The sequence below is a fragment of the Streptomyces sioyaensis genome (assembly GCF_004122735.1).
Taxonomy (GTDB): domain Bacteria; phylum Actinomycetota; class Actinomycetes; order Streptomycetales; family Streptomycetaceae; genus Streptomyces; species Streptomyces sioyaensis.
Map to the genome: position 1 here is coordinate 1 of NZ_SDIF01000032.1, position 57671 is coordinate 57671.

At 70.8% G+C, this 57671-nt stretch carries 37 protein-coding genes (1 of these 37 running past the window's edge); 26 read left to right on the forward strand and 11 right to left on the reverse strand.

What is annotated here, in order from left to right:
* From EST54_RS14035 to EST54_RS14050, 4 genes are all read left to right on the forward strand, one after another.
* Nucleotides 1–7179 (forward strand): beta strand repeat-containing protein (locus EST54_RS14035; RefSeq protein ID WP_129247942.1); only part of this gene is annotated, 7179 nt, incomplete at its 5' end.
* Nucleotides 7180–7465: 286 nt separating this feature from the next.
* A complete protein-coding gene (locus EST54_RS14040; protein WP_161989283.1) occupies nucleotides 7466–10501 on the forward strand; it encodes a non-ribosomal peptide synthetase in 3036 nt (1011 codons plus the stop codon).
* Nucleotides 10502–11005: 504 nt separating this feature from the next.
* Nucleotides 11006–12013 (forward strand): hypothetical protein, encoded by a 1008-nt coding sequence (locus tag EST54_RS35390; protein ID WP_239012511.1) that lies wholly within the window; start codon nucleotides 11006–11008, stop codon nucleotides 12011–12013.
* Nucleotides 12014–12133: 120 nt separating this feature from the next.
* Nucleotides 12134–12835 (forward strand): Clp protease N-terminal domain-containing protein, encoded by a 702-nt coding sequence (locus EST54_RS14050; protein ID WP_129247945.1) that lies wholly within the window; start codon nucleotides 12134–12136, stop codon nucleotides 12833–12835.
* Between the two features lie 34 nt (nucleotides 12836–12869).
* Here the strand turns inward: EST54_RS14050 and EST54_RS14055 are convergent, their stop codons facing one another.
* The 3 genes from EST54_RS14055 to EST54_RS14065 all read right to left on the reverse strand — a co-directional run bounded on the left by EST54_RS14055 (nucleotide 12870) and on the right by EST54_RS14065 (nucleotide 15782).
* Nucleotides 12870–13493: an adenylyl-sulfate kinase gene (locus tag EST54_RS14055; protein ID WP_129247946.1), complete on the reverse strand. Its 624-nt coding sequence runs from the start codon at nucleotides 13491–13493 to the stop codon at nucleotides 12870–12872.
* Nucleotide 13494: 1 nt separating this feature from the next.
* Nucleotides 13495–14733: a sulfotransferase family protein gene (locus EST54_RS14060; RefSeq protein ID WP_161989284.1), complete on the reverse strand. Its 1239-nt coding sequence runs from the start codon at nucleotides 14731–14733 to the stop codon at nucleotides 13495–13497.
* Nucleotides 14734–15050: 317 nt separating this feature from the next.
* Nucleotides 15051–15782 carry a VC0807 family protein gene (locus EST54_RS14065; RefSeq protein WP_129247948.1) on the reverse strand — a complete coding sequence of 244 codons (732 nt, stop codon included), beginning with the start codon at nucleotides 15780–15782 and terminating at the stop codon, nucleotides 15051–15053.
* A gap of 414 nt (nucleotides 15783–16196) precedes the next feature.
* On the opposite strand from EST54_RS14065, the gene EST54_RS14070 reads away from it, so the two are divergent.
* From EST54_RS14070 to EST54_RS14090, 5 genes are all read left to right on the forward strand, one after another.
* Entirely contained in the window at nucleotides 16197–17429 is a 1233-nt protein-coding gene (locus EST54_RS14070) for a class I SAM-dependent methyltransferase (RefSeq protein ID WP_129247949.1), read from the forward strand.
* 304 nt (nucleotides 17430–17733) lie between these two features.
* Nucleotides 17734–18372 carry a dTDP-4-dehydrorhamnose 3,5-epimerase family protein gene (locus EST54_RS14075; protein WP_129247950.1) on the forward strand — a complete coding sequence of 213 codons (639 nt, stop codon included), beginning with the start codon at nucleotides 17734–17736 and terminating at the stop codon, nucleotides 18370–18372.
* 15 nt (nucleotides 18373–18387) lie between these two features.
* On the forward strand, nucleotides 18388–19368 hold the full coding sequence (locus EST54_RS14080) for an NAD-dependent epimerase/dehydratase family protein (RefSeq protein WP_244942513.1): 981 nt from the start codon (nucleotides 18388–18390) through the stop codon (nucleotides 19366–19368).
* Between the two features lie 189 nt (nucleotides 19369–19557).
* A complete protein-coding gene (locus tag EST54_RS14085; protein WP_129247951.1) occupies nucleotides 19558–20340 on the forward strand; it encodes an ABC transporter ATP-binding protein in 783 nt (260 codons plus the stop codon).
* Nucleotides 20341–20473: 133 nt separating this feature from the next.
* Entirely contained in the window at nucleotides 20474–21217 is a 744-nt protein-coding gene (locus tag EST54_RS14090) for an ABC transporter permease (protein WP_006608194.1), read from the forward strand.
* A gap of 52 nt (nucleotides 21218–21269) precedes the next feature.
* Here EST54_RS14090 and EST54_RS14095 read toward each other — a convergent pair whose 3' ends face one another.
* Nucleotides 21270–22292: an XRE family transcriptional regulator gene (locus tag EST54_RS14095; RefSeq protein ID WP_244942514.1), complete on the reverse strand. Its 1023-nt coding sequence runs from the start codon at nucleotides 22290–22292 to the stop codon at nucleotides 21270–21272.
* A 432-nt stretch (nucleotides 22293–22724) separates the two neighbouring features.
* Between EST54_RS14095 and EST54_RS14100 the strand changes: the two genes are divergently transcribed.
* Nucleotides 22725–23093, forward strand: a complete 369-nt coding sequence (locus tag EST54_RS14100) for a peptidoglycan-binding domain-containing protein (protein ID WP_239012510.1) — start codon at nucleotides 22725–22727, stop codon at nucleotides 23091–23093.
* Between the two features lie 86 nt (nucleotides 23094–23179).
* Here EST54_RS14100 and EST54_RS14105 read toward each other — a convergent pair whose 3' ends face one another.
* Entirely contained in the window at nucleotides 23180–24358 is a 1179-nt protein-coding gene (locus tag EST54_RS14105; protein WP_129247952.1) for a hypothetical protein, read from the reverse strand.
* A gap of 842 nt (nucleotides 24359–25200) precedes the next feature.
* Between EST54_RS14105 and EST54_RS14110 the strand changes: the two genes are divergently transcribed.
* The 4 genes from EST54_RS14110 (at nucleotide 25201) to EST54_RS14125 (ending at nucleotide 28475) form a co-directional block, all read left to right on the forward strand.
* The gene (locus EST54_RS14110) at nucleotides 25201–26403 is read left to right on the forward strand and encodes a polysaccharide deacetylase family protein (RefSeq protein ID WP_129247953.1); all 1203 of its coding nucleotides are present in this window, start codon (nucleotides 25201–25203) and stop codon (nucleotides 26401–26403) included.
* A 315-nt stretch (nucleotides 26404–26718) separates the two neighbouring features.
* Nucleotides 26719–27204, forward strand: a complete 486-nt coding sequence (locus EST54_RS14115; RefSeq protein ID WP_129247954.1) for a helix-turn-helix domain-containing protein — start codon at nucleotides 26719–26721, stop codon at nucleotides 27202–27204.
* A gap of 84 nt (nucleotides 27205–27288) precedes the next feature.
* Nucleotides 27289–27750, forward strand: coding sequence for a hypothetical protein (locus EST54_RS14120; RefSeq protein WP_129247955.1), 462 nt, complete (start codon nucleotides 27289–27291; stop codon nucleotides 27748–27750).
* 380 nt (nucleotides 27751–28130) lie between these two features.
* The gene (locus EST54_RS14125) at nucleotides 28131–28475 is read left to right on the forward strand and encodes a hypothetical protein (protein WP_129247956.1); all 345 of its coding nucleotides are present in this window, start codon (nucleotides 28131–28133) and stop codon (nucleotides 28473–28475) included.
* 146 nt (nucleotides 28476–28621) lie between these two features.
* On the opposite strand, the gene EST54_RS14130 is transcribed toward EST54_RS14125, so the two are convergent.
* Nucleotides 28622–29548: a LysR family transcriptional regulator gene (locus EST54_RS14130; RefSeq protein ID WP_129247957.1), complete on the reverse strand. Its 927-nt coding sequence runs from the start codon at nucleotides 29546–29548 to the stop codon at nucleotides 28622–28624.
* Nucleotides 29549–29680: 132 nt separating this feature from the next.
* Here EST54_RS14130 and EST54_RS14135 point away from each other — a divergent pair, with 132 nt between their 5' ends.
* On the forward strand, nucleotides 29681–30937 hold the full coding sequence (locus EST54_RS14135; RefSeq protein ID WP_129247958.1) for an MFS transporter: 1257 nt from the start codon (nucleotides 29681–29683) through the stop codon (nucleotides 30935–30937).
* Between the two features lie 67 nt (nucleotides 30938–31004).
* On the opposite strand, the gene EST54_RS14140 is transcribed toward EST54_RS14135, so the two are convergent.
* The gene (locus tag EST54_RS14140; protein WP_129247959.1) at nucleotides 31005–32399 is read right to left on the reverse strand and encodes a cytochrome P450; all 1395 of its coding nucleotides are present in this window, start codon (nucleotides 32397–32399) and stop codon (nucleotides 31005–31007) included.
* Between the two features lie 418 nt (nucleotides 32400–32817).
* Between EST54_RS14140 and EST54_RS14145 the strand changes: the two genes are divergently transcribed.
* The 10 genes from EST54_RS14145 to EST54_RS14190 all read left to right on the forward strand — a co-directional run bounded on the left by EST54_RS14145 (nucleotide 32818) and on the right by EST54_RS14190 (nucleotide 45554).
* Nucleotides 32818–35613 (forward strand): phosphoenolpyruvate synthase, encoded by a 2796-nt coding sequence (locus EST54_RS14145; protein ID WP_129247960.1) that lies wholly within the window; start codon nucleotides 32818–32820, stop codon nucleotides 35611–35613.
* 46 nt (nucleotides 35614–35659) lie between these two features.
* Nucleotides 35660–37315, forward strand: a complete 1656-nt coding sequence (locus EST54_RS14150; protein ID WP_129247961.1) for a hypothetical protein — start codon at nucleotides 35660–35662, stop codon at nucleotides 37313–37315.
* 129 nt (nucleotides 37316–37444) lie between these two features.
* On the forward strand, nucleotides 37445–38608 hold the full coding sequence (locus tag EST54_RS14155; RefSeq protein ID WP_239012521.1) for an SDR family oxidoreductase: 1164 nt from the start codon (nucleotides 37445–37447) through the stop codon (nucleotides 38606–38608).
* A complete protein-coding gene (locus EST54_RS14160) occupies nucleotides 38605–39600 on the forward strand; it encodes a nucleoside-diphosphate kinase (RefSeq protein ID WP_129247962.1) in 996 nt (331 codons plus the stop codon). The genes EST54_RS14155 and EST54_RS14160 overlap by 4 nt, the downstream gene beginning before the upstream one ends.
* A gap of 16 nt (nucleotides 39601–39616) precedes the next feature.
* The gene (locus tag EST54_RS14165; RefSeq protein WP_129247963.1) at nucleotides 39617–40594 is read left to right on the forward strand and encodes a ScbA/BarX family gamma-butyrolactone biosynthesis protein; all 978 of its coding nucleotides are present in this window, start codon (nucleotides 39617–39619) and stop codon (nucleotides 40592–40594) included.
* Between the two features lies 1 nt (nucleotide 40595).
* Nucleotides 40596–41243 carry a nitroreductase family protein gene (locus tag EST54_RS14170; RefSeq protein ID WP_129247964.1) on the forward strand — a complete coding sequence of 216 codons (648 nt, stop codon included), beginning with the start codon at nucleotides 40596–40598 and terminating at the stop codon, nucleotides 41241–41243.
* Nucleotides 41240–42148, forward strand: a complete 909-nt coding sequence (locus EST54_RS14175; RefSeq protein ID WP_129247965.1) for a UbiA family prenyltransferase — start codon at nucleotides 41240–41242, stop codon at nucleotides 42146–42148. Before EST54_RS14170 ends, EST54_RS14175 begins: the two co-directional genes overlap by 4 nt.
* 7 nt (nucleotides 42149–42155) lie before the next feature.
* The gene (locus EST54_RS14180) at nucleotides 42156–43439 is read left to right on the forward strand and encodes an amidohydrolase family protein (protein ID WP_129247966.1); all 1284 of its coding nucleotides are present in this window, start codon (nucleotides 42156–42158) and stop codon (nucleotides 43437–43439) included.
* Between the two features lie 43 nt (nucleotides 43440–43482).
* On the forward strand, nucleotides 43483–44352 hold the full coding sequence (locus EST54_RS14185; protein ID WP_129247967.1) for an SAM-dependent methyltransferase: 870 nt from the start codon (nucleotides 43483–43485) through the stop codon (nucleotides 44350–44352).
* Between the two features lie 8 nt (nucleotides 44353–44360).
* Complete coding sequence (locus EST54_RS14190; protein WP_129247968.1) at nucleotides 44361–45554, forward strand: macrolide family glycosyltransferase; 1194 nt, start codon at nucleotides 44361–44363, stop codon at nucleotides 45552–45554.
* A gap of 101 nt (nucleotides 45555–45655) precedes the next feature.
* On the opposite strand, the gene EST54_RS14195 is transcribed toward EST54_RS14190, so the two are convergent.
* The 3 genes from EST54_RS14195 to EST54_RS14205 form a co-directional block, all read right to left on the reverse strand.
* A complete protein-coding gene (locus EST54_RS14195; protein ID WP_129247969.1) occupies nucleotides 45656–46090 on the reverse strand; it encodes a cold-shock protein in 435 nt (144 codons plus the stop codon).
* 205 nt (nucleotides 46091–46295) lie between these two features.
* The gene (locus EST54_RS14200) at nucleotides 46296–47327 is read right to left on the reverse strand and encodes a ketoacyl-ACP synthase III family protein (RefSeq protein ID WP_244942515.1); all 1032 of its coding nucleotides are present in this window, start codon (nucleotides 47325–47327) and stop codon (nucleotides 46296–46298) included.
* Between the two features lie 34 nt (nucleotides 47328–47361).
* The gene (locus EST54_RS14205; protein ID WP_129247981.1) at nucleotides 47362–54546 is read right to left on the reverse strand and encodes a type I polyketide synthase; all 7185 of its coding nucleotides are present in this window, start codon (nucleotides 54544–54546) and stop codon (nucleotides 47362–47364) included.
* Between the two features lie 531 nt (nucleotides 54547–55077).
* Between EST54_RS14205 and rfbH the strand changes: the two genes are divergently transcribed.
* Complete coding sequence (gene rfbH, locus EST54_RS14210) at nucleotides 55078–56379, forward strand: lipopolysaccharide biosynthesis protein RfbH (protein ID WP_129247971.1); 1302 nt, start codon at nucleotides 55078–55080, stop codon at nucleotides 56377–56379.
* 85 nt (nucleotides 56380–56464) lie between these two features.
* Here rfbH and EST54_RS14215 read toward each other — a convergent pair whose 3' ends face one another.
* A protein-coding gene (locus EST54_RS14215) for a macrolide family glycosyltransferase (RefSeq protein WP_244942517.1) crosses the window boundary here: on the reverse strand, nucleotides 56465–57671 show its 3' portion. 35 nt of this gene lie beyond the right edge of the window; only the last 1207 of its 1242 coding nucleotides appear in the window; its start codon lies off the right edge, out of view; its stop codon occupies nucleotides 56465–56467.

Genomic DNA, 57671 nt, shown 5'->3' on the forward strand with positions numbered 1-57671 from the left:
CTCCCCTACACCGTCACCGCCACCTACAACGGCGACGGCAACTTCACCCCCTCCACCGGGACGGACAACCAGACCGTCCAGCCGGCCGATACCACCACCGGCCTCGCCTCGGCGCCCGATCCCTCCTCGGTCGGGCAGTCGACGACGTTCGTCGCGAAGATCACCCCCGAGGCTCCGGCGGCCGGTGCGCCGACGGGGACCGTGACCTTCGAGTTCGGCGATGACAGCCCGCCCGTCACGGCACCGGTCGAGGGCGGCACGGCGACGATCTCCCACACCAATCCGGAGGTCACGGCCAGCCCGTACACGGTCGCCGCCACCTACAGCGGCGACGACAACTTCAACCCCTCGGCGGGGGCGGACAGCCAGGTGGTCACCCAGGCCGCGTCGACGACCACGGTGAGCGCCGCACCGTCCCTCTCGGTGACCGGCCAGGCGGTCACCTTCACCGCGACCGTCGCCGCCGTTCCGCCCGCCTCGGGCACCCCGACCGGGACGGTCACCTACGACTTCGGCGACGACACCCCGCCCGTCACCGCACCGCTCACCGACGGCAGCGCCCAGCTCACCCACGCCTACACCAGTGCGGCGCACAGCCCGTACGCGGTCACCGTCGTCTACAGCGGCGACCTCAACTTCCTCGATTCCAACGCCACGGACATCCACAGCGTCGAACAGGCCGGGACCGTCACCACGGTGACCGCGGCGCCCGACCCGTCCGTGACGGGCGAGTCGGTGACGGTCACCGTGACGCCCACGGCACCTGGAGCCGGCATGCCGACCGGGAGGGTCACCTTCGACTTCGGTGACGGCACCCCGGTCCTGATCGCCGAGCTCGTGGGGGGCACGGCCACGGTCACCCACCCTTACACCAGCGCCGCCTCGTACATCATCTCGGCGCACTACAGCGGTGACGCCGACTTCGCGCCGTCCGACGACAGCATCGCCCATACCGTCGCTCCGGCCGCGACCACCACCACGGTGGCCTCGTCGGCGGAGCCCTCGGCAGTGGGTCAGAGCGTGACGCTGATCGCGCGGGTGGTGCCCGTTCCGCCGGGTGCCGGCGCCCCGACCGGCACGGTCACCTTCGGCTTCGGTGACGGCACCGCGCCCGCCACCGCGACGGTCTCCAACGGCCTGGCCACGGTGGTGCACACCTACACCGGCACCGCGGGCAGTCCCTACGCCGTCACCGCGGACTACAGCGGGGACGCCAACTTCGCGGCCTCGTCCGGGGCGACTGCCCAGCGCGTGGAGACCAGCGTGTCGACCACGTCGACGACGGTGAGTTCGGCGCCGGACCCGTCCACCGTCGGCGAGCCGGTGGCCTTCACCGCGACGGTCGTGGCCGTCCCGCCCGCCTCGGGCACCCCGACCGGGACGGTCAGCTTCGACTTCGGCGACGGCACCGCGGTCGTCGACGCCTCGCTCGTAGGGGGCACGGCCACGGTCACCCACACCTACACCGCCGCGGCGAACCCCGCCTCGATCACCGCTGCCTACCGCGGCGACACCAACTTCGCGGGCTCGGCCGGCCTCGACAGCCAGACGGTCGTCCTGGCCGCTTCGTCGACGACGGTGCAGTCCTCCTCCGATCCCTCGGTGACCGGCGAGCCGGTCACCTTCACTGCGACCGTCGCGGCGGTTACGGCGGGCGCCGGCACCCCGACGGGCGCGGTCACCTTCGACTTCGGCGACGGGAGCGCGACCGTCAGGGCGCCCGTCGCGGACGGGACGGCCACCGCCGTCCACACCTACGCCACTACCTCGGGCAGCCCGTACGCGGTCACCGCCGACTACCACGGCGATGCGAGCTTCACCGGTTCGACGGGCACCGATAGCCAGACCGTGGACCCGGCGGCGACGTCCACCACCGTGTACTCGTCGCCGGACCCGTCCACGGTCGGCCAGCCGGTGACCATCACCGCGACCCTGGCGGCCGTTGCCCCGGGCACGGGTGCGCCGCCCGGAACCGTCACCTTCGACTTCGGCGACGGCACCCCGACCGTCACCGCACCCGCCGTGGCCGGCCTGGCGACGGTCACCCACGCGTACACCACCACGGCCAACAGCCCTTACACCATTGCGGCCACCTACGGCGGCGACCCCGACTTCAGTCCCTCCGCGGGCACCGCCTCGCAGGCCGTGCTCCCGTCCGCGGTCACCCTCGCGGTGACCACCGGTCCGGACCCCTCGGTGGCGGGCGAGCCGGTGACCGTCACCGCGACGGCCACTCCGGTGCCGCCGGGCGCCGGAGTGCCCTCCGGTACGGTCACCGTCGACTTCGGCGACGGCACGGCCCCCAGCACGGCACCGTTGGCCGGCGGAGCGGTTCACCTCACGCACACCTACGCCTCCGTCCTCGGCAGCCCGTACACGGTCACCGCCACCTACAGCGGCAGCGGCGACTTCTCTTCCGCGGTGGCCACCGCCACCCAGGCGGTCCTGCAGGACGCCACGACCACCACGGTGACCGCCGCGCCGGACCCGTCGGTCGCGAGCCAGCCGGTCACCTTCACGGCGGCCGTGAAGCCGGTGGCGGGCGGCGGTTCACCGACGGGGACGGTGACGTTCGGCTTCGGCGACGGGACGCCCCCGGTCGCGATGCCCGTCGTCGGCGGCGTGGCCACCGTGCAGCACGCGTTCTCCGGCACGTCCGGCAGCCCCTACACGGTCACCGCCGACTACGGCGGGGACACCGACTTCACCGCTTCCGGCGGTACCGCCACGCAGACCGTCGACCAGGCGCAGTCCGGCACGGTCGTCGCCTCGTCGCCCGATCCGTCGGTCACGGGCCAGCCGGTGACCGTCACCGCGACGGTCTCGGCGGCACCGCCGGGAGACGGGACGCCGACCGGCACGGTCACCTTCGACTTCGGCGACGGCACCCCGACCGTCACCACTCCCGTCGTGGCCGGTCTGGCGACGGCCACCCACGTCTGGACCGGCACGTCCGGAAGTCCGTACGTCCTCACGGCCGACTACAGCGGGGACGCCGACTTCGGCCCCTCGACGGGCACCGGCACCCAGCTCGTCGCCCCGGCCGCGACCACCACCACCGTCGTCTCCGCCCCCGACCCGTCGGTGGTGGGCCAGCCGGTGACCGTCACGGCCACCGTCTCGACGATCGCGCCCGGAGACGGCCTCCCCACCGGGACCGTCACCTTCGGCTTCGGCGACGGCACCCCCGCGGTCACCGCACCCGTGACGGACGGCACGGCGAGCATCACCCACGTCTGGGCGAGCACATCCGGCAGCCCATACACGATCACCGCCGACTACAGCGGCGACCCCGACTTCAGCCCCTCCACCGGCAACGACGTCCAGCGCGTCGCCCCGGCCACGACCACCACCACCGTCAGCGGACTTCCGGAGCCGTCGGTGACCGGGCAGCCGGTGACGTTCGTCGCGAGGGTGACACCGGACGGCCCGGGGGACGGTACGCCGACTGGGACGGTGACGTTCCACTTCGGCGACGGCAGCACGCCGGCCGACGCTCCCGTGGTGGACGGTGTGGCAACGACCGTGCACGCCTACCCGCATACGACGGGCAGCCCCTTCACCGTCACCGCCACCTACAACGGCGACGACGAGTTCACCGCCTCGGTGGCAACCGATCCGCACCTCGTGCAGCCGGCGTTGTCGACGACCGTGGTCAGCTCGGCGCCGGCCACCTCCGTGCCCGGCCAGCCGGTGACCGTCACCGCGACGGTCTCGGCGACTCCGCCGGGAGACGGCACCCCGACCGGCACGGTCACCTTCGACTTCGGCGACGGCTCCCCCGCCGTCACCGCACCCGTGACGGACGGCACGGCGAGCATCACCCACGTCTGGCCGAGCACGTCCGGCAGCCCCTACACGATCACCGCCGACTACAGCGGGGACGCGGGATTCACGCCCTGCTCGGCAACCGGCACCCAGACCGTCGCCCCGGCCGCCACCACCACCGCCGTGGTGTCCTCCCCCGACCTGTCGGTGGCGGGCCAGTCGGTGACGCTCACCGCGACCGTCGCCCCGGTCGCACCAGGAGACGGCACCCCGACCGGCACCGTCACCTTCGACCTCGGCGACGGCACCCCCGCCGTCACCGTCGCGGTCGCCGCGGGAACGGCGACCGTCACGCACACCTGGGGCGAGACCTCGGGCAGCCCGTATCCGATCACCGCCGACTACAGCGGCGACTCCGACTTCAGCCCCTCCACGGGCGCCGACGCCCAGACCGTCGGCCAGGCCTCCTCCGGCGTGACCCTGGTCTCCTCCCCGGACCCGTCCGTGGCCGGGCAGGCGGTCACGTTCACCGCGCGGGTCACCGCCGTCCCTCCGGGCGCGGGCACCCCCACCGGGACCGTCACCTTCGACTTCGGCGACGGCACCGCACCGGTCACCGCACCGGTCTCCGGCGGCGTGGCGACCTTCACCCACGCCTACGCGGCCGCGTCCGACACTCCTTACACCGTCACGGCGCAATACAGCGGGGACGCCGACTTCGCCCCCGGCACCGGCACCGACCTCCACACGGTGTCGGCGGGCGCCGCCACCACGTCGACCACGGTGAGCTCCTCCCCCGATCCCACCGTCACGGGCCAGCCGGTGACCTTCACCGCGACGGTGGCACCGACCCCGCCCGGCGCCGGAGTGCCCACCGGCACGGTGACGTTCGACTTCGGCGACGGTACGGCGGCCATCACGGCACCGGTCTCCGGCGGCGTGGCGACCGTCGCGCACACCTACCGGACGGCGACGGGCAGCCCCTACACGGTCACGGCGCACTACAGCGGGGACGCCAACTTCAGCTCCTCCTCGGGCGCGGACCTCCACACGGTCGCGCCGGCATCCACCCGCACGACGGTGACCACCGCACCGGACCCGTCGGTGGCCGGCCAGCCGGTGACCCTCACGGCGACCGTGGCCCCGCTCGGGCCGGGCGCCGGAGTGCCGACCGGCCTCGTCACCTTCGACTTCGGCGACGGTGCACCGGCCACGTCGGCGCCGGTCTCCGGGGGCGTGGCAAGGGCCACCCACACGTATACGAGTGCGGGCGGGCCCTTCACCGTGACCGCGCACTATGAGGGGGACACCAGCTTCCTGCCGTCGGACGGTACGGACACCCAGACGGTCAACAAGGCGGCCACCACCACGGCCGTGGTCTCCTCCCCCGACCCCACGGTCGTCGGCCAACCCACCACGATCACCGCCACGGTGGCGTCCGCCGCGCCAGGAGCCGGCACCCCCACCGGCACCGTCACCTTCTCCTTCGGCGACGGCACCCCCACGACCACCGCAACCCTCTCCGGCGGCACCGCCACCACCACCCACACCTACACCGGCACCTCCGGCAGCCCGTACACCCTCACCGCCACCTACAACGGAGACCCCAACTACACGTCATCCAGCGGCACGGACCCCCAGACCGTCAACAAGGCGGCCACCACCACGGCCCTGACCTCCTCCCCCGACCCCTCCGTCGTGGGGCAGTTGATGACGGTCACCGCCACGGTGGCGTCCATCGCACCGGGGGCCGGCACGCCGACCGGGACCGTCACCTTCGACTTCGGCGACGGCACCCCCACCGCCACCGCACCCCTCTCCGGCGGCGTCGCCACCGTCACCCACACCAGCGCCTCCAGCAGCCCGTACACGCTCACCGCCACCTACAGCGGAGACGCCAACTACACCGCGTCCAGCGGCACGGACACCCAGACGGTCAACAAGGCGGCCACCACCACGGCCGTGGTCTCCTCCCCCGACCCCACGGTCGTCGGCCAACCCACCACGATCACCGCCACGGTGGCGTCCGTCGCACCAGGAGCCGGCACCCCCACCGGCACCGTCACCTTCTCCTTCGGCGACGGCACCCCCACGACCACCGCAACCCTCTCCGGCGGCACCGCCACCACCACCCACACCTACACCGGCACCTCCGGCAGCCCGTACACCCTCACCGCCACCTACAACGGAGACCCCAACTACACGTCATCCAGCGGCACGGACCCCCAGACGGTGAACAAGGCCGCCACCACGACGGCCCTGGCCTCCTCCCCCGACCCCACGGTCGTCGGCCAGACGGTCACCCTCACCGCCGCGGTCTCCGCCCTCGCCCCGGGAGCCGGCACCCCCACCGGCACCGTCACCTTCTCCTTCGGCGACGGCACCCCCACGACCACCGCAACCCTCTCCGGCGGCACCGCCACCACGACTCACACCTACACCGGCACCTCCGGCAGCCCGTACACCCTCACCGCCACGTACAACGGGAGTACCAACTTCACCGCCTCCAGCGGCTCGGACACGCAGACCGTGAGCAAGGCGGCGACGACCACCACGGTGACCTCCGCACCCGACCCGTCAGCGGCCGGCCAGACGGTCACCCTCACCGCCGCGGTCTCCGCACTCGCCCCGGGAGCCGGCACCCCCACCGGCACCGTCACCTTCAGCTTCGGGGACGGTACGAGCTCCGCCACCGCAACGCTGGCCGGCGGTCTCGCGACCGTCACCCACACCTACGCCACCAAGACGGGCAGCCCGTTCCCCGTCACGGCCGCCTACAACGGGGACGCCAACTTCACCGCGTCCAGCGGCACCGACACCCAGACGGTCAGCAAGAACACGACGACCACGACGGTGACATCGTCCCCGGACCCCTCGGTGGTCGGCCAGCCGGTCACCCTCAGGGCGACCGTCTCCGCCGCGACCGGTGCGCCGACCGGAACGGTCACGTTCAGCTTCGGCGACGGTACGAGTTCCGCCACGGCAACGCTGTCCGGCGGTGTCGCCACCGTCACCCACGCCTACGCGACCCCCACGGGGAGCCCGTTCACCGTCACCGCCACCTACGGCGGGGACGCCAGCTTCACGTCATCGAGCGGCACCGACACCCAGACCGTCAACAAGGCCGCCACCACCACGACCGTGGTCTCCTCGCCGAATCCCTCGACGACGGGTGACCGGGTGACGGTCACCGCGACCGTGGCTCCCCTCGCCCCCGGTGCGGGGTCGCCCACCGGAACCGTCACCATCGCCATCACCGGGCGCACTCCCCAAACCGTGCCGCTGGTCGGCGGGACGGCCACGACCTCGTTCAATCCGCTGCCCAAGGGGAGCCACACCGTCACCGCCCAGTACAACGGCGACGTCGGCTTCGCCGCTTCCACCGGGAGCACGGTCCAGACGGTGCCGTAGTGAGGGTTCGGTTCGGCCGGCCACCGCGCGCCGTGGCACGTCCGGCGCAGGTCCGGCGCGCGGCCGGCACACGGCGTCGCAGGTCGGTCGCACGGCCGGCGCAGGGCCGGCGCAGGGCCGGCTGAAGCGGAATCCTGCATTCCAAAGTTCCCGGTCCGGCAAATGCTAAGGGCTCCCCTAGTCGCCGAAGGCGCATGATGTGCGCCGACCGGCACCATGGAGCCGGCTTTCTCCCCGGAGGCCAGGAATGCGTGACTCGTCCGATTGTCAGCCCTACACCAGACCCTTGTCGGCCGAGGAATGGCTGTACGTGGGCATGGGCGGCCGGAACACCATTCAGCACGTCATCGAAGGCGACGGAGCCCTGGACGCCGAGGAACTCCGCACGGCGGTGGCGGCCGCCTCGACGGCGTGCCCGGGGACCCGGCTCAGACGGCAGGGGCGCCGGTGGGTGGACAGCGGGACCGCCCCCTTGGTGCACGTCCTGCCCGGCCCGTTCGACGGGCGGCTCCTGGACTCACCGGCGCTGCGCAAGCCGCTGAGTCCGTCGGGGCCGACCTGTGAGGTGCTGCTGGTTCCCGGGGATCCGGCCACCGTGGTCTTCCGGGCCTGCCATGCCGTGACCGACGCCCGGGGCCTGCTGCCCTGGGCCGTCGATGTGTTCCGGGTGCTGCGCGGTGAGCAGCCGCTGGGCGCGCCCGCGCGGCTGAACAGCGACGAGTTCCTGGCGCGGCTCGATCTGCCGGACGGCCTGCCGCCGATCCCGCAGGGCGTGGGGAAGCTGGCCTGGCCCTCCCCGCTGGGGCAGCTCCCGCGACGAGGGCGCGGGATGCTCTGGCGGCGTCGGACCGTCGACGGCAGCCACCCGGCGATCACGGCGAAGGTGACCACCGCGCTCGCCGCGGAGTACGGGCCGCAGGGCAGGGGGCAGTTCTTCGTTCCGGTCGATCTGCGCCGCCATGACGCGACGATCCGCTCCACGGCCTGGCTGTCCCAGGCGCTGGTGCTGGATGTCGCCCCCGGGGACAGCTGGGAGGAGACGCATCGCAGGATGCTCACCGCCCTCGCCGCGAAGGAGGAGCTGGCGCTGCGCACCGAACCCCGCCTGCTCCAGGCGCCGTTGCCGGTGCTGCGCCTGATGTCGGCGGCGGTCGACCGCGCGGCCGTCCGCAAGGGCCGCTTCTCCGCCCTGGGCTTCGTCACGCATCTGGGCGACTTCGGTCTCCAGGACTTCAGCGCCGCCGGATTCCGGGCCCGGACGCTGTACACCCTGGGCGGCACCGGTCCCGGCAGTCCGCCGTCGATCGAGATGACGGAGAGCGCGGGCCACACCGAGATCACCTTGGCGTGGCAGGACGGCCCGGGCGTCGCGGAGCGCGCCGAAGCGCTGCTCGACCATGTCGAAGAGGCGCTGTCGCCCCGTGCGCACCGCCACTGGGCGGGCAATGACACCGCGCGAGCGCTGCCCACGGACGGTTCGGTGGTCCGGCTCTTCCGCGAGCAGGTCCGGCGGACGCCCGACCGGGTGGCGCTCAGCGGGCCGGAGGGGACGGTCACCTATGCCGAGCTGAGCCGCCGTGCGGATGCCGTGGCCGCCGAACTGGCCCGCCGCGGCGCCGGGCGGGGCAGCGTCGTCGCCCTGCTCGCCGACCGGTCGGTGGCGGGTGTGGCGGGGCTGTGGGGGGTGCTGCGGGCCGGCGCCTGCTATCTGCCGGTGGACGCACAGCACCCGGACATCCGTCTGGCCGGGCTGCTGGCCGATGCGGGGGCCTCTTACTGCCTGGTGGAGCGGCCGCACGAGAAGCGCGACTGCATACCGGACGGTTGTGTGCCGCTGGTGCTGGACGAGCTGATGGCCGCGGCGGCGGACCCGGAGCGTTCCGGTGCCGCGGGGGACGACACGTTCGAGGACGTCGAGGTGGCGCCGGACGACCTGGCCTACCTCATCTACACCTCGGGCTCGACGGGCCGGCCCAAGGGCGTGCAGATCGAGCACCGCAGCCTGCAGCACTATGTCCACTGGGCCACAAGGGAATTCGGGGTGGATGGCGAAACCCGCCTCCCGCTCCTCACCTCGCCGTCCTTCGATGTCTCGGGCACGTCCGTGTTCCTGCCGCTGCTGGCGGGCGGCGAGGTGATCCTGCTGCGTGACGAGCCCCATCACCTCTCGCTGCGCCGCCTGCTGGCGGAGTCGGGCGCCAATACGCTGAATCTGACGCCCTCTCACCTCGATCTGATCGGGCAACTGGACATGCGCCCGGTCGGGTTCCGCACCATCATCGTGATCGGTGAGCAGCTGAGGGTGGAGGTCGCGGCGCGGGCGCAGGAGATGTTCGGGGACGGGTGCCGGATCGTCAACGAGTACGGGCCGACCGAGGCGACCATCGGGTGCACGGCGTACACCTTCCGTCCGGAGACGGATCGGCACCGGGCCGTGGTGCCGATCGGGATGCCGGCCGACAACACCCAGGTGTTTCTGCTGGATGCGCAACGGCGGTTCGTCGCCCCCGGTGAGGTGGGCGAGATGTATCTCGGCGGGGCGCAGCTGGCCCGCGGCTACCGTGGCCGACCGGACCTGGACCAGGAGCGCTTCCCCAGGCTGGCGGACGGCACCCGGGTCTACCGCACCGGCGATCTGGCCCGGGCCCTTCCCTCGGGCGGGCTGGAGTTCATCGGACGCATCGACAACCAGGTCAAGGTGCGGGGCCACCGGGTGGAGCCGGCGGAGGTGGCGCAGTGCCTGGAGCGCCATCCGGCAGCCGACCGGGTCGTGGTGGTGGCGCGGGCCAGGTCCGGCCGACCGGGCAAATCCCTGTTCGCGTACGTACTGGCCAACGCGCAGTTGACACCGGAGGAGTTGACCGCTTTCGCCGCCGAACGGCTCCCGCGGTACATGGTGCCTGCCGCGATCGTCCTCGTGCCGGAGCTGCCGTACACGGTCAGCGGCAAGGTCGACGAGAAGGCGCTGCCGGACCCGTTCACCGAGGAGCCGGGCGCCGGGGCCCCGGTCCGCGCGGATGCGGCCGCGCCGGTGGATCCGGTGGAAGAGGCGGTGGCCCAAGTCTGGGCACGCACCCTGGGCGTGGAGCGCTGCCGGCTCGACGGGCAGGCGGACTTCCACCGGATGGGCGGTGACTCGCTGTCGCTGCTCGCGATGGTCGCGGGGGTCTGCCGTGAGGTGCTGGAGTCCGGACGGGAAGAGGCGTTCATGGCGCAGCTCGCCACGATCATCAGCGACCCGACCCTCGACCGGGTGGTCGCGCTCTCCCGGCCGGCGGCCACCGGGGACCGGCAGCCGCGTCCACCGCAACCGCACCGGTGACGGCACCTGGCTGATCCAGTGGCCGTACCGGCGGAACTCCGACGAAACCCCGGTCACGAGCGCCTCGTGGCCGACCTCGTTACGTGCATGTGGAACCTTTTCGCAGCGCGAGCCCTCATACACAAGGCGCGGGTGTGCGCATGTACGCATGTCTGCATGCGCACTCACGCACCCCATGACTCATGCACGGCCTGAACGTGAAAAACGTCAACCGGTGCCGCCCAGGCGGCACTTGGGATCAGAAAGGTCTGCTGGATGAAGATTCGCCGCACTCTGACGGCCGCCGCAGCGGCTGCCGTGTTAGCGCCCGCCACCGTACTGGCCGCGCCCACCGCCGCGTTCGCAACGGAGCCGGTGTCCGAGGCCGGTCCTCGCACGCCCGCCTCTCCCGACTTACCCGATGCCGCAACACCGGCGGGTGGTGGCGCCACCGGTGGAGGCCGGAACGCCAATGATTCCGATGGTGCGGGTCAGCCCTGCGCCTTCGAGTCCGACCAGTTGCACGTGACCGTCCGCGGGCTGCCGCACCAGCTGGCGGCGGGCGGCGCCTGGACGCCCTTCTCCATGACGCTCACCAACACCACCGGCAAGGCGCTGGGGGAGGTCCAGCCCTTCCTGCTCGTGTCCTCCGCCGAAGATGTCGACCGGCCGTACTGGGAGCTGGAGACCGAGTACCGCGACGCCAAGACGGGTCGGTGGAAGACCTTCCATGACGCGGCGCCCGAGGACCTGTTCGGCTTCATTGCCGTCGGTCCGCGCAGCGCCGTCACGCTCCAACTGCGCACCCGCGTGGTCAAGGACGCGAAGCCCGGCGCCGGGTACGCGCTCGCCGCCGGCGACTACCGCAACCTCGACGGTTCCTGTGGTTCGGCCAAGGAAGCCTGGTACGACTTCACCATCCTCCCCAGGGGCGCGAAGCCGACGCAGCCCGCGACCACCAAGCCGGGCAAGCCGGGTGGCACGGCCGAGCCCAGCCACAGCGCCGCGTCCGCCTCCCAGGCGGCCCCTGCCGCGGAAATCCCGACGTGCTACGACGTCAGCAACGGGCAGTACCACAACAACGCCTTGGTGGGCCGCTCGTTCGGCATACCCAAGTCGATCCCTCTCGGCACTCAGTGGACGACCTACACCGCCACGCTCACCAACGCCTCGGCGAAGGAGCTGAAGTCGCTCGAACTCAGGGCCAAGCTGGGCAGTTATGTCTACAACGAGGGCGAGCGCGACCTGAGCCCGTACGGCGATCTGCAGTACTGGGACACCTCGCAGCGCGCCTGGAAGACGCTGCGCCAGGCCGATGGAAAGGCCGGCGGCAGCGCCCCTGGCCCGAAGACGCTGAAGCCCCGCGAGTCCGTCCACGTGCAGCTGCGGTTCAGGGTGAGCAAAGACCTGCCCCTGGACCAGACGTACGACGCGTTCACCGGCCTCACCGGCACCTTCGTCGACCGCTACCGCGACACGGACTGCACGTCCCACGGCGACGCCGACGGCGGTTTCTACCCCCGCAAGGGCTGAAACCTGCGGGGAGGGCTGCCGCCGTCGCGGCCCGACAGCGGCAGCCCAAGACGGCCCACAGCCGGAAACGAGCGTCAATTACAAGTTGACGCTGAGCGCTCGTCAACTTACGATTGACGCATGAGTCCACTCGACATCAATCTCGCCGACCTGATCGCCCGTCTCGATGAGGAACTTCCCGACGCCAACGAACTGGCCCGCATCAGTGAGGCGCGACTTCGTGCCCAGACGCTGTCCGACCTCGGTGACCAGCTCATCGACCACTACGTCAGCAAGGCCAAGCAGACCGGCGCGTCGTGGACCGAGATCGGCGACGCCATCGGGGTGTCCAAACAGGCCGCCCAGCAACGCCACACGCCCGCGGCCTTCGAGCGGTTCACCCATCTGAACCGGCACAGCATCGTGCTGGCGCAGGAGGCCGCCCGCACGCACAAGCACGACTCCATCGGCACCGAACACCTCCTGCTCGGCCTGCTCGGCGAGCCGCGGGGCCTGGCGTATGAGGTGCTGGTGGCGAAAACCGGGTCGGAGCAGCGCATCCGCGACGCGATCGAGGAAGCGCTGCCGCCGGCCGGGGAGAAGGCGCTGCGGGGTCACATCGCGTTCCGGCCGGAGAGCAAGGAGGTCATCGAGCAGGCACGCCGCGCGTCGGACGACCTCGGTCACGACTGGGTCGGCACGGAACACATGCTGCTGGGCCTGATCCGCGCCGAGGAGAGCCCGGCCGCGCAGATCCTGCGCAACCTCGGCTTCACGTCGGACGAGCTGCACGAGACGGTCAAGACCGAGATCGCCAAACGGCCCGCCGTGGGCGGCGAGTGAGAGGCAGCCGATACGTCGACTCGTGTCGAAACCGTCAGTAAGTCCTCTGACCGGCACCGGGATCGGCATCGACATCACGCAGGAGCAACCGGTTCGACGTCTCGTCGCAGCGGGACCGCACCACGCCCCTGTCCGCCAGCAGGGCGTAGACGGCGGCCGCGGATTCCGCGACCGACATGCGGTGCGTGGCCAGGCGCAGATCGGGGTGGGCCGGGGGCTCGTACGCCGCGTCCCCGGCCGTCGCGCCGTCGGCGGGCCCGGTCGCTTCCCGGGCGGACCGACGCTCCGCGCAGACCGACTGCGGTGCGTCCAAGTGGACTTCCACGTACGGGGTTCCGGAGGCCTCATGGCGCCGGCGCACGGCGTCGCGGCTGGCCGCGCCGGGGGCGGTGGCGGACACCAGAGTGAGGAAGCCGTTGCGGGCCAGGACTTCGGCGGCGAGGCCGGTGCGCTCCGCATACCGGCCCGGGTCGTCCCGGGCGGGTCCGGTGGGCAGCGTCGCGTGCCGGGCGTCGCCGTCGAGGAGTTCCACCCGGTGGCGCCGGGCGCGCAGGGTGCCGGCGAGGGCCCGCGCGACGGCGGTCTTGCCGGAGCCCGGCAGGCCGGTGAACCAGACCGTGGCGCCGGCGCATCCGCACCTGAGGCCGTCGTCGTCCATATCAGCGCTTCTCCTGCGGTACGTCGAAGCGGTCGTAGTAGAAGGCGAAGCGTTCTCTGAGTTCACCGACGTTCAGGGCGAAGTCCTCGGCGGCGTAGCGGTGCCGGCCGCTGCGGTGATTCTCGGCCGTGGCGTACTCGCGCATCGCCTTCTCGGTGACGTCGTCCAGTTCGCGGCCGGCCGCCTCGTACACCCGGCTCACTTCGCGGATCGGGTCCTCGACGAGCGGGCGGAAGAGCACATCCACGACCTGGTGCTCGTGGCCGGCGCGGTCGCGCAGCGCGGCGCGCAGCGACCGCTCGATGACGTCGGCGGCGAACTTCCCGATCAGATGCGGATTCGGGTGGTCGAAGTAGACCCTGGCGCCGTAGGCGACCATGTTGCTGTAGGAGATCACCGAGGTCACCGGGTCCCGGTGGGTCTGCACCACCGTGGCGTCCCCGAAGGCCCCGAACAGCGGCACCAGCATTTCGGCGTGGCCGGGGGACTTCAGAACCCAGCGGTCACCGGCCGGGCGGCTCCACTGGAGGAACTGCAGCATGCGCTTGAAGTAGCGGTAGCCCTCGGTGTGGTCGGTGGTCGTGTACCACTGGGCGTACGCGGGGACCAGCCCGATGTCCTCGTACATGGGTGAGCAATGGCTCAACGACAGCAGGAGGTTGTCCTCTTCGGCCTCGTCGTGCACCAGCTCGTGCATCGAGACCTGTTCGGGCAGGATCCGATTGGTCATCCCGACCTCGACCCGGCTGGCCTTGATCCGGGGGTCGGGGTCCTTGCGGGGCGCGGTGAGATCACCGGTGGGCAGGGGATGCGTCGATTCCCACAGCGGAAGGGAACGGGAGCGCTGGTCCCGGGCGATGAGCCGCTGCAGAAAGGTCGTGCCGGTGCGCGGTGCGCCGGTGATGAAGAGCGGTTCGGGTACCGGGGCGTCGAAGATCTCCGGGCGCCGGCCGGCCAGTTCCGCCAGTCGGAGCCGGGTCGACAGGTTCTTGACCAGCTGACTGTGGAGCATGAAGCGGCCGTTCGCGCTCAGCTGGACTTCGTTGGTGAGCGAGTGGCACAGCAGGGCCAGCGGCTCCTCGAAGGCGCTGCCCGCGGCGGCGGCCGGCACCTTGGCCCTGAGGGCCGCCTTGCGCTTGAGCGCTTCGGGTTCCAGCGGCCACAGCCGCGGCGCCAGCGGGCCGAGCAGCCCGTTGATCACCCGGAGCGGCCACGGCAGGCGCGGGTGTGCCAGGAACATGCCACGTGACGTGAGCTCTTGACGTTGCGGAAGCGGCACGTGGGTCAGCATCAACTTCTCCCATGGCGGTGAACCGATCGCCGGTATTCTGGTCACGCGCTGTGCATACCCGGCAAGGTTGTTCAGGAATAACTAGGAATTCTTCTGGGCTTCTGGAATTCGCCGCACGAAGAAGTCCGGGAACCAGTCGGACCTCCCGGAAAGGCCAGGGAAAAGGGCGGGACAGCACAGCACCCGGGAGGCCGGTCACGAGCCGTTCGGCTGCGTGATCGCCCACCCGGGTGCGGAAGCTTTTCTCGGATTTCCCGCGGCTCTTGTCAGGCCGTCCCGTCGTCCTTCATGTCCGCGGAGGCCCGTGATCTGGCCGGCCGCCTCCCCCGCCCGGGAAAGAGCAGCTGGAACACCCCGGTCTTGTGCAGGATGATGTGCGTGATCACCTGAAGCACGAGGTAGGTCACGAAATACAGCGCACCGTCGAGCGCCGGCACCGAATCGACGGACAGGGTGTACGCCATGATCACGCGAAGCGCCGCGTCGACGAGCAGCCCGCATCCCCACAGCACGGTCAGGCCGCGCCAGATCCGGCGGAATTGCGGATCGGTGCGCCACAGCCCTTCCAGGGTCTCCGACTTGCCCGGGAGCAGCGTCTTCAGTGCCCGGTAGGTGAACGGGCGGGAGGTGAACAGCGACCCGAGGATCCACAGGGCGATCAGCCCGGTGAACCAGCCCCCTCGGGCCAGGGCCAGGCGGGGGCTGCCGGAGATGAGGGAGCCGAGCCCGGCGAGCACGAGGATGGCGATGACGAAGAGGCCGACGCTGTCGACCCTGCGCTGTTTGACGATGGAGTATCCGGTACTGATCGCCGGCGCGGCGGCGCTGATCAGCAGCGCCATCAGTTCGCTGAAGCCCGCGCTGCGCAGCACGTAGTAGAGCCCCACGGGAAGGACGACATCACAGAGCAGGGTCACCGCGAACTGCCGGCGGGCTGCGGTCTGCTCACGTTGATTGCTGTCTTGTGTCAACTCGGTCTCGTCACGCAGTGCAGCCATCGCTGCTCCTCGACTCGTCTGTTGCTGCCCGTCCGTGCGGGATCGGACCACTCTCCGAAGTCTGCGCCACCAGAGCTCGATCGACCCTTGACACCCACGGAGTTGCATAGCTAAGCAAAAACTAGCACACGCAAGCAGACGGGGCGACCCGGCGCGGTGGTGGTGCGGTGGTGGTGCGGTGGTCCGGCCGGGGCTCCCGGGGGCGCAGAGCTTGCCACCGGCTCCTCAGGAAGGTGGCTCCGGCGTGCGGGTTCTGGAGCATTTTCCAGAATGGGCGCCGGAATCACGAGGACCCGGGACTTCGGCATTAGGGTCACCGGCAGTTACCTGGCGGGGCTCGCCGCGCCTGGCGTGGGCTCACGGCGCCGGTTCCGATCCGGTCCAGCCGATGGTGGAACGCGACCTGGAGAATCCATGATCATCGAAGACTGCCGTATCTGCGGCAACCGCAACCTGCTGCCGGTCCTCGACCTGGGCCCGCAGGCTCTCACCGGCGTCTTTCCCCGCACCCGGGACGAGGCCGTCCCGACGGTCCCGCTCGAACTGATCAAGTGCTCGCCGGACGGCTGCGGCCTCGTCCAGCTCCGCCACACCGCCGACTTCGGGCTGATGTACAACGAGAACTACGGCTACCGCTCCGGGATACGCCCGTTCATGGTCCAGCATCTCCACGGCAAGGTCGCGGCGATCACCGACCTGGTCGACCTCGGCCCCGACGATCTGGTCCTGGACATCGGCAGCAATGACTCGACACTGCTGCGCGGCTACCCCACGCCCGGCCCGAAGCTGGTCGGCATCGACCCGACCGGGCCGAAGTTCCGCGAGTACTACCCGGCGGACGCCGAGCTGATCCCCGACTTCTTCTCCCGCGACCTGTTCACCGAACGCTTCGGCTCGCGCCGCGCCAAGGTGGTCACCTCCATCGCGATGTTCTACGACCTGCCGCGGCCGATGGCGTTCATGCAGGACGTGTACGACGTCCTCGACGACGACGGCATCTGGGTGATGGAGCAGAGCTACCTGCCGGCGATGATCGAGGGCACCGCCTACGACGTGGTGTGCCATGAGCATCTGGAGTACTACGCGCTGCGGCAGATCGAGTGGATGGCCGAGCGCGTCGGGTTCACCGTCCTCAAGGCCGAACTCACCGAGGTCTACGGCGGCAGCCTCTGTGTGACCCTCGCCAAGCGGCCCGGCCACTACCCCGTGGACGAGGCGGGGCTGGCCGCCGTCCGCGCCCGGGAAACCGCCCTCGGACTGGACACCATGGCCCCGTTCGAGGCGTTCGCGAAGCGCGTCCACGGCTACCGAGACCGTCTTCGTGACTTCCTCGACGAGTCGCGCAAGGCGGGCAAGGTGACCCTCGGGTACGGCGCTTCGACCAAGGGCAATGTCATCCTGCAGTTCTGCGGGCTCACCGAGGACGATCTGCCGTGCATCGGCGAGCCCAACGCCGACAAGTCCGGCTGCTTCACGCCCGGCACGGGCATCCCGATCGTGTCCGAGGAGGAGGCCAAGTCCCGGCGCCCCGACCAGCTGCTGGTGCTCCCCTGGATCTACCGGGAGGGCTTCATCGAGCGGGAGAGCGCCTTCCTGGCCGGCGGCGGCAAGCTGGTCTTCCCGCTGCCCGAGCTCTCCGTCGTCTGACCCTGCCGCTGCCGCCCGGCAGGGACCGTCCGGACCCGGCATTAGGGAATCTTCCACATGGGTCCCGCCCATACTGAGGCAGCCACAGCCGGGTCCGGCCCGTCCCTCCGGCCGGACCCCACGGACCGTGCGCGGTGCGGCGCCGAGCCGCACCTGCCTGCACACGGCACAAACCTGTTTCCGAACGTGGTGGGAGCGCGAAAACGTGAGTGACATGAGGCGCACCGAACCGATCCGGCCGCAGCGGCCCGGCGCGCGCCCCGCGGCGTCGTCCGCACCCGACGCGACGGGCAGGTGATCCGTGATGCGTACCCGAGAACTCGCCGTCGCCGGCGGCTTCGAATTCACGCCCGACATCCACTCGGACCACCGTGGCCTGTTCGTCTCGCCGTTGCAGGACGAGGCGTTCGTCGCGGCGGTCGGCCACCGGTTCCCCGTGGCACAGACCAACCACAGCCGGTCGGCGAAGGGGGTGCTGCGCGGTCTGCACTTCACGGCCACTCCCCCGGGCCAGGCCAAGTACGTCTACTGCGCGCGGGGGCAGGCGCTGGACGCCGTCGTGGACATCCGGGTGGGGTCACCCACCTTCGGCAAGTGGGACCTCGTCACGATGGATTCGGAGTCCTTCCGGGCCGTGTACATCCCCGACGGGCTCGCCCATGCCTTTCTGGCACTTGAGGACGACACGGTCATGTCGTACCTCGTGAGCAGCGCCTACCAGGCCGAGCTGGAGCATGCGATCGATCCGCTCGACCCCGCGATCGGGCTGCCCTGGCCGCCCGAGGTGGAGTTCCTCCTCTCCGCGCGGGACACCGTCGCGCCCAGCCTGGCGGAGGCCGAGGCCAAGGGCATGCTCCCGAAGTACGCCGACTGCCTGTCGGCCGGGCCGGCCGCCGAACCGGCGGGGCACCCCGACCGGTCGGCGGTCCGGCTCGGTGACTGAGGAATATCCGGCTCAGTGAGTGATGAGGAAGGTGCCGTGGCACCGTTGATGCCGTCCCCCGGCCCCGTCCGTGTCGCGGTACTGGGGGCCACCGGTTGCATGGGCCGGCACCTGTGCGCCGCCTTCTCGGCCGAGGGGAGCGAGGTCGTCGCGATCGCCCGCCGGTACGCGCCGCAGGTCGCCGCCCACCGGTTCCTGTCCCTCGATGTCGCGGGCAGCACCAGCGACGAGCTCGCCCGGGTGCTGACCCGTGAAGCGGTCGATGTGGTGGTCAATGCCACCCTCGGCTGGGGGGACGAACTGCACTACACCAACGTGCAGTTGGTGGAACGGCTCCTCGGCGCCCTGGCGAAGCTGCCGGCCCCTCCCCGGCTGGTCCACCTCGGCACCATCCACGAGTACGGCCCAGTCCCCTTCGGGACGTCCATCCACGAGGACATGGCGCCCGCTCCGGAGAATCCCTACGCCAAGGCGAAGCTCACCGCCTCGCGGATGGTTCTCGACGCCGCCCGGGACGGTGCCCTCGACGCCGTGGTCCTGCGGCTGGCCAACACCCTGGGGCCGCACCCCGCGCTGGAGAGTTTCTTCGGGTCCCTGGCGGTCCGGCTCCGCGGTGCCGACGCGGCCACGGGCGTCGAGCTGACGATCGCCGATGCCCGGCGTGATTACGTCGATGTCCGGGACGCCGTGGACGCCGTGGTCCGGGCGGCCCGGATTGCCCGCGCCGACCCGCTGGTCAACATCGGCTGCGGCCGCGCCATGGACGTACGGACGCTGGTGGGCGAGCTCGTCGCGGCCGCCGGGCTGCCGGCGGAGACGGTTCGCGAGCAGCGCGGTGAGGTGCGCAGCAGGGGCGCCGACTGGATCCAGGTCGACATCTCCCGTGCCGGACGCCTCCTGGGCTGGCACCCCCGGTTCACCATCGGGGAATCCATGCGGGCCATGTGGGAGACCGTGTGCGCCGACCAGCCGCTCCCGGCCCGGAACCTCGGCTGAGCAGCGGCGGGTGCGTCGCTTACGTCGCGGCAACGCAAACGCTAGGGATTTGCCGGGTAGTTCGTGCTCGGCGCGACAGAACGCGAAGAGTTTTGCTCAGCCATGTCAGAATATGCTCAAGCGAGCAAATCATTCGACCGCGCGTTGGACGACCGGACGAGATGCGCATCCGCCAGGCAGGAGGCCGCCATGACCGCCCCGATCATCAGCGCCAAGGGGCTCGCCCGCACCTACACGACCAAGAAGGGCCCGGTCGAGGCGGTGCGGGGCATCGACCTCACCGTGGCCGCCGGGGAGATCCTCGGCTTCCTCGGTCCCAACGGCGCCGGTAAGACCACCACGATGCGCATGCTCACCACACTGCTGCCCCCCACCGGGGGAAGCGCCACGGTCGCCGGGCACGATCTGGCGAGCGACCCGGCCGGGGTGCGCCGGTGCATCGGCTATGTGGCCCAGGTGAGCGGGGTCGACCCGGCTATCAGCGTGCGCGAGGAACTGGTCACCCAGGGCCGGCTGTACCGACTCGGCAAGACCGCGGCCAAGAACCGGGCACAGGAACTCGCCGAGGATCTCGACCTGGCCGAACTCCTCGACCGGCCCACCCGTGCGCTCTCCGGAGGCCAGCGGCGCCGCCTCGACATCGCCCTGGGCCTGACCCACCGGCCCGAGCTGCTGTTCCTCGACGAGCCGACGACCGGACTCGACCCCGGCAGCCGCTCCGACGTGTGGGATCTGGTGCACCGCATCCGGGCCGAGGGCACCACGGTCTTTCTGACCACGCACTACCTCGACGAGGCGGACGTCCTCTCCGACCGGCTCGTCATCGTCGACGACGGCCTGGTCGCCGCCGAGGGCACCCCGCAGGAGCTGAAGCTGCGGTACGCGGGCTCGGAATCGGCCAGCCTGCGCGAAGCCTTCCTCGCCATCACGGGCCACCGCGCCCCCGCTCCCGAAGCCCCTGTCGCTGTCTGACTGCCCGCTCCCCACGGAGGCTGACGTGCCGCACTCGTCCCCCACCGCATCCTCGGTGCCGACGGCATCCAGGCCCGCGGAGGTACCGTCCCGACGCCACGCGGCCAGGAAGAGTTCCCGCCTGGCCGACCTCGTGGCCGATACCCGCCTGATCCTCGGGCGCTATCTGCGGCAGACGCTGCGCGCCAAGATCGGCCTGGTGGTGGGCGTCCTCATGCCGCTGCTGGTGCTGTTCTTCTTCGGTCCCCTGCTGACCCACGTCCAGCTCGGTACGGGCGGTGACGCCTGGCAGACACTGGTGCCGGGGCTGCTGGTGCAACTCGGCATGTTCAGCGCCGCCTTCGCCGGCATCGGCATTCTCATCGAGAAGCAGCACGGTGTGATCGAGCGGATGCAGGTCACCCCGGTCAGCCGGCTGGCACTGCTCATGGGGCGGGTGCTGCGCGATGTGGTGCAGATGCTGGCCCAGTCGCTGCTGCTGGTACTGGCAGGCATGGTCATGGGGCTGCGTGCCCCGGTGCTCGGCGTCCTCATCGGCTTTCTGTTCGTCGCCGCCCTCACGGTGGCGCTGGCCTCGCTGTCCTATGGGCTGGCCATGCGGCTGAACTCCCCCGAGGAGTTCGCCCCGGTGGTCAACACCATCAACCTGCCGGTCATGCTGCTCTCCGGCATCCTGCTGCCGATGTCGCTGGCGCCCCGGTGGCTCGACGTGGTGTCGCAACTCGTGCCGCTGCGCTACCTCGTGGAAGCGGTCCGGGCCGCGTTCCTCGGCCAGTACAGCAGCACCGCGATGATCCGGGGCGCGCTGGTCGCGGCGGTCCTCGCGGCGATCTCGGTCTTCCTCGGCGCCCGGATCTTCCGCAAGGCCGGGGCGTAGGCGTACTGACCCGCAGGGAGCAGGTGTAGTGCCCCGCAGGGCAGCGTCATCGTCATGCGGGCGGTATCAGGGTGATGAGGAATTCCTGGTCGCGGGCGCCCGAGCAGCGACCCTGGACGATTTCGGCCCCGTCGACGGTGTCCTGGTCGCGGACGGAAAGACATTGACCGGTGGCGGCGGGGCGGAGCCGGAAGTGTGCCGAGGCCCGCGGGTCGAGGGGTTCGATCCGGAATTGTTGGGCGGGGTTGTCCTCGGCGCAGTCGTCCCGGGGTTCGATCAGATCGCGTCCGGGGCCGTCGTGTAAGAGGGTCAGGCAGCCGATGCCGTACTTCGGATGGTGCCACTGGATCTGCACCAGGTTCTCGCCGACGGGTTCGACGTAGGTGCGGGGCGCGACGGCTTGTGCGCAGGGGTACTGGGCCGCGATGGCCGTGGCGTAGTGGTGCGTGCGGTCTCGTCCTTCGGTGACGCAGAGCCGTGGGGTGCGGGCGGGGTGGATCTGTGCCCAGCTGCCCACGGCCAGGAGGGCCAGGCCCTGCACCGCGTGGGTGGCGGTTGTGGTGCGGTGCGGTGCGGACAGGGCCGACAGCAGTGTCTGTGCGCCCAGGGCCGCCCCGGCGCCGATCGCTGCGGCCGCGATCAAGCGCAGGTGGCGGTGCCGGTATCGGGACCGCGGCGCACGGTCGACTTCGGCCGGGTCCGATGCCGCCCGCTCGTCGGCGCCGGGCGGGACGGGACCGGTACGAGGACCGGGGGGCTGCTGGGCCATGGCCAGGCATCGGCGAGCGTCCAACCACCGCTGGGTCTCGGCCGCACCGAGTCCGCAGGCGCGGGTGAACGCGGCGACGAACGGCTCGCGCGGCAGCGTGGCGCGACCCAGAGCAGTCGCGATCGTGCTGGAGGCCAGCGTGTCCCCGCGCGCCGCGGCCTTCCCTTCCAGCTGCCGGTAGGACAACCCCGACCAGGCCCGCAGGGCACGCAACGCCGCGGTGAACTCCTCGGCAGTGCGGGCCCGGTCCGGCTGCGGTAATCCGGGGGGCGGCTGGGCGCCGTTGCTGTCTGCCCCTGGTTTCACGATTCCACGGTAGCGGGGGCTCACAGCCGGGCGCTCCCGGCAAATTCGTCAACTATTCCTCACCTGGCGTGCTGTTCAGCCATGTTCGGGATCTGCCGTCCGGCAGTGTTCGGCGCTGGTCGGGACTGTTCCGAACGTACGCGAACGCCTGGATGGCTTGTGCACGCTCGCCGTCATGGGGAATCTCTGAACAGACGTCATCGGCCGCCCCCGGCGTGCGGGAAGCGGGGAGTCCGGCCGACCCGGGGTGCCTCGTGAAGTGCGCCGGCGCGCCCCGTAGGGGCCACGGATGCCGCATCCGGTGCCGCGTCAGCCCGAGCCCCTGCCGCCAAGAGCTGGAAGGAGTCGCACTGATGATCAACCATCGACTGCGACGACGTGCCAGGCGCCGCAGGCCGATGCCCTTCACCCTGCTGTGAAAAGGAGAAGTTCATGTCCATGACGCTCACCAGGCGAGCCGGGCTCGTCGTCTCGGCGTTCGCACTCGGCGCGGCAGCTGTCTCCGCCGGACCGGCGATCGCCTCACCCGCCTCCGTATCGGCTGCGCCGGCCTCGGAGAGCGCCTGCCCCTACAGCCTGTCCCACCCGACTCTCTACCCCGGCGACACCGGCAAGGCCGTCGCCCACGCACAGTGCCTGCTGAACATCTACGGCCGGGGCCTCGCCGAGGACGGCATGTTCGGCTCCAGCACCAAAGCCGCCGTCGTGTGGGCGCAGGGACGATGCCACCTCACCAAGGACGGCATCGTCGGCCCGAAGACGTGGAACTGCCTGCACCCGGACGTGAGCCCCAACCCCTGACCTGCTCGGGGTGACGAGTCACGCGAGGGAAGGTGGACGACGGGGTCCCTGCTCACTTCGGGCAGGGACCCCGGATTGCCGTTCGGTCAGTTCTTCCGACCGAGCCAGGTCGTCGACGGGATCGTCTGGCCCGTAGCCTCGGGCTTGTCCTCGTCCTTGCCATGGCCCTGAATCAGGACGCGCGCCGGGATGAGGACCGTCTTCAACCCCTTCCCAGGGGTAGCGTCGTAGATCTGGTAGACGATGTAGCCGATGTACCAGGCGCCGTTCGCCCGGGCCTCGATCCATCCCGCCTTGTCGTCACCGGGGATATTGACTGTCTCCTCGTCAGAGACTGTCCGTTCCCACTTCTTGGTGGTGGTGGTCGCCTCGCTGTACTGGAAGTTTCCCTCAACGCCGGGGCCGAATCCGCCGGTCTCACCCGGAGGCGTGAGAGTTGCGGTGATCTTGCCGCCCACGTTCCATTCCGTCTTCTTGGCTTCCTCCCGTCCTACCTTCGCCTCGTACTTCACCTTTGAGCTCTTGTAGCCAACCCCGGCGGGGAGCTGCACCAGGGACGGGTACGCCTCGTCGAGCTTGCCCACGAAGCCGCACCGCAACCCGGGAAACTTGCGGGGCGTTTCCGTGGGGTGAGTGGGCATTTCGCAGACCTGCTTCGCGTTCATTCCGTCGAACCAGGGTTCCTTGTCCTGTGTGTTCTTGTCCCGAACATCCAGATAACCCGCGACGCCGGGGTCAAAGCCGAGTGCCTTCGCCTTTTCGGAACCCTGCTGGTCGAAAACGACTTCGCCCTGGTTCGCTCCGGTGTCCGGGTTGCGCGTCGGGTCCTGGAAAAAGGGCTTCGCGTTCTTCCGCTCGTCCTGTGAGGCGCCGTCCGCCACCTTTTCCTGGACCTTCAGAATCTCTTCGATCACCTCGGACGGCTTGAACTTCTCGTTGACCCGCTGGGCCGTGATCTCCTTGAGCTTGCCGTTCTCATCGCTCCACTGCCCCATCGGGTAGCCCCAGACGGACTCCCGGTCGTTCAGGACGAAGCCGCTGTCCTCAAGGCACTTCTTCGCTTCGGCCTCCGTGTGGAGCGGGAGCACCTGCGCGTCCGCCCCGGTCCCGGTCGGCTTTCGGCAGCCGCTCGGCGTTGACCCGGTGGGGTCCGCCTGAGCCAGCCCGCCGGATGTGACAACGAGGATTGCTCCCGTGAGCAGGGCGGAAGATCTCATCCATCTCCCCCGAGCCCTACGGTGATCTGTGGTCTTCGGAACATTCATGGAGGGGTTCTCCTTGGCGTAAGGTCTGCACCGCATGTGACCCGAGGGTCGAGAACATAACCGCGAAAGACTTCGACGAACTCCCGAGAAACGACCCCCTGTCGGGCATGCGTCGTTCTTCTCACCGGCCCCGTACGGGCGTCGAGAACAATCTCGGACGCCAGTTGCCTCACTCCTACTCGACATGACGAAAGTCCCGTGGTGAAGGTTCACTCAGGGCGGACTTCCTTGCGGAGCAGGATGTGATCTCTGCGAATTGAAGTGCATCCGTATCACTGATCCATGTCAACGAGACTCCGTTAACACTGCGGTTCATCAGCGTTAGGCATTGTGGTCCACCGTCTTTGGGCTCCGGAATGCCCGGCGCGGGCCCTGTGGTTCACCGTCATGCAGGCGGCGAGCCCTCGGCATCCTCCCCAACACGCCAACCCGACACGGCCCCTGTTCCGAGTCGAGGCCGGGCGGCACGGCGTACGGCTCCCGGCCGTGCGCGTGAGCCGCGGCGCCGACGGATCCTGCCGGCGGTCTCCCGCCAGGGTGCCCCGAACATTAGTGAGGCGTTATTGGTTCGCTAGCGATCTCCGTGAGAGTCATGTGCGTCCAAGGGCGTTGCGTGGGTTGAGGTCACTGCGGCCTTCGGCTTCCTGCCGCGCCACAGAGAACAGGGGGAGCACACGATGCAGAAGATGGCGGAGCGTAAGCCGCCCGCGACCCTCTGTTGAGAATTCTCCTCCTCGGGGCCAAAGCGGAACCTCAACATCCGCCTCTCCCTCTTTCTGGGCGTCCCACTTCTCCGGGCGTCCTACATACCAGTACTTCGAACGAATCCAACGGGGACCGTTATGCGTGAATTCAGCCGCCGGAACATATTCGGACTCGGGGTAGGAGCGGCGGCCGCGCTCTCCGTGGCCGGCTGCTCTCCCTCCGGGTCGTCGGCCTCCGAGAAAGTCGGAAGCACGTCAGGAAAGACCGCGCAGGGCAAGCCGATAGGCGACGGCTCGACCGCGTACCTCGGAAAGCAGCCCCATCAGCCGTCCGCACCGGAGAAGCTGGAGCCGGGCCAGAAGCCACCGCAGTTCGTCGTCTTCTCCTGGGACGGCGCCGGCGAGGTGGGCAACGGCCTCTTCCCGCGGTTCCGCAAGCTCGCCAAGGACCACAACGCCTCGATGACCTTCTTCCTGTCCGGGCTGTATCTGCTGCCCGAGTCGAAGAAGCGCATGTACCGCCCGCCGAACAATCCCGTCGGCGCCTCCGACATCGGCTACCTCACCGATGCCCACATCAAGGAGACGCTGAAGAACGTGCGCGCGGCGTGGCTGGAGGGCCACGAGATAGGCACCCACTTCAACGGCCACTTCTGCGGCACCAGCTCGGGCTCGGTGGCGCACTGGACCCCCGCTCAGTGGGACGACGAGATCAAGCAGGCCATGGACTTCGTCACCAAGTGGCGGACCAACACCGGCTTCACCGACCTCGAACCGCTGCCCTTCGACTACAGCAAGGAACTCGTCGGCGGCCGTACGCCGTGCCTGCTCGGCCAGGACAACCTGCTGCCCACGGCACGCAAGCTCGGCTGGCGCTACGACGCCAGCTCACCCGGCGGCCTCCAGGTCTGGCCCACCAAGAAGCAGGGCCTGTGGGACTTCCCGCTCCAGGGGATACCGTTCCCCGGCCACTCCTTCCCGGTCCTCTCGATGGACTACAACATCATGGCCAACCAGTCGAAGAACTCCACCAAGGCCCCGCCGGCCAACTACCCGGGCTGGCGCAAGCAGGCCACCGACGCCTACATCGCCGGCTTCAAGCGGGCCTACGAGACCAACCGGGCGCCGTTCTTCATCGGCAACCACTTCGAGCAGTGGAACGGCGGCATCTACATGGACGCCGTCGAAGAGGCGTTCAAGCACATGGCGGACAAGAAATACAAGGACGTGCGGCTGGTCTCCTTCCGCCAGCTCTGCGACTGGCTGGACGCCCAGGACCCGAAAGTCCTCGCCGACCTGCGCCGACTCGGGGTGGGTCAGCAGTTCACCGGACGCGGCTGATCCGCACGCGGCCCGGAAGGTGCGCGTGACGTGCACCTGCGGCACCTGGGGACGATCCCGGCCAGGGCCGGGACGCGTCGAGCGGCTGGCCGCAGCGACCGGCCACTACCAGGGCTGACCAGCTGTTTCGCCGGCCGCGTGCCGCCGCGGTCACCACGACGGCGCCAGACCGATCACCGTCCCCCACTATTTCGCTAACCATTGCTGGTCTTATTGCCCCTAAGGCTCAAGAAAGTGGGGTAAAGGAAGGTAAAACGGGTTTCTACCCATACTCATGCGCGATAGATTGGACGTCGGCCCAAGGTGTACGAGCTGATGGCCGGGACCATCGCGGTGAGCATCCCCGAACGCCGCTACGAGATCCTGGCCGGCTTGCTCATCGAAGCCGTCGCGACCGAGGCGGCGGGCGAATCGGCCCGCGAGGCAGCGCTCCGCGTCGCCCGCCAGCACGGAGTGGCCCTGGGTGCCACCGAACGTGCACGCGTACGCCCCGGGCGGCTCGGCGCCGAGCGCGGACTGAGCCTGGCCGCAGAGACGCTGGAGGAATTCGGCTACGAGCCGGACCGCAGCGCCCCCACGGTGCTGCGCCTGCGCAACTGCCCCTTCCACTCCCTGGCCGTCCAGGCCCCGGAGCTTGTCTGCGGCCTCAATCAAGCTTTCCTCGCCGGCTACCTGCACGGCCTGGGGAGCCACAAGACCACAGCGATCCTGGCCCCGCGGCCCGGCTCGTGCTGCGTCGAACTGCGCGGAGACGAGGCTGCGGGAAGGATCCCGGAGAACGGCACCACCTGCGCACGATGACCCCCTGCCCCGCGTCGGAGCGTCGTCACTGACAGAGGTGCCTCAGATCGCGTGACCAACGTGACGGATGCATCTGGAGTCTCCATGAACTCCATGACCACCACCGAAGCCGCCCTACGAGGGCTGGGGGTGTGTTGCGCCATCGGCAACGCGGTGGTGCATGCCCTCCTCATCCCCGACCACCTTGAGGAGAAGTTCTACATCGGCGTCCTCTTCGCCGTGGGCAGCGCCGTGATGCTGGCCGTGGCGGTCGGCCTTGCCACCATGAGGCGCCCCGCGGCCGCGTGGCTGACCGGGACCGTCGTGAGCCTGGGAATGATCGTCGGGTTCGCGCTGTCGCGCACCGTCGGTCTGCCGGACGGCTACTACGAGCACGACTGGGAGCCGCCGTACGGGCTCCTCTCCTTGATCACCGAAGGGCTGTTCGTCATCGTCTTCCTGGCGTGGCTCACGAGACGGGAGGGGCCACAGCGCATCTTCCAGCCGCCCCGCACGCCGGGTCGCGAGCGGATCCACGCCCGGCGGAACCCTTCCGAACAGGACTGACGCGCACGGTCCAGGGACGCGCTCGCTTCAGGGGATGCGCCCCCTCCGGGGGACGGAATGGTTCGCGGCGGCGCGTGGGGCCCACGTGGGCGAGCACGAGGCCGCGGGGGTATGGGCCGTGCGGGCTTTCGACGCTATTTCAATTGGCGTGCCGACGGCAGTAGTTGAGAGCTGCTGCGGCCATGGCGGCGCGGCGGCAGATATTCCAGGCGAAGAGAATTCATCGTTCATCGGGGCGGGTGCACGAGGGCTGCTGTCCGCGGAATGGGGGACGTGCAGTTCACGGCACGGATCGGCGTGTGATCCAAGATCGGAAACCGATATGAAATCGCAGGTTTGAAAGAGGTTTCAGGTACCCGCGCGAGGCAAGCAAGCAGGACATGAGCAATCCCCATGAACCCATACCCGCACATGACACCTATCACCCCTATGGCCGCAACCGGTACGGCGCCGGGGCAAACCGGGCAGCAATGATTGTCCACACCATCGCGGACATCGCCGCAGGATTTCTGGGCCTCTGGATCCTGCTGTACCTGCTTGAGGCAAACCAGGGAAATGTCTTCGTCGACTTTGTGCACGGTATGGCCGACTGGCTCGCCGGCTGGTCCCAGGACATCTTCACCATGAAGCTTGAAGGGCTGCGGGTTTTCCTCAATTACGGCCTGCCTGCGGTGATTTACCTTCTGCTCGGTCATGGGATCGCTGCGCGGATACGCCGCCTCTGACCGAATTCGGACCGGCGTGCAGATTGATGGCCGGCGCGCTCGCCGTCCCGATGCCGGGACTTTCGGCGAGCGCGTCACGTATGCCGGTTGTCGGCGTAGTCCGTGATCCGATCATGCGTGATCCGATCATGCGTGCTCCGACCCCGTTAGGCCCACGTCGGTGTCCAGGTCTCGGCGTCGGCGTCATGAGCCCGTCCGGAGCAGAGGTGGTCGCGGAGTGCGGTGAGTGTGGGGTGTGGGTTGTCGCGGTGCCATACCAGTGAGTGCGGGTAGACGGGCATCGGATCCCGCACGGCGATGCGCCGCAGGTCGTGGTCGGCGGGCCAGACGAGGCGGGTGTGCTCGCCGACGAAGGTCGCCAGTGTCCGGGAGTCGGCGAGGGTGTCCAGCAGGGGTTCGGTGCCGAAGTCCGGGCCGGTGATCTCGATGGTGAGCCCGAACGCGGCGGCGAGGTCGTCGTAGAAGGCGGCCGACTCGGTTCCGGGTACCAGGCCGGGCATCCAGATCCGGTGCCCGACGAGGTCGGCGGGCGTGACCGCGCGGGCGGCGGCGAGCTCGTGGGCCGGTCCCGTGAGCAGCTGGATGGGCTCGTCGTAGACCCGGGCGGCCCCGATGTCGTCGGGGAGCTGCCGGCCGGGCATGGTGACGGCGCGGAAGGACGCGTCGATCGTGCCGGAGCGGATGGCCTCGACGGCCGCCTCGGCGTCGAAGAGGGTCACGACATCGAGCTCGGCCTCAGGGCGCGCACGATGGAAGTCGCCCAGGAGGGCGGCCGGGCCGAGCCGTCGGCCGATCACGTCCACGCGCAGCGCGCGGCGGCCGGGACGCACGGAAGCCATGGCCCGCTCTTCGGCCCGCAGGAGAGCGCGGGCGTGCGGCAGGAACGCCTGGCCGTCGATGGTGAGCTGGGTGCCTCGCCCGGTGCGGGTGAACAGCCGCACGCCGAGGACCTTCTCCAGCGTGGCGATGCGCTTGGAGACGCCCTGCTGGGTGACCGACAGTTCCGCGGCGGCGTCCTGGAACCGCCCCGTGTCCACCACCGCCACAAAGGTGCGCACCGCCTCGATATCCACGCCGACCACGCTATCGGCACAACGATTGGTGGTGCGTCCTGGCCGATCGGTTGTTTGATCTCGCCGTCTCCCCCTCGCTTAGATGCCGGTGGTCAGGGCTGGTGGTTCGGTTCGGCGAGGGGGGCGGTGGGCATGGCGGGCAGGCGGGCGCTGGGGCGTCGGTTCGGGTGGTTGTGGGCGGCGTATGCGGTCAGCGCGTACGGATCGGGGCTCGGCTTCGGCGCGCTTCCCCTGATCGCGGTGCTGGTGCTGCACTGCGGGCCGGCCCAGGTGGCGACGCTCGCTGCCGCCGGGCGGGCCGTGGGAGCCCTGGTCGCGGTGCCGATCGGTCCCTGGGTGGAGTTCCGTCGCAAGCGGCCGGTCATGGTGGCGATGGACCTGATCCGGTTCGCGGCGTTGATGAGTGTCCCCGCCGCGTTCGCGCTCGGGCGGCTCGGCTTCGCCCAGCTCCTCCTCGTCTCCGTGGTCACCGCAGCGGCCGACATCGCCTTCAAGGCGGCCAGCGGCGCGTACCTGAAGGCGCTCGTGCCGCCGGCGGACCTGCTCGTCGCGAACAGCCGGTTCGAGTCCACGACATGGACCTCGACCACGGTCGGACCGCCGCTCGGCGGGGCCGCGATCGGGCTGTTCGGACCGGTGACGACCGTGGTGGCCGACGCGGTCAGCTATCTGCTCTCGGCGCTGGGCATCCGCGCCATCGGCGGGACGGAACCGCACCCCGCGCGGACCGGTGCGGCACGGCTGCGCGCGAGCGACCTGCTCGAAGGATGGCGCCACATCCTCACCCACCCGGCGCTGCGCCCGCTGTTCTTCAACGCGATCGTGGTCAACGGCCTGATCATGGCCTCCCAGCCGCTGCTCGCCGTACTCCTGTTGGGCCCCCTCGGGTTCGCACCCTGGCAGTACGGTCTCGTGTTCGCGGCCCCGTGCGTCGGTGGCCTGGTCGGCTCGCGCCTGGCGCACCGACTCGTGGCGCGGTTCGGCCAGGACCGGGTGCTGCGCACCTCAGGGGTGCTGCGCGCATGCTGGCCACTCGGACTGGCAGGTGTCCAGCCCGGCGTCCCCGGGATCGTCCTGGTCATCGTCGTCCAATTCGGCCTGGTGACCTGCTGCGGACTGTTCAACCCCGTACTGGCGACCTGCCGGCTCGACCACACCGGCCCCGACCGGGTCGCGCGCACCCTGGCCGCGTGGTCGATCGGCAGCAGCGCCGCCATCGCGGCCCTGACCGCCCTCTGGGGTCTGCTGGCCACCGTCACCAGCCCCCGCACCGCGATCGCCGCCGCCGGAGTCCTCCTCCTGGCCACCCCGCTGCTGCTCCCGCGCCGCGAGAACGCGTCCCAGGACGAGCTCAGGACGAGCGCACGGGTGCCGGAGTCCACGACGTGAGCGATCTTGTCTGACCGGCCGGGGACAGCCGTACGGGGAGATCAGTTACGGGGATATCGGTACTGGCCTATTCCGACGGGGCGGGGTTGACGGGGCACCTCGGTTCCTCGGTCAACGGCCGGTGTTGCACCGGCCGTTGGCGGGCCACGGCAACGGCGTGTTTCCCCGGGATGAGTGTGGCGTGCCACATGCGCTGGCTCTCCGGGGCGGGGTCGGTGGGTGTCAGCTCCACCCGCTGGAGCACCTCGCGAATGATCACCTTCATCTCCATCGTGGCGAGTTGCGCGCCGACGCAGTAGCGGCGGCCGCCCCCGAAGGGCAGGAAGGACTTCTGCGCCGACTTGGCGCTCTCGCCGAGGAACCGCTCCGGCCGGAACTCCTGGGGCTCCGGATACACCTCGCTGTCCTGATGGATGAGCGAGAACATGGGGATGGCCGCCCATCCGGCAGGGATGTCGTATCCGCCGAGCCGCAGCGGCTTGTCCAGGAGACGCCCCGAGCCGTATATGACGGTGCGCAGCCGCAGCACTTCCTTGACGACCGCGTCGAGGTAGCGCTCGTCCTCGCCCCGCTCGCACTCCTCCCGCAACCGCGCGAGTACCTCCGGGGAGCGCATCAACCGTTCGAAGGCCCAGGACAGGCCGGTCGCCGTGGTCTCAAGTCCGGCCTCCAGCAGGGTGATCAGCTCGTCGCGGATCTCCTCGTCGCTCATCGGCCGGCCCTGTTCGTCCCGGGCCCGGAGCAACCGCCCCAGCACATCGGTGGCTTCGCCGTCCTCCTCGTTCCGGCGCCTGGCGATCTCGCCGTAGACGACCTTGTCCACTGCCGCGCTGGCCTTCATGGTGCGGGTCGTCGGCAGGAACGGGAGGCGCATCGCCAGCGGTGACTTCTCCGCCCAGGCGCGCAGTCGCGCGGGCAGCAGAAACAGCGACGCGGAGCCGCTGGCCTTGGACAGGGCGAGGAGCGAGGCCCGCAGCCGTGCCTGCTGGTTGACGTCGCGGACCCCGAAGACCAGCCGCAGGGTGACCTCCAGCGTGATGGCCTGCATGCGTTCCTGCAGCGCGAAGGGTGTGCCGAGCGGCCACGTCCGGATGTCCGCCGCGGCGATCTCGGCGATCAGCTCGGGGTAGCTCGCGAGGGACCGGCCGTGCAGGGTCGGGCTCAGCAGCTTGCGGTGCCGCCACCACGGCTCGCCGTCGTTCGTGAACAGCGAATACTTCCCGAGCCACGGCACGTATCCGGCGCGCAGTGCGCCGGCCCGGCTGCCGTCGCCGTCCGTGCGGTAGATCTCCGCGGCGAGGTCCGCGGTGGAGACCACGACCTGGGGCGGAAAGCCGAGCAGCTTCATACGGAACACCGGGCCGTGGCGCCGCCGTAGCGATTCCAGATACCGGACCGGATCGCGCAGCTGCATGGTCTGCAGGAAGGCGGGCTGCCGCGAGCCGGGAGGAAGGTGGGGCATCGGTTTTCTCCAGTCGTCCAGCGTCTGCTCGGTTCTCCCGCGTGTGCCAGTTCTCCGGCGTGTGCTCAGTTCTCCGGCGTCTGCGAGGTAGCGGCCACGGGATTGCCGGCCACCGGGGATTGGGGCCGCCACCGGGCATTGGATTCGCCACCGGCCAGGGAGAACGGGGGGCGTGGCGGCAGGAATCGGGGCGGGAGCACTGACCGGAGTCGTTACTTCACCCGGCAGGCTACTCCTTCGGCGAATCAGCGATCACTAGGGAAACGGATAGCGGTGCGGGTGAACAGGTTCCGAACACTAGGGGAACTGATAGACGTGGATAACGATCTGAATCCGCGTGGATTCCGGCGGTACGGTGACCCTCGTCATTCCCGAGGGGGGTGGCATTCACGACGGGTGCCCGAAGGGCAGGGATCGGATGCGAACCATAGTCGACGACAGTCCTCCGGATGAGGCCGAGAGGCTGGCGGGCGGCAAGGGGAAGAATCTCCATGAGCTGTCCAGGAACGGTCTCAACGTCCCCCGGTGGGCAGTCGTGGGACTCGATGTCTTCCAGGAATTCATCGCCGCGCTCGACGGCGCGGGGCGCATCGAGAATCTGCTCGCCGAGGTCACCCCGGACAACGCGAGCCGAATTTCCGGCCAGTTGGCTGAAATCATCGAGTCGGGTGAATTGAAGGACGAGGCCGCGGCGGTCGTCGAAGACGCGTACGCGCATGTGGGGTGCGCTCGGGTCGCGGTGCGCTCCTCGGGTGTCGAGGAGGACGGCGCGGAGTTTTCCTTCGCCGGGCAGTTCGCCACCTTCCTCAATGTGTCCGGGCTCGCCGAGGTGACAGCGCACGTCAAGCGGTGCTGGGCGTCGGCGTTCTCCGAACGGTCACTGCAGTACCGGCTTCGCCACGGGCTGCCGCTGCGCGGCGGGGGCATCGCCGTTGTCGTGCAGGAGATGGTGGATTCCGAGCGCAGCGGCGTCCTGTTCACCGCCCACCCGGTGACCGGCGACCAGGGCCAGTACGTGATCAGTTCGGTGTACGGGCTGGGAGAGGGGCTGGTCTCGGGCGCGGTGGACGCCGACACCGTCGTGCTCGACGCGGCGACGGGCGCGGTGCACGACACCGTGCTCGGCGACAAGCAGGAGCGTTACCACGCGGACGATTCGGCTTCCGGATATCGGGTCAGCGAAGTGTCCCGGGCCGAACGGGAGAAGCTGTCGCTGGAACCGAAGGACGTGGCACGGCTGCATGAGGCCGGGGCGCGTATCGCGGCGGTCTTCGACACCCCGCAGGACATCGAGTGGGCGTTCACCGGCGATGTTCTGTGGATTTTGCAGGCCCGCCCCATCACGGCGCTGCCGAATGCCGTTCAGCCGCCGGAGGAGGCGGAGTGCGGACCGAGCGAGGGCGAACTCCGGATTTGGGACAACGCCAACATCATCGAAAGCTTCTCCGGGATCGTCTCACCGCTGACCTATAGCTTCGCGTCCCATGTCTACGGCAAGGTCTACGACTATTACGCCCGAGGGCTCCGGGTCCCGCAGGCCGCCCGGCGCGAAATGGAGGAATGGACTCCGCAAATGCTTGGCTATTTCCATGGCCGGGTGTACTACAACTTGCTCAACTGGTACCGGATGGTGCGGATCGCGCCCCTCTACACACTCAACAGGAAAGTCCTGGAGATTGCGATCGGCGTCGAGGAACCGCTCGACGACGAAACGGCCGAGTCGCTCTACCCGTACACCTTCTCCTCGTCCCTGGCCGGCCGGCTGTCCCGCGCCAGGACGGTAGCCGCGTTCGTGCGCCGCTTCCTCACCATGAACCGCTCCGTCGAGCGGTTCATGGCCTACTTCTACGAGGCGTACGAGAAGTTCGACAACGTCGACTACAACGCCATGGAGGGCCAGGACGTCTACCGGCGTTTCCGCGCTCTGGAAAAGGACCTGTTGGAGAAGTGGGGTCCGATGCAGACCCTGGACGCGGCGATCCTGTGGTCCATCGGCGGGCTCGCCCTGCTGCACCGGCGCTGGCTGCCGGACGCCCCCGAGTGGCTCACGTGGAGCGCCGCCAGTCCGGGTCCCCAGGTGGAGTCCATCGAACCCGCCCGTGCGCTGGCGGACCTCGCGGTCGCCGTCCGTGACGATGCCGAACTGGGCCGCATCCTCCAGGAAACCCCGGCCGCACAGACCTATCAGGCGCTGCGCGAGGGCGGCCACACCACGTTCCTCGCGTCGATGGACGAGTACGTCGCGGCGTACGGCTACCGCAGTCTCGACGAGCTCAAGCTCGAAGTACCCGATCTGCGGGAGGAGCCGTCCAGCCTGTTCGCCATGGTGCGCGCCGCACTGCCCGAGGTGAGCGCCCACTCCGGCGAGAAGGCCGACGCCTATCTGGACGCGCACCTTCGCGGGCCGCGCCGGCTGCTCTACAACGTCGTCCGCCGCAAGGCACAGAGTTCCTTGTACAACCGGGAGCGGCTGAGGTTCTGCCGCACCCGAGCGTTCGGCTCGGCGAAGCGGATGCTGCGCGCCATGGGCCGCGATCTCGCCCGGATGCGGGCGATCGACCACTGGAACGACGTCTTCTTCCTGCGCCTTGAGGAGTTGCGCGGCGCCTACGAGGGCACGACCGCGCACACCGATCTGCGCGGCCTCGTGGAGCTGCGCAAGCGGCAACGGGGCGAGGACGAGCAGTTGTCCGCGCCGTCCCGGTTCACCACTCGTGGGGCCGCCTACTGGCGGGGCAATCTGGAGCAGGCCGGCTTCGTGCGGGGCACCGTGGCGCCCACCGGCGTCAGGGAGTTGCGCGGCACCCCGTCCTGCCCTGGTGTGGTGGAGGCGCGTGCCGTGGTCACGGACACCCCCGTGGATGTGGACGGCGGTGTGCTGGTGACCTACCGCACGGATCCGGGCTGGGTCGCCGCGCTGCCGTCCGCTTCGGCGCTCGTCATCGAGCGGGGCAGCCCTCTGACGCATGTGGCGATCGTCGCCCGTGAGCTCGGCATTCCCACGGTCGTCCAGGTCAAGGGCGCGGTCACGGAGATCGCGACCGGCATGCGGCTGAGGCTCGACGGAGGTACGGGGGCCATCACCTTGCTGGAGCCCGCGGCCCCGGCCGTCGGCCCGGCCGGTACGGACAGCGCGGCGGAAGCAGCGAACACGAAGGACGCCAAAGACACCAAGGACGCCAAGGACACGAAGCACGAAGGGCACGAAGAGTGAGTCATGCGCTGCTGGAGACGACCCACGTCACGACCGGGAGGCCTGAGTGATCCTCAGCGAGGACTATCTGCAGAACCTGTTCGACAAGACCCTTCCACATCTCCATTCCGCCGCCGACTGCGGTGTGGTTCTGGAGGGTTCGATCGCCGAGGGCTTCGGCAATTCATCGTCCGACATCGACTTCCTGCTGATCGCCGACAGCGACGCGGACCTGCCCACCATGCCGTCGCTCCTGTTCCTGGACGGGCGACGGGTCGAGGTCCGGACCCGCTCCGTGCGGCAGCTGGCCGAGCAGTTCTCCGCGATCACGACGGCCGCGCACGGCGGCCCGGGCGCGATCCCGGAGGATCTGCTGAACCGCTGTCAGCGTCTGCTGCACAGCTTCCCGCTGCGCAATGGGGAGCTGGTGGCGAAGGTGAAGGGGCTGATGTCCGTCGACGACTTCCGGACCACGGTCCGGGAGTGGTGGGCACACCACGCGCGCCAGTCGATGCGGTACGCCCTCGTCCTGCGGGAACTCGGCCAGGACGAGGAGGCCGCGGCGTGGACCGAAGCCGGACTGCTGCAGGCCGTGAAGTCCTGGGCGGCGGGACGGGGGGAGACCTACCTGGAGCCGAAGTGGCTTCCCATGCAGCTGGACCGCATCGGTGACGACCCGCTGTCCGCGCGGTACCGGACGCTCGCCTCGCTGGACGCGTCCGGTCTCGATCCCGCCGCGTACCTCACCGAGGGCGCCCGGCTCATGGCCGATCTGGGGGTGTCGGGCGCCGCGCCCGGTGCCGGGCAGATCACCGTGGCCCGGGCCGACGGGGTGACCACCTGGCAGACCGGCGACCGGGTACACGTCGTACGCGGCAAGCAGGACGTGTTCGTCCTCGGTGACCGGGCGGCGCGGGCCTGGCGCTCCCTCGTCTTCGGCCGGCCGCTGGACCTCGTGCTGGCCGCGGCGGACGCGGCAGGAGCGCCGCAAGCGGGCCCGCTGATCGCCCGGTTCCTCCGCTTCGGCCTGGTGAAGGCGGCGTGGAAGGGCGACGGCCCGATCGTCCCCGCCATGCCGCTCGCCGCACCGCCGGGTGCCGTCACACCGCCGCCGAGCACCGCGCGGCCCCTCGTGGCCCTGGGCGGGGCGGTGGCCGGCGATGCGGACGCCATCGATCTCGTGCCCGTGCCGGCACGCCGGTTCAGCGCCGCCGCGATGATCCTGGTGTGGTCCAACGTGCTGGTGGAGAACGCCCGCGAAGACCTGGTCGGCGCCCTGGACCGCGAGCAGTGGAGCGTCGCCGAACTCAGCGCCCGGAGAATGCTGCGGTTCGCGCTGCGCGGGGTGCTCAGCGCGTACGGCGTCAACCCGCTGCCGCCGGACTCCGAGGTCGTCCGCGCGCTGTCCCTCCTTCCGGCCGGGGCCCACATGGACGGGATCCAGGCTGAGGCACGGCGGCTCGAAACGCTCACGATCGACTCCGTCGCCGGGGGCAGCGCGGCGCTCACCGCGCTGGACGGCTTCGTCGCCCTGGTCCGGCAGGCGACGGGGGCGCACGGCTTCCCGTCCTCCTTCGGCTCCTCGGACGGATGGCGGCAGACCTTGGAGATCGGCTACGACTGGCTGCGCCTCGGCGCGCATCTCGACGCGGACCTGCCCCTCGACGAGGCGAGCGATCTGCTCTCCAGCGGGGGTGCCCAGCCGCATGTCGCCACCACCTGACGCTGCGGGAGGAACGTTGACGTCACGCACCAGCACACCCCCTGAACGAGGACGAGGCGCGCCGCACGGTGTCCGCGTCCGTCGGCGCGATGGCGCCCGGAGTGAGGCACGGAGAGAGAAGGCAGGTCGATGAAGTCGATGACGGAGAACCTGAGGGTTCTGGTGACCGGCGCGGCCGGGCTGGTCGGCGCGGAGGTCACCGCCCGGCTGGCGACGGCCGGGCACGAGGTGACCGCGCTGGTCCACGACAACCCGGTGCTCGTACGCAACGACGGCAGCCCCCTGGAGAGCAGCGCGGTCACGTGCCTGTCCGGCGATGTCACCAAGCCCCGGCTCGGCCTCACCGAGGCCGCGTACCAGGCGCTGGCCGCGGGCGGGCTCGACCGGATCGTGCACTGCGCCGCGATCACCGACTTCGGCCTCCCCGACGAGGTCTACCAGGCGGTCAACGTCGACGGCACCGCCCACGTCGTCGAGCTGGCCCGCGCCGGCGGCATTCCTCTCGTGCACGTGAGCACGGCCTACGTGTGCGGTGAGCGGGACGGGCTGATCCGTGAGACGGAGCTGGACGAGGGCCAGCGGCTCGCCAACGCCTACGAGACCAGCAAGTTCCGGGCCGAGACACTGGTGCACAAGGCCCAGGCCGACGGGGTGCGCGCGGCGATCGTCCGCCCCAGCATCGTGGTCGGCGAGGAGCACACCGGGGTGGTGCGCGAGTACAAGAACATCTACGTCGTTCTCAAGCTGGCCACCGAGGGCAGGGTCCGTTCCCTCCCCGGCCTGTACGAGGCGCGCCTCGATCTGGTGCCCGTGGACTATGTGGCGGACGTCATCACGGAGGTCACCCACCGGTTCGAGGAGGCGGCGGGCCGCACCTTCCACGCGGTGGGCGCACCGCTGACGCTGCGGGACTTCTCCGATGTGATGGCCGAGTACCCCCCGTTCCAGGTGCCGCGGTTCGTCCCGCCGACGAGCTTCGACGCCCAGCGGCTGTCCCGGCGGGAGCGGCTGTACTACGAGCGCGTCGTGACGCTGTACGCAAGCTACTTCCGCCGCCGAATGCGTTTCGACGACTCCCACACGGCACGTCTGACCACCCGCGGGGCACCCGAGAGGGGGCAGGACTTCCTGCGCAGGATCTTCGACCACTGCCTGGAGTCGGGCTACTTGGGCCTGCCGCCCGCCGACGACACGGAGGTGGGCGCCCGGCCGGACGGCACGGGAGCGCAGGCGACCGCCGTGGCGAACGGGACCGGCCCGGCCGGCAGCGACGCGATCGGAGCCGGCCGGTGACCGGCGGCACAGCGCACGGCCGGCCCTTCGGCGACGACATCTCCCCGGCCCTCAGCTGCGATCCGCGCAAGCGCACGCTGTTCGGCTCGGACACCTACTTCCTGGAGAGCGTCGAACAGCTCGGCACGCTGACCGCCGACGTCGACGGCTTCCTCCACCGGCACGCCGCGCTGCTGCTCAAACCCGATGCCGTGGTCAGCCGGCAGATACCGACGACGGTCGACTGGCTGGCCCGGAACGGCTTCCGGATCGTGGCCGCGGAACGCACCCGGCTCACCCGTACCGCCGTGCGGGCGCTGTGGTACTTCCAGTGGAACCTGGCCACACCACAGCGCCGCCGTCTCGCGGACATGTTCATGGACTCGTGCGACGCGCTGGTGCTCGTGGTGCGCCCCGAAGCGGACGACGGCGAGGCTCCGCCGGCGTCGGTCGTGGTGACCGAGCGGAAGGGCCCGACCGACCCGCGGGCCCGGGTCCCCGGCCAGCTCCGCTACGAGATCGGCCGCTACAGCTTTCTGCTCAATCTCGTCCACACTCCGGACGAACCGGCCGATGTGGCACGGGAGTTGGGCATCCACTTCGACACCGCGCTCCGGGAGCGGGTCTACGCCTCCGCGCTGGCGGGCGACGACCGGTCGGCCCGGGCGCGTGAGCTGGCCGAGCAGTTGCACGCCGAGGTGCCCGCGCGGGATCTCACCTTCGAACCGGCCGCGGAACGGCTCAAGCGGGCCGTGCAGGAGGCGGAGGCATCCCTGGCTCCCGGCGCCGTCCGGGACGCACTGCGCACGGCCCGGCTCGCCGCCCGGGACCAGGACGGCTACCGGCGGCTGATGGAAGCGATCTGGCGGGCCGGACTTCCGCTCGACGCCTGGGACGTGGTGATCGTCGGCACTCATGTGCTGCCGATGAAACGCACGGGGCTGGGCCCCGTGCTCGACGGAGTCAGCGTGCCCGACTGGCAGCGCCACATGGCGCGGCTCGCGGTGCGGTGACGGGGAGGGAGACAGCATGGACACGGTGGAATTCAGCCGTACGGTGCCACGGGAGCTCGTCCATCGGGTGAGCCTCACCGAGGTGTTCGTGACCGGCGTGCTCGCCCGGGACGAGGACACCCTCGACGTCGGGATGCAGATACCCCGCTCGCACGCCTTCTACCGGGACACGGCGGGCTGCGGCCACGTCTACGACCCGATGGTCCTGGTGGAGGCGGCCCGGCAGACCCTCATCATGCTGGGCCACCAGCTGTTCGAGATGCCGTTCGGCACGAAGTTCATCCTGCGGGACATCGCCCTGCGGGACGCGGACATGGCGGCGCTGACGGTACGCGGCGTGCCCACCGAGGTGGTGCTGCGCTGCCGCATCCTGCGCCGTTTCCATGGCCGCGAGGGCGTGTCGGGGGCACGATTGAGCTACACCGCGCTGATCGGCGACCACGCGGCGGCGACGCTGGAGTGCAACATGTCCTGGGTGACGCCCACCCGATGGCAGGCGATGCGCGAGGAACGACGCGCCGCGCTGGGGCTGCCGCTCCACGCCCCCTTCGAGGCCCACGACGCGCAGCGGCGGATCCCCAAGGCGCTGGTCGACCGCAAGGATCCCGCGAACGTGGTCATCTCCCCGCTCCACCGCCCGCCGGGCGAGGACGGCACCGGGACCGCGCGGCTCGTCGTCGACACCGGGCACCCCGTGCTGTTCGACCACCCCCTGGACCATGTCCCCGGCATGCTGACCCTTGAGGCCTTCCGGCAACTGAGCATCGCCACCGCCGTCGAAACCGGGATGCTGCCGTCGGCGTCGGCCGTCCTCACGGGGCTGAACGTGCGCTTCTCGGGCTTCGGTGAGCTGGATCTGCCGATCGTCTGCGAGAGCGTCCGGACCGCGGGCGATGGGACGGACGCCGTGCTGCGCTGTGCCATGAAGCAGGACGGACGCACCATCGCGGACGGTGAACTGCGCCTCACCGCCCCGCCACGGACGCGGAGTTGAGATGGCCGCCACCCCCGAGACGCCCCACACCCTCGACATCGACGAGCTGCTGACCCGCACCCCCACCGTGCGCCGCAGGCTCGATCTGTCGCGACCGGTCTCCCGGCCGCTCCTCACCGAGTGCCTCCAGCTCGCCGTCCACGCGCCCAATGGCGGAAACCGGCAGAACTGGCGCTTCCTGGTGATCGACGATCCGGACACCAAGGCCGGGATCGCCCGGCACTACAAGTCCGCGTCGGACGCCTATCTCGCCGCCACTCCCCCGGCGGCGATGAGCGAAAAGGCCGTGGCCGGCGTCCGCTACCTCGCCGACCATCTCCACGAGGTGCCCGCGCTCGTCCTGGCCTGCGTCCACGGACGGCTGCCCGCGGACGCACCGCTCGCCCGGCAGTCCGGCTTCTTCGGCACCATCTATCCGGCGCTGTGGAGCTTCATGCTCGCGGCCCGCAGCCGTGGCCTGGGCACCGCGCTGACCACGGTGCACCTCGCCCACGAACGCGAAGTGGCGGCGCTGGTCGGTCTTCCCGCCGACGAGGTCACCCAGGTCGCCCTGGTGGCCGTCGGGCACGTCACGGGCGGACCCGGCTTCCGCCGCACCCAACGGAAGCCGCTCGACGACGTCCTGTCCTGGAACCGGTGGGACAGGTGACCGACGCCCTGACTGCTTCCCGGGTGCCGGCACGGCTGGGCCGTTTCGTGCTGCGGATGTTCCGCCCGCAGATCTACGTCACCTACGGCGTGCTGTGGACCCTGGCCCTGGAGGGCACGGCCGAGGCGCTCTCGGGGCCTTCCGCGCACTGGACGCCCTCCTGGTCGACCGTGGTGCGCGCGGTGAGCGTGGTGCTGGCCCTGCTGTTCGCCCGCATGGTCGACGAGCAGAAGGACCTGGACTACGACCGCCGGCACCACCCGGACCGGCCCTTGGTGACGGGCGCCATCACAGTGGCGGAGCTGCGCGGTGCCATGGCGCTGATCGCCGTACTCGTCGCCGTGCTCAACGCGCTGATCTCGGCCGTCTCCGTCCTGCTGATCCTGCTCGGCCTCGGATACACGCTGTTCCTGGTCGCGCTGGAACGCTGGTCCCCGCGGATCGGCGCGGGCCTCCTGGTCAACCTCCTCGTCAGCTACCCGGTGCAGCTGCTGCTCTCCGTCTACCTCTATCTCTCGCTGCTGACCGGCGACGCGATCGACGGGGACCGGCGGGCCGTGCCCTTGCTGGCCATGTTCGCCTGCGTCTTCCTCCAGTTCGAGTTCGCGCGGAAGACCGAGTGGCGGCAGGACCCGCAGGCGCGGCTGTACTCGGAGGTGCTCGGCCCGCGCGGCAGCGCGGCGGTCTCGCTCGCGCTCGCCGTGGGCGCGGCGGCACTCGCGCTGCTGCTGTTCGGGACGGCCGGCTGGTTGCCGGCGCTGAGCATCGTCTTCCCCGCCCTCGGCGCCTGGCGCTTCCTCGTCCGCAGAAAGCCCTCCGGGCTGATGCTCCCGGCGATGGGCTTTGTGCTCCTCTTCAATCTGCTGTGTTTCTACGGGTCCACGGCACTCGCGATCGGACGGTGAGAGAACGGTGAGACAAGTACAGCCGGTGGTCATCGACAACGTCCGGATCTTCGATGGGACGCGGACGCTGGGCCGCGGCTCGGTCGCGTTCGCCGACGGTGTCCTCACGCACGTCATCGCAGATCCCGCCGCGCCGGCGTCGGCACCGGCGTCGGCATCGACCGAGGTGATCGACGGAGCGGGCCGGACGCTGCTGCCGGGGCTGATCGACGCGCACACGCACGTCTTTGGTGCCGAGAGCAATCTCGAACTGGCGCTGGCCTTCGGGGTGACGACCGAACTGGACATGTTCATGGGCCCGCCGGACGCCACCCGGGCCCTGTGCGCGGCGGCCGGCGCGCGCGCCGACCTCGCCGATCTGCGCAGCGCGGGGCTGCTGGCGAGCGCACCCGGAGGGCACCCTGGCCACGCCATGCCCGACCTGCCGACGGTGGCCGGGCCCGAGCAGGCCGACGCGTTCGTGGCCGCCAGACAGGAGGAGGGCGCACACTTCATCAAGATCATGGTGGATGACGGCGCGCACCACGGGCTGTCGCTGCCCGCTCTGGACCGGGCGACGGTGACGGCGCTCGCCGCGGCCGCGCGGCGCCGGGGCCTGCGCACCGTGGCTCATGTGTCCGCTCTGTGGTCCGCGCGACTCGCCCTGGACAGCGGCGTGGACATGCTGACGCACCTTCCGTTGGACGCGGCTGTGGACGACGCCTTCGTCCGCCGGACCGCGGCGGAGAAACGGGTCGTCATCCCCACCCTGGTCATGCTGGAGATGTCCACACCGAAGACCTCCCGACCGGCCCACACGGGACGATCGCTGGCGGACGATCCCTGGATCGCCGGCCATCTCCCGGAGCACGCCCGCACCGCGATCGCGGAAGGCCACGAGGGCCTCTGCATCGAGCCGGCCTCTCCCGGACAGCACTTCACCCACGCCCTGTCGAGCGTCCTGCGCCTGCACCGGGCCGGCGTGCCCGTGCTGGCCGGCACCGACGCCAACTACCGGCCGGACCGTGCCTGTCCGGTCGTCCACGGCGCCGGTCTGCACGCCGAGCTGGCCCTCCTCGTGGCGGCCGGACTGACTCCGGCGGAGGCGCTCACGGCGGCGACCTCGGCTCCCGCCGCGCACTTCGGTCTGGCCGACCGCGGGGTGATCGCGCCGGGCCGGCGCGCGGACCTCGTCCTCGTCGAGGGCGACCCCACGCAGGACATCCGTCGCACCCGGTCGATCGAGGCGATCTGGCGAGGCGGTGTCCGCTTCGACCGCGAGGCCTACGGCAAGCGCGCCGCCGCCTCATGAACAGGAACGACATGACAGCGCACCACACGAAGCGGAGGACCACGTGACCGACGGAGACACGCGCCTGGCGGGGGTCAGCAGCACCGCGCTGGTCGTGGGCATCGCCCGCGCGGCCGAGAGCGAGCGCCCGGACCGTCTGTTCGAGGACTCCCTGGCCACGCGTTTCCTCGACGCCGCGGGCGTCGACCAGCAGGCGATCTGGACCACGGGGCAGGGAGAGCTGTTCGCCGAGGCCATGGGCGACTACTTCGCCCTGCGCACCCGGTACTTCGACGACTACTTCACCCAGGCGTGCGCGGCGGGCTGCCGCCAGGTGGTCGTGCTCGCGGCGGGCCTGGACACCCGTGCCTACCGGCTGGACTGGCCGGCCGGGGTACGCCTCTTCGAACTGGACCGGCCCGATGTGCTCGCCTTCAAGGAGGACGTCCTCGGGGGCGACATGCCGCGCTGCACACGTGAGGTGATCGTGGCGGACCTCCGCGACGACTGGCCCGCCCGGCTGGTCGACCGCGGCTTCCGCGCGGACGAGCCGACGGCCTGGCTGGTCGAGGGGGTACTGGTCTACCTGACCGAGCACGACGCGGATCACCTGCTCGACCGGATCGGCGCGCTGTCGGCGCCGGGCAGCCGGCTGTCCGTGGAGCATGTCACCCGGTCGATGGTGGACACGGAGGGGGCCAAGGAGGCAGCGGCGGCCGCACCGGAAGGCGTGATGAGCCTGCTGTCCTCGCTGTGGAAGAACGAGATGACGCGGCCCCCCGGCGACTGGCTCGCGGCCCACGGCTGGCGCGCCGAGGAAGAACCCCTCACCCACCTGGCACGGCGCCATACCCGCCCGGTCCCCCCGGCCTTCGACCCCACCCTCCCCGGCACCGGCCGCGTCGGCCTGTTGACGGCCGTCCGCTCTTCGTAAGGACACCCATGCCCCGTCACATCCTCGTCCTCACCATCCCGGCACACGGGCACCTTCGCCCCCTGCTGGCGGTCACCGAGCAACTCGTCCGGCGAGGACACCGCGTCAGCTTCCTGACCACCGAGGAGTTCGCGCCCGCGGTGCGGGCGACGGGCGCCACCGCGCTCCCCTACGAGAGCCTGCTGACGGAAGCCCTGGGCCCCGGGCAGTATCAGACGCTCACCTCGGACATGCTGGCCTGGTCGGCCGTGCTGTTCCTCCAGGAGAGCGCGAATCTGGTGACGCTGGCCCGGCGGCTCTTCGCCGACGACATGCCCGACCTGGTGCTGTACGACATGATCGTCGGCCCTGCGGGCCGGGCGCTGGAACAGCTCTGGGACCGGCCCGCGGTGCAGTCCACCCCCTCGATGGCGTCCAATGCCCACTACTCACAGCTGCGCACGGTCCATGAGCAGTCCGGGGTGCCCGACGACCACCCGGCCGTGATCGAACTCTTCGACCGGGCCCAGCAGTTCGCGACCGACCTGGCACTCACCGCCACACCGGAGTACCTGGTGGACTGGGGTGCCGACCGGAGCCTCGTCTACGTGCCCCGGGAGTTCCAGCAGGCCGGGGAGACCTTCGGGGACGAGACGGCGTTCGTCGGCCCCTGCTTCTCCGCGGAGTACACCCGGGACACCTGGGAGGCGCCCCGGGACGGGTTGCCGCTCGTCGTGCTCTCGATGGGCACCCTCTACAACAACCAGCCGGACTTCTTCGCCACCTGCGTGCGCGCCTTCGACGGCCGGCCCTGGCACGCGGTGATCGCCCTCGGGGGCGGAATGGACCCCCGGACGCTGGGCCCGCTGCCGTCGAACGTCACGGCCCATGCGTGGATTCCCCAGCTGGCGGCGCTGCGGCGGGCCGACGTCTTCGTCACCGCGGCGGGGGTGGGCAGCCTGATGGAGTCGCTGTACACGGGCACGCCGCCCGTGCTGGTCCCGCAGATGCCGGAGACCGAGGTGGCGTCCCGTCGGGCGGTGGAACTGGGGCTCGGCACGCTGCTGGAACCCGCGAAGATCACGGAGGACACGCTGCTGGACGCCGTGCGCGAGACGGCCGCGGACGAGGCGCTGCGCGCACGGGTGCGGCGCATGGCCGAGGTGTGCGAACGGGCCGGAGGCGCCGTACGGGCCGCCGAGGCGTTGGAGTCCCGGTGCTGACCACGGTGCCCGGCCCAGCGCCGGTGTGACGGCCGCCCCGCGCGGCCCGCGCCCGGCGGCCGATACGGCCGGGCCGGGCGCGGGCCGCGCGGGGCGGTGGGTCAGGACTCGATCCAGTGGTGGGTCTGGACGAGTTCCATGACGCGCTTGCGCACCTGTACCAGCTGCGCCGCGGTCAGCGTCGGGGCCGCGTCGAGCAGGGCCTCCGTCAGTTCACCGCGGAACTCGGCGGCGGACAGGATCTCGCACACCAGCTCCTCGTCCGACTCGGCGGCGGACCGCTCCGTCGTCACCGCGCTCGGCGCCGGCCGCCGCACGGTGGTCGTGCGCGCCGGTTCCAGCAGCTGCACCTCACCGGCCTTGAGCCCGCGGTCCCCCACTTCGGTGGTGTACTCGACCCGCAGCCCGCTCCGGAACAGATGCTTCTCGTCGCACAGGTCGTTGGCGTGCATGAAGACATCCTCACCACCGGCATCCGGGGCGATGAAGCCATAACCTCGCACGTCGTCGAACCGCACTACCGTACCCGTAGCCACCTCAGGCTCCCCTCATCTCAACCATCAGCTCATCTCAGCCATCAGCACTCACACCGCACACGCTCCGGAGGGGCGCCCTCCGAAGGCACACACATCACCTGTCGTACCTCGGGCCGACGCCTTCGACAGCCTGCGCTCGGCTGTCGGCGGTCCGCCGGCCCGGTCGTGCGATCCGGCCGGTCTCACCCGGCCGCACAGCGCGGTGTCACACGGACCACGGAGGCAGATCCAGGATGGTCACGACGCTGGCCGTGCAGATCCAGCCGGGTCCCTGGGACACCAGCAGGACGTTATCACCCGCGGTCAATTCGCCGGTACGCACCAGGTGTTCCAGTGAAATGAAGACATCGGCCCCGCCGACATGCCCGACCGACTTCCCGTAATCAAAGCTCGATCGCGACATGGGGAGGCCGAGCGGCATCATGGTGCCGAATTCGACCATGCGCCCGTCCATGTTGATCGGGATGACCTTGGCGAGGTCGGAGGCGTTCAGATCCGCGTCGACCAGCGACCGGTGAATGATGTCGAGGTTGAACAGCGTGATCTTCTCAAGGGCCTCGGTCAACGGCATTTCGGTTTCGTTGAACTGCTCGGCCCGCTCCGGCATCGTGGGGTCCGGCCCGTCGCGCTCCAGCAGGGGTCCGTTGCCGCGGTGCCACTTCTCCAGTGCGTGCAGCACCCCCGCGTTGAGCGAGCGCACCTGGGCGAATCCCTCGTCGGCGCTGAGCAGGACCGCCATGCCGCCGTCGGAGAAGAAGTAGGACTGGCCGAAGCCGTCGTTCCAGCGGTCGGCTCCCGGGGCGGTGAAGTTCTCGCCCGACGTCAGCAGGACCGCCTCGGCCTCCGCGGCACCGGTCATCTGGCCGATGGCCACCTCCAGCGCCCCCAGCATTCCGTTGCACCCCTGCTGGAGGTATTGCGCGGGGACGTTTTCGAGGGCCAGCTCGCGCATGATGTAGCCGGGCGGATAAGCGCCCACGGGGCCCTGGTAATTGACGGAGCTGTGGATGTGCGAGCTGATCTCTTCGATATCCAGCTTCGAACGCTCCAGGGCCGTCCGGGCGGCGCTGACGGCCATGTCCATCGCCGGAATGTCCCCTCCGACGTGGGCGCCGGTCAGTCCGTTGCTCTGCGGAATCTCCGCGTCCAGGATGCCGTCGGCGACCGCCTGCTCCGCGCTCGCCCATTCCGGAAGGAATGCTCCCAGCGAGTCGATGTAGACGTCTTCCACCTTCATGAACATTCTCCTCTTTGCGTGCTGGCGGGCCCGATCAGCATTCGAGAAGCTCCCGCTTGAGGTGCTGGGCCAGGGCGCCGGGGTCGGCGAAGTCGAATACCACCGCGGGCGGCAGGGTGAGTTTCGTCGCCGCGTTCAACTCGTTGCGGACGGTCAGCGCCGTCAGGGAGTCGAAGCCGAGATCCTTGAATTCCTGCGTCCCGATCGCGTCGGCGGAGGCGTGCCCCAGCCCCGCGGCCACCAGCCGGCGCACCAGGTCGAGGAGGGTCTCGTCCCGTTCGGCGTCGGTCATCGCGGCGAGGCGGTGCTTGAGCTCGGAGGCTTCCGCGGGCGCGTTCCGTGCGACCGGCCGGGACGGCTTGTGCACCAGGGTGCGCAGCGTCGGCGGCAGGTTCCCGGACGCGGCCTGGCGCCGGAGTTCCGCGGTGTCCAGCCGTGCCGCGACCGGGTTGCCCTGGTCCAGCCCGCAGACCGCGTCGAACAGTTCCAGGCCCTCGGCGAGCGGCAGCGGCTGCACCGGCAGCCGGGAGGTGCCCGAGGTCGTGACGTCCCGGCCGGCCCACAGGCCCCAGGCGATGGAGGCCGCCGGGAGGCCGTGCGCACGACGGTGCCGGGCGAGGGCGTCCAGGAAGACGTTGGCCGCGGCGTAGTTGCCCTGGCCGGCGCCGCCCAGGATCCCGGCGATGGAGGAGAAGACGAGGAACGCGGAGAGGTCCAGGTCCTTGGTCGCCTCGTGCAGGGCGAGCGCGGCGTCCACCTTGGGCCGCAGCACGGCGTCCAGCCGCTCCGGGGTCAGGGACAGCACGATGCCGTCGTCCATCACCACCGCGGTGTGCACCACGGCCTTGAGTGGACGGTCGGCGGGCAGCGTCGCCAGCAGCCCCGCGAGCGCCGCGCGGTCCGCCACGTCGCACGCCGCGATGGTCACCCGGGCGCCCAGCGCGGTCAGTTCGGCCTCGATGTCGGCCGCGCCGGGGGCAGCGGGGCCCCGGCGGCTGGTCAGCAGGAGGTCGCGTACGCCGTGTTCGGTGACGAGGTGGCGGGCGAGTGCGGCGCCGAGCAGGCCGGTGCCGCCGGTGAGGAGGACGGTGCCGTGCGCAGCGGTGAGCAGCGGGGCACTCTGTGCCGGCGCGGCGAGCCGGGTCAGCTGCGGGATCCGCAACGCGCGCTTGCGCAGGGCGAGTTGGGGCGCGTCGGATCCGGCGACCTTGCGCAGGGTGCGCCATGCGGGCTTGCCGGCATCGGTGTCCACGAGGGTGAAGCGGCCGGGGTTCTCGGTCTGCGCGGACCGGATCAGCCCCCAGACGGCAGCCGTCGTCAGGTCCGGTGCGGTGGCGTCGTCCCAGGCGGCCACCGCCCCCTGGGTGAGCAGGATCAGCTTCGAGGAGGCGAAGGCGGGGCTGGTCAGCCACGTCTGGGCCCAGGCGAGCGCCTGCCGGGTGCGGTGGTGGACGGCGTCGGCCAGGTCCGCGGTGGCTCCGTCGGCGATGATCCCGTCCGCAGTGGTCCCGTCCGCGGCGGGGGCGGCCGTCATCACCACGAGGTCCGGTACGGCGGCTCCGCCCTCGATTTCCTTGGCCAGGGTTTCCAGGTCCGGGTAGGCCTCGGCGTACTGTCCGGCCGCCATGAGTCCGGACCGTGCGCGCAGCGGGTCCTCACCCACGACGGCCCAGGCCGGCGGGGCGTCCGCGGCGATCGACCCGGCCGGTATCTCGGTCCACTCCACCTCGAACAGGCTGTCCTGTTGTGCCGCGGCGGCGCCCGTGATCGTGCGGGCGGACACCGGCCGGGTGGCGAGGGACTCGACGGTCAGCACGGGCCGGCCGGTCGCGTCGGCGGCGGCGAGGGTCAGGCCCTCGGATGCCGTACGGGAGATGCGGACCCGCAGGACCGAGGCTCCGGCGGCGTGCAGGGTCACGCCCTGCCACCGGGCGGGCTGCCGCGCCTGCCGCTCGTCGCCGAGGAGTTGGCCCGCCCACACGGGGTGCAGTGCGGAGTCCAGCAGGGCGGGATGGAGGCCGAACGCCGCGGCCTGCGTCGTGCGGTCCTCGGGCAGGGCGACCTCGGCGAAGAGGTCGTCACCGCGCCGCCATACGGCCGTCAGGCACTGGAAGGCGGGGCCGTGGTGGAGGCCGGCGTCTGCCAGGGCCGCGTACAGCTCGGCCGTCTCCACGGCGGTCGCCTCCGCCGGGGGCCACACTTCCAGGTCCCAGGAGGGCGTGGCCGCGTCCGCTGTCAGGGTGCCGGTGGCGTGGCACGTCCAGGGCCGGCCGGTGCCCTCGTCGTCGCGTCGCGAGTGGACCGCGACGGGCCGGTGGCCGGTCTCGTCCGGTGCGCTCACCATGACCCTGAGCTGGACGGCGCCCTGCGCGGGAACCACCAGCGGGGCGTCCAGGGACAGCTCGGCCAGCCGGTCGCAGCCCACCTCGTCACCGGCGCGGACCGCCAGCTCGACGAAGGCCGCGCCGGGCACCACGGCGCTGCCCGCCACGAGGTGGTCGGTGAGCCAGTCGTGGGTCCGGGCCGACAGCCGGCCGGTGAAGAGCAGGGCCTGGGAATCGGGCAGTTCCACGGCCGCGCCCAGCAGCGGATGCTCCGCCTCCGCCAGTCCCAGGGCGGAGACATCGCCCGCGCCGTCGGGGGGCGTCAGCCAGAACCTCTCGCGCTGGAAGGCGTAGGTCGGCAGGTCGGTCCGGGGTGCCGCGGCGGCGGGGAACGCCGGCCGCCAGTCCACCGGTGCGCCGTGCACCCATGCCTCGCCCAGCGACAGCAGGAAGCGGTCCCAGCCGCCGTCGTCGGCGCGCAGCGACGGCACGGCCGCGGCGGCGGACCCGGCGGACTGGAAGGTCTCCTGGAGTCCGACCGCCAGGACGGGGTGGGCGCTGGCCTCCACGAAGATCTCGTACCCGTCCGCCAGCAGGGCGCGGGTCGCGGCCTCGAACTCCACGGTCTGCCGGAGATTGCGGTACCAGTAGGCCGCGTTCAGGTCCGGCCCGTCGACCTGTCCGCCGGTCACCGACGAGTAGAACGCCACCTCGCACGGCCGCGGTGACACGGACGCCAGCAGCTCCAGCAGCTCGGCCTCCAGCTGCTCGGTCTGCACCGAGTGCCCGGCGAAGTCGACCGGGACCCGGCGCACCCGCACCCCTTCGCCCTCCAGCAGTGCCATGGCCTGCTCCAGGGCCTCCGCATAACCTGAAATCACCGTGGAGGAGGGCCCGTTCACCGCCGCGACGCCGACCTGCCCGTCCCAGCGCTCCAGCCGGGCCCGTACCTCGTCGGCGGGCATGCCCACCGACGCCATGCCGCCGGAGCCCGCCACCCGGGAGATCGCCTGGCTGCGCAGCGCGACGACCCGGGCCGCGTCCTCCAGACTCAGGGCCCCCGCCACGCAGGCCGCCGCGATCTCGCCCTGGGAGTGCCCCACCACCGCGTCCGGCCGCACGCCGAACGCGCGCCACACCTCCGCCAGCGACACCATGACGGCGAACAGCACCGGCTGCACGACCTCGGCCCGCTCCAGCCCCGGAGCGCCCTCGGCCCCCTCCAGCACCTCGGTCAACGACCAGTCCACGAAGGCCGACAGCGCCTCCTCGCACTCCGTCAGCCGGTTGCGGAACACCGCCGAGGACGCCGACAACTCCCGTGCCATTCCCACCCATTGGGAGCCCTGGCCGGGGAAAACGAAGACCGTGGCGCCCGGCCGTGCCGCGCCCCGCACGACACCGGCAGCCGTCTCACCCCGCGCGAGGGCGTCCAGTCCGGCCGGCAGCCCCGCGCCACTGCTCACCACCACACCCCGGTGGTCCAGGGCGCCGCGGCCCAGCAGCCCCAGCCCGATTCCTGCCGCGTCCACCGGATCCGCTCCGGCACCGGCGAACTCCCGCAGCCGGGCGGCCTGTCCGGCCAGTCCCTGCGGCCCATGGCCGGACACCACCCAGGGCACCACACCGGCGTCCGTGACCGGCTCCGGCGCCGCGTCACCGGCGACGGGGCTCTCCGGTGCCTGCTCCAGGACGAGATGCGCATTGGTGCCGCTGGCTCCGAACGAGGAGACCGCGGCGCGCCGGGGCCGGTCGGTCTCCGGCCAGCTGACCGGCTCGGTGAGCAGCTCCACCGCTCCCGCCGACCAGTCCACGTGGGGCGAGGGTTCGTCGACGTGCAGGGTCCGCGGCAGTACGCCCTGCCCGAGCGCCTGCACCATCTTGATCACGCCCGCCACGCCTGCCGCCGCCTGGGTGTGGCCGATGTTCGACTTCAGCGAGCCCAGCCACAGCGGCCGGTCCGGTGCCCGCCCCTGGCCGTAGGTCGCCAGCAGTGCCTGTGCCTCGATCGGATCGCCCAGCGTGGTGCCCGTGCCGTGGCCCTCGACCGCGTCCACCTCGTCCGGGGTGAGGCCGGCGCGGTCCAACGCCTGCCGGATCACCCGCTGTTGGGCCGGTCCGCTGGGCGCTGTCAGTCCGTTGCTCGCGCCGTCCTGGTTCACCGCGCTGCCCCGCACCACCGCCAGCACCGGATGCCCCAGCCGGCGGGCGTCCGACAGCCGCTCCAGCAGCACCAGGCCCGCCCCCTCGGAGAACCCGGTTCCGTTGGCCGACGAGGAGTACGCCTTGCAGCGTCCGTCGGCGGACAGCGCACCCTGGCGGCTGAATTCGACCAGGGCGGTCGGCGCGGTCATCACCGTCACTCCGCCGGCCAGTGCCAGGGAGCACTCCCCCTGGCGCAGCGACTGGGCCGCCAGGTGGATCGCCACCAGCGAGGACGAACAGGCCGTGTCGACGGTGAGGGCGGGGCCTTCCAGTCCGAAGCTGTACGCGATCCGGCCCGAGGCGACGCTGATCGCGCTGCCGTTGGCGAGATGCCCCTCCAGGTTCTGTGCCGACCGGTCGTGCGGGCCGGGGCCGTAGCCACCGTGCATCACACCGGCGAACACGCCGGTACGGCTGCCCTTGAGGGACGCCGCGTCGATCCCCGCGCGTTCGAAGGTCTCCCACGCGGTCTCCAGCAGCAGCCTCTGCTGGGGGTCCATGGCCAGCGCCTCGCGCGGGGAGATGCCGAAGAAGGCGGCATCAAAACGGTCCGCCTCGGACAGGAACGCCCCTTCGTGGGCATCCGATCGGCCGCCGGCGGCCGGGTCCCGGCCGAGGAGCCGTTCGAGGTCCCAGCCGCGGTCCGTCGGCAGCGCACCGACGGCGTCGCCTCCCTCGGCGACCAGCCGCCACAGGGCCTCCGGGGAGTCGCTGCCGCCCGGGTAGCGGCACCCCATCGCGATGATGGCGACCGGTTCGTCCGGCTCCGCGCGCAGCGGGGCCTCGGCGGCGCCCGCCGTCGGTTCGTCCAGCAGCTCCGTGTGCAGGTGCCCGGCGAGCGCGGCCGGGGTGGGGTAGTCGAAGGCGATCGCGGCCGACAGCCGCTTGCCGGTGAGGGACCGCAGCCGGTCGCGCAGCTGGACCGCGGCCAGCGAGGTGAAGCCCAGTTCCTTGAAGGCCTTGTCGGGCGCGACGTCGTCCGCCCTGCCGAGGCCGAGGACGTCGGCGACGGCCGAGCGCACCATGGTCAGCAGCGCGCGGTTGCGCTGCGAGCCGTGCAGGCGGCGGGTCAGCAGTGCGGCGGCCCGGTCGGCGGAGCCGTCCGCCGAGGAGACCGCCTCGGTGCGCAGTTCCGCCAGGGGGTTGACCGCCAGCAGCCGGGCCGGCAGTTGGGCCAGTTCCTGCCGGGCGATCTTCCCGGCCGGGGTGCGGGGGACGGCGGCGATCTCGTAGAGCGCGTCGGGCACCTTGTAGGCGGACAGCTGCTCACGGCAGGTGGTGAGGACCAGTTCGGGGTCGATACCGTCCGGGCCCGGTACGAGGTAGCCGACGGGGACCTCGCCGAGCACGTCGTGCGGGGTGCCGGCGACCGCGGCCTCCGCCACCCCGGGGATCTGCTGGAGGACCTCTTCGACCTCGCCGGGGTGGATGTTCTCACCGCCGCGGATGATCAGTTCCTTGACCCGGCCGGTGAGGGTCAGATAGCCGGCGTCGTCGCGGCGGCCGAGATCACCGGTGCGGTACCACCCGTCGGACAGCACGGCGGCGGTGGCCTCGGGCTGGTTGTGGTAACCGAGCATGAGGGCGGGGCTGTTGACCCACACCTCGCCCTCCTCGCCGGTCGCGGCCTCGTCCCCGGTCCGTGGATCGGTCAGCCGCAGGTCGAGTCCGGGCAGCGGCACCCCGCAGGAGCCCGCCACCTGCGGGCCGTCCGGCAGGTTCGTGGTGATCGCGCCGCCGGTCTCGGTGCTGCCGTAGCTGGCCAGCAGGGAGATGCCGAAGGTGTCGTGGAACGCGCGCTGCAGCCGGACCGGGCAGGCGGAGCCGGCGACCAGGCACAGCCGCAGGCCGGGCGCGGTGAAGCCGCCGTCGCGGGCCGCCTCGATCATGTGGTGGAACATCGTCGGTACGCCGACGAGAAAGGTGCTGGCCTCGGCCTCCAGGGCCTCCAGCACCTCGTCGGCCGCCAGCCCCGGCATGAGGTGCGCCGTGGCGCCGACGGCCACGACTCCCAGCAGGCACACGTTGTGCGACACCGCGTGGAACAGCGGCAGCGGCCAGAGCACCCGGTCGCGGTCGGAGAGACCCAGCACCGGTGCGGTGCACGAGGCGGTCGCCCACAGGGAGCGGCGCTGGGTCGACAGCACGCCCTTGGGCCGGCCGGTGGTTCCCGAGGTGTAGAGCATCCACGCCGGCTCGTCCAGACCGAGGTCGTCGCGCGCCGGGGTGGCCGGTTCGGTGGTGGCGAGCGTTTCGTAGTGCGCGGTGCCTTCGGGGGCCGCGCCCTCGCCGGTGACGACGATGCGCAGTCCGGGGCGCCGGGGCAGCATCCGCAGCACCTGCTCGGCGTGGGCCGGACCGGTGATCACCACCTGGGCGTCGCTGTCGTCGAGCAGATGCGCCAGCTCCGCGTCGGAGGACTGCGGGTTGAGCGGCACCCCGACGGCGCTCGCCCGGGAGGCGGCCAGGCAGCTCTCCGCCATCTCCACGCAGTTGCCCAGGTAGACGGCCGCCCGGTCGCCGCGGGCCAGGCCCAGATCCGCCAGCTGGCCGGCCAGCCGGGCGGTGCGCCGGTCGAGCTCGGCATAGGTCACGCCGCGCCGCGCGTCGGAGAAGGCGGTCTTGTCGGCGAACCGGTCGGCGTGCTCGGTGAGCAACTCGTGCACCGGGCGGATCAGTTCGGTGCGCATCTTGGCACTCACGTCTTTCGCGCTCCCACCACGTCGGAAACAGGTCCTTGCCTCGGGCAGGCGCAGGCTGTCCGGCAGCCCGGGCACGGGTTCCGGGAGCGCCGGGAACATCCCGTCCGCTCTGCCGAGACCGCCCTTGGCGAAAGGGCTCACCGGAACGTCATTGCGCCTGACGGGAGGAAGAACACGTCCCGATCGCTCCGACCGTGGTGAAGCGCCGTCCCCCTGTCCGGCCCCAGTATGGGCAGGGGCGATGTGGGACATTCCCTAGTGTCCCGTGCACCGGCGGCGCCCGTGGTGCCGCGCCGCCCACCCTCTATGGCACTCCCTAGACTTCCCGGCCCTTACTGGCCCCGTCCGGGCCCGGCGTGCTGAGCTGATGACCCCGATCAGCCGACCGGTGACGGGAACCGGTGTACCGCATGGCCGGACACGCCGTCGGCCTGTCGTGCTCCGCGCCGCGACCCCGGATCGCACCCCCGCGGCAACGCGACGAACATCCCGCAGGACACTCACAGGAGGCGGCAGCCGATGGGGTACAGCAAGAGCGACATTCTGGATCAGGTACGCGCGTACCACCAGGACAATGTCGCGTCCGGATTTGTGCCCGGGGTGACGCCGGTTGCTGCGTCGGGCGCGGTGCTCGACGAGGACGACCGGGTCGCCCTCGTCGAGGCGGCCCTGGATCTGCGGATCGCGGCAGGCACCAGCTCCCGCCGGTTCGAGCGGGCGCTGGCCAAGTATTTCGGGCTGCGCAAGGCGCATCTGACCAACTCGGGTTCCTCGGCCAACCTCCTGGCGCTCAGCGCGCTGACCTCGCACCAGCTGGAGGACCTCCGGCTGGTGCCCGGCGACGAGGTCGTCACCGTGGCGGCGGGCTTTCCCACGACGGTCAATCCGATCCTGCAGAACGGTCTGGTGCCGGTCTTCATCGACGTCGAACTCGGCACCTACAACGCCTCCCCGGAGCGGATCGAGGAGGCCATCGGTCCGCGCACCCGGGCCATCATGATCGCCCACGCGCTCGGCAACCCGTTCGCCGTCGAGGAGGTCGCCAAGATCGCCAGCGACCGCGGGCTGTTCCTCATCGAGGACAACTGCGATGCCCTCGGCAGCACCTACCGGGGCCGGCTGACCGGCACGTTCGGGGATCTGGCCACGGAGAGCTTCTATCCGGCGCACCACATCACCATGGGCGAGGGCGGCTGTGTGCTGACCGACAACATGGTCCTCGCCCGCATCGTGGAGTCGCTGCGGGACTGGGGGCGGGACTGCTGGTGCGAGCCCGGCGAGGACAACCGCTGCTTCAAGCGGTTCGAGCAGCAGATGGGCACCCTGCCGAAGGGCTACGACCACAAGTACATTTTCTCCCACATCGGCTACAACCTGAAGTCGACGGATCTGCAGGCCTCGCTCGGCCTCAACCAGTTCGGGAAAATAGACGAGTTCGGTGACGCCCGGCGGCACAACTGGGCGCGGCTGCGCGCGGGGCTGGACGGCCTGCCGCATCTGCTGCTGCCCGACCCCACTCCGGACAGCGATCCGAGCTGGTTCGGCTTCGTGCTCACGGTGTTGGACAGCGCGCCGTTCTCGACGGCGGAGCTCATCGACCACCTGGAGTCGCGGCGGGTGGCCACCCGCCGCTTCTTCGCCGGCAATCTCACCCGCCACCCGGCCTATCTGAACAGCCCGTTCCGGGTGAGCGGGCCGCTGACCAACAGCGACATCATGGCCGAGCGGACCTTCTGGATCGGGGTCTTCCCCGGCCTGACCGACGAGATGATCGACCACAGCGTCCGCAGCGTCACCGAGTTCATCACCAGCCGTACCTGACGGGACAGCAGAAGCGCCCGGCACGCTCGTGAGCGTGCCGGGCGCCGTGCGGTCCGGGCGCAGGGGCGGGAGGGGCCCGGACGGTTCAGGCCCCGGAGACGGACCCGGAGACGGACGGGGCCCGGGCGGCGGCCCACTGCTCCAGCAGGTCGGCGGACCGGACCGCGCCCCCGGCCCCGCGGACGTGCGCGCGCATCCGCGCCATCCGCTCCGGTGTCCCGGGGTCGGTCACCAGCTCCGTGACGGCCCCGGCGAGGGTGTCCGCGGTCAGCCGGTCGCGGTCGATCGACCGGCCCAGCTTCAGCTCGTCCAGTCGCCGTGCGGTCAGCGCGAGTTCGAAGGTCTGCGGCACCGCGATCAGCGGGGTGCCGAAGTACAGCGCCTCCATGACGCTGCCCATGCCCGCGTGGCAGACCAGCAGATCGGCGTGCGGCAGGACCACGGGGTGCGGCAGCCACTCGTGGACCTCCACGTGCGGCGGCAGGGGGCCCAGTCCGGCGAGGTCGCTGCCGCGGCCGAGGGTCATCACCACATGCCAGTCGTCGCCGTCGAAGGCGTCCAGGCAGGTGCGGAAGAAGTCGCGCTGCCGGTTGGACTCGGTGCCGAGCGAGACCAGCGCCAGCCGGCGGCCGTCGCCCGGCGGTGCCCACGGCGCCGCGGCGCCGCCTTCGGCCACCGAGGGGCCCACGAACGCGAAGCGGTCGTCGAAGGTCGGGCCCTCGATCTGGAACTCCCGAGGCAGGAAGACCAGGTTCCGGTCGTCCCATTCCGCCAGGAAGCGGCCCAGCTCGTCCGGGGCGAGGCCGTGGTCCCGGGTGAAGCGCATCAGTGCGTCGCCGCCCTCGCGCATCGACGGATCCTCGGGGTCGAACAGCTGGGCCCGCATGGAGAACGCCTCGTTCGACGCATGGCTGGGACTCAGCTGCACGGTGGTGGTGCAGCCCAGGATGCGTGCGGTCATCCGGGCGGCCGCGAACGACTCGAAGTCGTAGAGCACGACGTCCGGTACGTCGGAGGCGAAGGCCGCCACGGCGAGCGGGCAGACCGTTTCCATCGTCTCGACCAGCAGCGCGTAGCCCTCGGCGGCCAGGCGTGCCGGGCTCGGGTCGGGCACCTTGCCGAACGCGCCGCGCCGGGAGGTGTAGCCCACCGCCCGTGCGCCGGCCCGCTCGACCAGCTCGGTGTAGCGGTGATCGACGACATAGGTCACCCGGTGGCCGCGGGCGACGAGTTCACGGGTCAGGCCGAGCGTCGGGTTGACGTGCCCGAAGTCGGCGAAGACGAAAACGGCC

Bases quoted from the DNA above. Each gene is read 5' to 3' on its own strand.
- EST54_RS14145 (WP_129247960.1), top strand. From the start codon at position 32,818: ATGCGAACCATAGTCGACGACAGTCCTCCGGATGAGGCCGAGAGGCTG.
- EST54_RS14070 (WP_129247949.1), top strand. From the start codon at position 16,197: ATGATCATCGAAGACTGCCGTATCTGCGGCAACCGCAACCTGCTGCCG.
- EST54_RS14065 (WP_129247948.1), bottom strand. From the start codon at position 15,782: ATGGCTGCACTGCGTGACGAGACCGAGTTGACACAAGACAGCAATCAA.
- EST54_RS14135 (WP_129247958.1), top strand. From the start codon at position 29,681: ATGGCGGGCAGGCGGGCGCTGGGGCGTCGGTTCGGGTGGTTGTGGGCG.
- EST54_RS14110 (WP_129247953.1), top strand. From the start codon at position 25,201: ATGCGTGAATTCAGCCGCCGGAACATATTCGGACTCGGGGTAGGAGCG.
- EST54_RS14115 (WP_129247954.1), top strand. From the start codon at position 26,719: ATGGCCGGGACCATCGCGGTGAGCATCCCCGAACGCCGCTACGAGATC.
- EST54_RS14200 (WP_244942515.1), bottom strand. From the start codon at position 47,327: ATGAAGGTGGAAGACGTCTACATCGACTCGCTGGGAGCATTCCTTCCG.
- EST54_RS14050 (WP_129247945.1), top strand. From the start codon at position 12,134: ATGAGTCCACTCGACATCAATCTCGCCGACCTGATCGCCCGTCTCGAT.
- EST54_RS14190 (WP_129247968.1), top strand. From the start codon at position 44,361: ATGCCCCGTCACATCCTCGTCCTCACCATCCCGGCACACGGGCACCTT.
- EST54_RS14085 (WP_129247951.1), top strand. From the start codon at position 19,558: ATGACCGCCCCGATCATCAGCGCCAAGGGGCTCGCCCGCACCTACACG.
- EST54_RS14140 (WP_129247959.1), bottom strand. From the start codon at position 32,399: ATGCCCCACCTTCCTCCCGGCTCGCGGCAGCCCGCCTTCCTGCAGACC.
- EST54_RS14165 (WP_129247963.1), top strand. From the start codon at position 39,617: ATGGACACGGTGGAATTCAGCCGTACGGTGCCACGGGAGCTCGTCCAT.
- EST54_RS14120 (WP_129247955.1), top strand. From the start codon at position 27,289: ATGAACTCCATGACCACCACCGAAGCCGCCCTACGAGGGCTGGGGGTG.
- EST54_RS14125 (WP_129247956.1), top strand. From the start codon at position 28,131: ATGAGCAATCCCCATGAACCCATACCCGCACATGACACCTATCACCCC.
- EST54_RS14105 (WP_129247952.1), bottom strand. From the start codon at position 24,358: ATGAATGTTCCGAAGACCACAGATCACCGTAGGGCTCGGGGGAGATGG.
- rfbH (WP_129247971.1), top strand. From the start codon at position 55,078: ATGGGGTACAGCAAGAGCGACATTCTGGATCAGGTACGCGCGTACCAC.
- EST54_RS14155 (WP_239012521.1), top strand. From the start codon at position 37,445: ATGAAGTCGATGACGGAGAACCTGAGGGTTCTGGTGACCGGCGCGGCC.
- EST54_RS14055 (WP_129247946.1), bottom strand. From the start codon at position 13,493: ATGGACGACGACGGCCTCAGGTGCGGATGCGCCGGCGCCACGGTCTGG.
- EST54_RS14060 (WP_161989284.1), bottom strand. From the start codon at position 14,733: ATGTTCCTGGCACACCCGCGCCTGCCGTGGCCGCTCCGGGTGATCAAC.
- EST54_RS14075 (WP_129247950.1), top strand. From the start codon at position 17,734: ATGCGTACCCGAGAACTCGCCGTCGCCGGCGGCTTCGAATTCACGCCC.
- EST54_RS14100 (WP_239012510.1), top strand. From the start codon at position 22,725: ATGTCCATGACGCTCACCAGGCGAGCCGGGCTCGTCGTCTCGGCGTTC.
- EST54_RS14170 (WP_129247964.1), top strand. From the start codon at position 40,596: ATGGCCGCCACCCCCGAGACGCCCCACACCCTCGACATCGACGAGCTG.
- EST54_RS14205 (WP_129247981.1), bottom strand. From the start codon at position 54,546: ATGCGCACCGAACTGATCCGCCCGGTGCACGAGTTGCTCACCGAGCAC.